The following is a 57,671-nucleotide window of genomic DNA, read 5'->3' as shown; positions in this document are numbered from 1 at the left end:
CGCGGACCTGGTGAGTGAGCTCCGGGTCTCCTCCAATTCCGCGGTTTCGGCATCATTGGATACGTCGCTGGCACGACTCACCGGCGGAGTGTCGATCTCCACACCCAAAACGGTCTTCGTGACCGTGGACGGCAAGAGCCACGAGCGGAACACCACCGCCACCAGCGTCCGGGACCTGCTGAACGAGTCCGGTGTCGTTCTGGGTGCCGCCGACCAGGTATCCGCACCCGCAGATGCGGCCCTGGTGGATGGTATGGGCATTAAGGTCACCCGGATCTCCGCCGGCGTGGAGGAAACCGAGAAGGAAGCCCTTCCGCATTCCACAGCAGAGGTTCCCGACGCCGAGATGTTCGAAGGCGAAAAGAAGGTCACTACGGCAGGCGTGGACGGAGAACGCACGCGCGTTTTCGCCGTGACGGTAGTCGACGGACGTGAAGTCAGCCGCACGCTGGTCAGCGAAACGGTTACCCGTGAGCCGGTAGCCGAGGCTGTTGCCACCGGCACGAAGAAACGTCCTGCCCCTGAAGCCAAGCCGGCGGCCGGGTCCGGTGCCGCGCCCTCTTCAGGAACCTGGGCTGCGCTGGCACAGTGCGAATCCGGCGGCAACTGGCACATCAATAACGGCAACGGGTATTACGGCGGCCTGCAGTTCAGCAGCGGCAGCTGGCTCGGCGCCGGCGGCGGAGCATACGCGCCCGTGGCCAGTGCTGCGACACCGGAGCAGCAGATAGCCGTGGCGGAAAAGCTGCGTGCCAACGGGGGCTGGGGCCACTGGCCGTCCTGCGCAGCCAAGCTGGGCCTGCTCTAACACCTACCGCGGCAGGCCCGGCCCGATGCGCCCGGTGCTGACCCGGTGGGCCAGGCCTGCCACATGAGCAGCGCGGTCCGCGGCTCCCACCGACCGGAAGCGCTGCTCACTGTCGGCCAGGTAGGCCGAGCCGTCTTCGGGCCGGCCGGTGCGCGCCAGGGCCAGTCCAAGGTGAAGGGCAACCTCGCCGGAAGTCTGTGGCGGGAGTTCCTCCCGCCGGGCGTAAACGTCGGAGAGCATCCCTACGGCCAGCGTATGGTCACCGTTCAGGTCCAGCCAGATGCCACGGCTGTGCACCAGTTCCAGTTGCGCTGAGACCGGCAGCCCCACCACGGCCGTGGCCGCCTCGGCATGCTCAATGCACGCCAGGGTCTCGCCGTCATGGATCCCGGCAGCCAGTCGCATGGCAGCCGTGCCGCTGTTGAACCGTGCCCACAGTTCGACGTCGGCCCCTGGCTGGAGCAGGCCCGCCGCGGCACGGTGGTGCCGGAGCCCGCCGGCAGGATCTCCGCGCCGGAAGGCCACGTTCCCGACGGCCCAGAACGCCTTCCCCTTGGCCTGACGCCCCATCCCTCCCTCGAGCAGGGGCAGCATAAGGGTGCTGCAGTACTCCCAGGCTTCATCCAGCCGGCCGGCTTCCGCCAGCGCACACACCAGGGCCTCGGAAGCGTCAAGGAACACTTCCGGCCCCAGCCCCTGGCGGTGCGCTGCCCGGACGGCGGCGCGGGCGTGGGTGATGGCCGCGCCGAGGTCCCCGAGCCCGAGCCAGGCCGAGGAGAGCAACGTCTCCGCCTGTGCCTTCAGTCCCTGTTCCTCCCCGGCCAGCGGGTGGTACGCCAGCAGTGCCGTCGCCCGGATGCAGTCCCGAAAAGCATGGACCGTGTGCAGGCAGCGGGCGCCCAGATAGGTCATCGCCCACCAGCCGGCTGAATCACCGATGGTCCGCGACGCACCCGCGGCTGCACCGGAGAGCCGAAGGGCTTCCGGGTAATCGCGTTCATCCAGGCACTGCCTGGCGGAAAGAGCCAGAAACAACGGGCTGTCCTGGAGCCGGCCCGGCCAGGGGCCGGCACGTCCCGGTACAGCAGCGAGCCGCTCGGCGAACAGCTCGACCGCTCGCGGCGCGGGTTCCCGCCTGCCGGTTTCGTAGAGGGATATCTCATGCGGCGCATAGATGCCGTTTCCGAGTTCTGCCTGTGTAAGGCGCCGGTCCAAGCGTTCCGAGCGCAGCTGTTCACCGAATGATTTGCCCATTCCGTTCCCGCCAATCCCCGGGTATGCGGCACGCTGTAGGGGGCCGCAGGTGCGCTCGATGCTACCGGTCGGGGAATGGCTGGGGCAGAGCATGAAGCGCTTATCGGGGGTAAACCAGCCAACTGGTTTTTCCTCGACGGGGACCAGGTCCTGACCCGGGGATCCGGGACCGTCGGGACCGGCCGTGGGCGGCCCCCGGGGATGCCTGCCGGCTCGGGCGGGTACCCCCGCTCCGCTAGTATTACTGGGTGAGTGAATCCGAACCTGCCCCCCGATCATCGGTCCCTGCGCTCCTTGGCGCCTCGGATATCCGGGCGCTGGCAGAGGAACTTGGCGTCCGGCCAACCAAGACGCTCGGACAGAACTTTGTTATTGACGGCAATACCATCCGCCGGATTGTGGCGGCAGCGGATATCCAGCCGGGGGAGACAGTTCTTGAGGTCGGTCCCGGCCTGGGTTCGCTGACCCTCGGCCTGCTGGACGCCGCGGAAACGGTGGTGGCGGTGGAAATTGACCCTGTCCTCGCCGGCAGGCTGCCCGCTACCGTGGCTGAACGCCGCCCGGAAGCCGCGCACCGGCTCCACGTGGTCCTGGGCGACGGCATGCGGATCACCGAACTGCCTGCCCAGCCCACGGCACTGGTTGCCAATCTGCCCTACAACGTGGCGGTTCCGGTGGTGCTGCATCTGTTGGAGCACTTCCCTTCGCTGCAGCACGGCCTCGTAATGGTCCAGGATGAGGTGGCGGACCGGATGGCCGCCAAGCCGGGCTCGAAAACGTACGGTGTTCCCTCGGTCAAGGCAGCCTGGTACGGCACCATGCGCAAGGCCGGTGTGATTGGCATGAACGTTTTCTGGCCGGCTCCGAAGATCGCGTCCGGGCTGGTGGGATTCACCCGCCACGACCCGCCGCAGACCCGCGCCAGCCGGCAGGAAGTGTTCGCCGTAATCGATGCAGCGTTCGCCCAGCGCCGCAAAACGCTGCGCGCCGCTCTCGCAGGGTGGGCAGGCAGCCCGGCCGAGGCGGAGACAGCCCTCCGCACCGCCGGCGTGGATCCGAGCGCCCGCGGCGAGGTCCTGGACATCGCCGCCTTCGCCCGCATCGCCGAGGCACGAAAGGCCCTCCTTGCCTGAGGAAAGCACGATGACCCCGGCCCCATCCGCTTCCGTCCGTGTGCAGGCTCCCGGGAAGATCAATGTTTCCCTCAAGGTCGGTCCGCCGAGGCCGGACGGCTACCACAGCGTCGCCAGCATCTACCTGGCCGTGTCCCTCTTTGAGGAAGTTACGGCAACGGAGTGGGACGGGGACGGGGTCCGGGTCAGCCTCAGTGACCCGGACGGCCGGGTTCCGCTCGAAGGCATCCCGCAGGACGCGGATAATCTGGCCGCCCGTGCGGCGCGTGCCGTGGCGAAGCGTGCCGGCCGCAGCCCCCGCGTCCACCTGCACATCGCCAAACGAGTGCCGGTTGCCGGCGGAATGGGCGGCGGATCGGCCGATGCCGCAGCTGCCCTCGTGGCTTGCAACGAACTGTGGAACGCCGGCCTCAGCCGCCGTGAGCTGGCTGAACTCGCAGCCGGCCTCGGAGCCGACGTACCGTTCTCCCTGATGGGCGGGGTCGCAGCAGGACTGGGCGTGGGGGACAGGCTGACTCCGGTCGCGGCGGCGGCGCCGCTGCACTGGGTCCTGGTCCCGGCCGGCTACGGTCTGTCCACCCCGAAGGTTTATGCCGAGACGGACCGCCTCCGCGCGGATACTGCCGTGGCCGAACCTGTTCAGGCGGATCCGGACGTCCTGGCGGCCATCGCCTCCGGGAACCCCGGGGAGCTGGCCGGCGTTTTAGCCAATGACCTGCAGCCGGCGGCCCTGGAGCTGGCACCGCAGCTGGAACCCGTTCTGGCGGCCGGGACCCGGCTGGGCGCCCTGGCCGGCATGGTGTCCGGCTCCGGACCCACCCTTGCGTTCCTCGCCTCCGATGAAACCGGTGCGGCAGCCCTGGCCGCCGCTCTGCGTGCCGAGGGACATGGCGCACTCGCCGTTCACGGCCCGGCCGCCGGCGCCGTCGTCCTTCCGGAGGCCGCCCCCGAATCACCGACGTACAGAAAGTAGTTCCGATTGGCACACCTGCTTGGTGCTGAGAACCTCAGCATTTCCTTTGGCACCCGCACCATCCTCGACGGCGTCTCCCTCGGCCTGGAGGAGGGCGACCGGATCGGCATGGTCGGACGCAACGGCGACGGCAAGTCGACGCTCATGAGCCTGCTGGCCGAACGCCAGACCCCGGACGAGGGCAGGGTCACCCGGCGCCGCGACGTCACCGTGGGCTACCTGGACCAGACGGACGTGCTGGACGGGGACCTGACCGTCGGGCAGGCGATCGTGGGGGACGCCGCCGACTACGAGTGGGCCTCGAACCCCCGGATCCGTGACGTGATGAGCGGGCTGGTCCAGGAAGTGGACTGGAACTCACGGGTATCCTCCCTTTCCGGCGGCCAGAAGCGCCGGGTGGCGCTGGCCAAGCTGCTTACCGGCGACGACGACGTGATCATGCTTGACGAGCCCACCAACCACCTCGATGTGGAAGGCGTGGCGTGGCTGGCCCGGCACCTGAAGCAGCGCTGGCGCCCCACCGACGGCGGGCTGCTGGTAGTCACCCACGACCGCTGGTTCCTGGACGAAATCTGCACCCGGACCTGGGAAGTCCACGACGCCGTCGTGGATCCGTTCGACGGCGGATACGCCGCCTATGTGCTGGCCCGCGCCGAACGGGACCGGATGGCCTCCGTGGTGGAGAGCAAACGCCAGCAGCTGGTGAAGAAGGAACTGGCCTGGCTGCGCCGGGGCGCGCCGGCACGGACCGCCAAACCCAAGTTCCGCATTGAAGCAGCCAACAACCTCATCGCTGACGTGCCTGAACCGCGTGACACCCTGTCCCTGAATAAAATGGCCACCGCCCGGCTGGGCAAGGACGTGCTGGACCTGGAGAACGTGTCCCTGCGGTTCGGGGACATGGACCTCTTCAGGAACATCACCCTGCGCCTGGCGCCGGGGGAGCGGCTGGGACTGGTGGGCGTGAACGGCGCAGGGAAAACCACGCTGCTGCGGCTGCTGAACGGTGAGATCGAGCCTACTGCAGGCCGGCTGAAGCGCGGCAAGACCGTCCAGACGGCCGTGCTGTCCCAGGAAGTGCGCGAGCTGGATGAGGTCGCCGACCAGCGGGTCATCGAGGTCATTGAAAACGAAAAGCGCGTCTTCAATGTTGGCGGGCGCGAGCTCTCGGCCGGACAGCTGGTGGAACAGCTCGGGTTCTCGGCACAGCGCCAGTGGACGCCCGTGAAGGAGCTCTCCGGCGGTGAGCGCCGCCGGCTGCAGCTGCTGAGGCTGCTGGTGGGCGAACCGAACGTACTGATGCTGGACGAACCCACCAATGACCTGGATACCGACACCCTCGCCGCGGTTGAGGACGTGCTGGACGGCTGGCCCGGCACCCTCGTAGTCGTCTCGCATGACCGCTATCTGCTCGAACGCGTGACGGACCACCAGATGGCCCTGCTCGGCGACGGGAAGCTGCGCGGACTGCCAGGCGGCGTGGATCAGTATTTGGAACTGCGGGAGCAGGCGCTGGCAGCGAATTCATCCTCTTCGACGGCGGCCCGCGGCTCTTCCCAGGCCGCCCGGGCAGCAGCCGCCGGTTCATCCCGCCCCGGCGCTGCAGGCGGCACCGCGACGGCTGTGGCAGCCGGCCCGGAGATCTCCGAAGCCGAGAAGCGCGCAGCGAAAAAGGACCTCACCCGGATTGAGCGTCAGCTCAGCAAGCTGACGGCCCAGGCAGAGAAAATCAATGCGCAGATGAGCGAGGTGACCCAGCGTTCGGCCGGAGCCGATTTTGAACTGCTTGCCGAACTCAACACCAAGCTCCAGGCCGTGGCTGCGGAGCAGGAGGATCTGGAAATGCAGTGGCTGGAGGCTTCCGAGCTGCTGGAATAGGAGCTAATCCAGCAGCCGCGGCAGGATATGTTCGCTGAGCAGCGGCGATAAATCGGTGCGCTCCGCCGCGGCTGCAGGCGAAATCCACAGGAGTTCCTCTATCTCCGCCGCAGCGGCCGGCTGCGGGCTCCCGGCGGGCAGGGTCCAGCCGAAAAGGCCGGCATCAATGAAGGTGTCCTCTTCATTGGCGGCGGGGCCGTACCAGTGCCCCAGATCCTCGAGGCCGGCGGCAGGGACAGCCAGTCCCAGCTCTTCGCCTACCTCGCGGGCCGCGGCAGCGGCAAACGATTCTCCGGGCTCAAGCTTGCCGCCGGGCTGCATGAACCGGCTGGTCCCGCGCTTGCGGACCAGCAGGATGCGGCCGGCGTCATCGCTCACCAGCACAGCCGAGATGCGGAGGACCGCCGGAGCGGTGTCCGGGAGGCCCCCGGCGGGCGCGGCCGTGTCCATGTGGGAGAGCCGGGGATCTTTCTGCAGGCCAGTCAGGCCGTTCCAGGACAGGTTCACCAAATGGGCAGCCACGGTTGCCTTGTCCGGAGTCCGGGAGTCCAGCCACCACTGTCCGGTCATGGCCACCATGCCCACCAGCATCTGGGCGTACATGCCGCCCACCTCGGCGCTGAGGCCGCGGCTGCCGAACTCCTTGGCCAGAATGTGTTCCACGTCCCGGGCAATCCGCGAGAGCAGCGTGGAGAAAGTGCCGTCGGGCTGGGACGGCGGTGCATCCCGGGTGAGAATCCGGAAACCGTCGGTGTGGTTCTCGATGTAATCCAGCAGCGCATAGGCAGCCCGCTCCAACAGGACGCGGGGACCGAACGGGCCGGTCAGTGACTCGGTGATCACCTGCAGGAGACGGTTGAACTCGGCGTCCACCACCTCGGTGTAAAGCCCCTCCTTGGAGCCGAAATGCTCATACACCACGGGTTTGGACACGCCAGCCGCGGCGGCTATTTCTTCGATTGTTGCGCCGTCGAGACCGCGCAGGGCGAACAGGCTTCGTGCCACTTCGATCAGCTGGGCACGGCGCTGGACGCCGGTCATACGCAGCCGTGCGCCGCCGGCGGGAGTCTTTACCACCGCTCCAGTGTACCCATCGGGCAGCGGGCCCCTCCGGTCAACTCGCGTACGCATCGGCTCCCGTGGCAGACTAAACTCTTGTGTGCGTGGCAAGCCAGGCACATGATCCGCCCTGGTGTAATGGCAGCACCCCGGCCTTTGGAGCCGTGGAGTATAGGTTCGAATCCTATGGGCGGAACGCTGTGCTGCGGCACCCCTGGCGGGGAAGCCCGGCCGGCGACGCAGAGACCGCCCGTACCACCAAGGAGCGCCATTTCGTGACCACCAACGATGTCCTGACCAGCGGTAATTCTGCGGAGGGGATTGCAGCGGTCATTGTTCTTGCAGCCGGCGCCGGCACCCGGATGAAGTCCCGGACCCCGAAGATCCTGCACCCCGTGGGCGGCATTTCAATGCTCGGACACGCCCTCGCCGCAGCATCGGCACTGCACCCGCGCTTCCTGGCCGTTGTGGTGCGCCACGAACGCGACATCGTGGCCGCGCATGCTGCCAGCCATGCACCGGAGGCCGTGATTGTTGACCAGGACGAGGTGCCGGGAACCGGGCGCGCCGTCCAGGTGGCTGTCTCAGCACTGGATGCCGTGAGCACACTCGAAGGCACCGTAGTGGTCACCTACGGCGACGCACCCCTGCTGGAAGCGGATACCCTGCGCAGCCTGGTCGCCGTGCATGAAACAGACGGCAACGCAGTGACGGTGCTGACCGCCCGGCTGGCCGACCCCACCGGCTACGGACGGGTGCTGCGCGCCGAAGACGGCACGGTGACCGGCATCGTCGAGCACAAGGACGCCACCGATGAACAGCGTGCGGTGGATGAGATCAACTCGGGAATCTACGCTTTCGACGCCGCCGTGCTGCGCGGCGCCCTGGAATCGGTCACCACGCAAAACTCCCAGGGCGAGATGTACCTGACCGATGTCCTGGCCATCGCCCGGAATGCCGGTGGCCGGATCGCTGCCATGGTGACGGAGGATCAGTGGCAGGTGGAAGGGGCCAATGACCGGGTCCAGCTGGCCGCCCTGAACGCAGAACATAACCGGCGAATCCTGGAAAAGTGGATGCGTGCCGGGGTTACCATCACGGACCCCGCCACCACCTGGATCGATTCGACCGTAACCCTGGCCGAAGACGTCACCATCCTTCCCGGCACGCAGCTGCACGGGAGCACCAGTATCGCCCGTGACGCCGTCGTCGGCCCGGATACCACCCTGACGGACGTCCAGGTGGGCGAAGGCGCATCAGTGGTCCGCACGCACGGCAGCGACGCGGTCCTGGGTGCCGGTGCCAGCGTTGGTCCGTTCGCCTACCTGCGTCCCGGCACCGTGCTGGGCGTGAAGGGCAAGATCGGGACCTTCGTGGAAACCAAGAACGCCAACATCGGTGACGGCTCCAAGGTTCCCCACCTTTCCTATGTGGGGGACGCCACCATCGGTGAGCAGTCCAACATCGGTGCCGCCTCCGTTTTCGTCAACTACGACGGCGTCAACAAGCACCACACAACCATCGGATCGCACGTGCGGATGGGCAGCGACAACATGTATGTGGCGCCCGTCACCGTAGGCGACGGGGCGTACAGTGGAGCCGGAACGGTGGTCCGCAAGGACGTCCCGGCCGGTGCCCTGGCCATCAATGTCGCCCCGCAGCGCAACCTGGATGGCTGGGTGCAGGCCAATCGGGCCGGCACCGCCGCCGCAGAGGCCGCCGCAGCGGCCCTTTCAGCTTCTTCCCCCACAGGTAACCCCACGCGAGAAAGCGACCACGAATGAGCAGCGAAATCACCTCCAAGGGTGAAAAGAAGCTCGTCCTAGCCACAGGACGGGCCCATCCAGAGCTGGCAGAGGAAATTGCACGCTGCCTGGATACGGATCTGCTGCCGCTGGCTGCGTATGACTTCGCCAACGGCGAGATCTACGTCCGGCCGAACGAGAGCGTGCGCGGTACCGACGCCTTCGTGATCCAGGCCCACCCGGCACCGCTGAACAACTGGCTGATGGAACAGCTGATCATGATCGACGCGCTCAAGCGGGCCTCGGCCCAGCGCATCACCGTGGTTTCCCCGTTCTACCCGTATGCCCGGCAGGACAAGAAGGGCCGCGGCCGCGAACCCATCTCCGCACGCCTGATCGCCGACCTGTACAAAACGGCCGGCGCGGACCGCATCATGAGCGTGGATCTGCACACCGCGCAGATCCAGGGCTTCTTCGACGGTCCGGTGGATCACCTGATGGCCATCCCGCTGCTGGCTGATTACATCCGCACCCGGGTGGATGCCACCAACGTCACCGTGGTCTCTCCGGATACCGGCCGCGTCCGCGTTGCCGAGCAGTGGGCCGAACGCCTCGGCGGTGCGCCCCTCGCGTTCGTGCACAAGAGCCGCGACCTGACTGTGCCCAACCAGGCCGTGTCCAAGCAGGTAGTGGGACAGATCGAGGGCCGTACCTGCGTGCTCATCGACGACATGATCGACACCGGCGGAACCATTGCAGGTGCCGTACGCGTGCTGAAGGAAGCCGGCGCGAAGGATGTCATCATCGCCGCCACGCACGCCGTGCTCTCCGATCCTGCCGCACGGACGCTGGCTGAGTCCGGTGCGCGGGAAGTGGTGGTTACCAATACGCTGCCCATCCCTGCCGCCAAGCGCTTCGAGCAGCTCACCGTCCTCTCCATTGCGCCGATGATTGCCCGGGCCATCCGGGAAGTCTTCGAAGACGGATCAGTGACCAGCCTCTTCGACGGCAAGGTCTAAGCGGTACCGCTGCGCAGACAGGGCGCCCGTCCGGACTTCGGTTCGGGCGGGCGCCTGTGTGCTGGTAGCATTAAGCCCGATGCCTAGGCGAGGGAGCGGCCCGGAAGAATCCGGGCGGACTCCGTTATCGACGGTGGCTGGCAACTTCTGACCGTACAGGGACCGGATTCCCCCGTTCCGCATGCTGTACGGTGCACTGTTCCGAAACCGGCGCCTACGCCCATGGACAGCCGACACGGCACCCACGGAACACCACATACAGGAGTAGCAATGTCTGAGCAGAAGCTCGCAGGAACCACCCGCACCGACTTCGGCAAGGGAGCGGCCCGCAAGGCCCGCGTCGCCGGCCAGATCCCCGCCGTCATCTACGGCCACGGTGCCGACGTTATGCACATCCTGCTGCCCGCCAAGGCCACCACCCTGGCAGTCCGCACCTCCAACGCCCTGCTGGAGATCGACGTCGACGGCGAGTCCCACCTGGCCCTGGCCAAGGACATCCAGCGCGATCCGATCAAGCAGATCATCGAGCACATCGACCTCCTGACCGTCCGCAAGGGCGAAAAGGTCGAGGTTGAGGTCAATGTCCACGTAGAAGGCGAACTCGCCCCGGGCTCGGCCGTCTTCAACCAGGAAGCCAACACCGTCCTGGTTGCCGCAGACGCCACCAACCTGCCCGAGACCATCGTCGTCAGCATCGAAGGCCGCACCGCCGGCGAGCACATCTACGCCAAGGACCTGCAGCTGCCCTCCGGCGTCGAGCTGCTGCTTGATCCCGAGACCATGGTCATCAACATCTCCGAGTCCACTGTTCAGGATCTGGGCGAGTCCGCTGACGCCCCGGCCGAGGGCGACGTGGCCCCGGAAGTTGTCGAGAACTAATACCGCGTGAGCAGCAACACCTGGCTTGTAGCCGGGCTCGGGAACCCCGGGCCCGGCTACAGCCGTAACCGGCACAATGTCGGTCAGATGGTTCTGGATGAACTGGCCGCACGCATGGGTGGCAGGTTCAAATCCCACAAGTCACGTGCCCAGATTCTTGAAGGCAGGCTGGGGATCGGCGGCCCGCGGGTGGTCCTGGCCAAGCCGCTGACGTATATGAATCTCTCCGGCGGACCGGTCTCCGCCCTGTCAAAGTTCTTCGACATTGATCCGGAGCAGATTGTCGCAGTCCATGACGAGATAGACATTCCGTTCAACACCATCAAGCTCAAGCGCGGCGGCGGCGAGGGCGGACACAACGGACTGCGCGACATGAGCAAAGCCCTGGGTACCAAGGATTACCTGCGGGTCCGTGTGGGCGTCGGCCGCCCGCCGGGACGCATGGACACTGCCGACTATGTCCTCAAGGATTTCTCCGGCACGGAGGCAAAGGAACTTCCCTTCCTGGTAGGCGACGCTGCGGACGCAGTTGAGCTGCTCCTTTCCGAAGGGCTGACCGCCGCGCAGCAGAAGTTTCACACCAGCGCCTGACGCTGTCGCGGTGTAGGTAGCCGGCAGCCGAGAATGGGGTAGGTTTCCAGCGCCCGGAAGTCCGCCCGGCCATTGTTTCGCTTCTGTAACGGGGCCTAAAATGGAACCAGCCGTTAGGGCTCCCAAAGCGGGGCCGGCGTCGGGAGGCCTCCGAGACTGGGCCACCCCCATCCCGGCGCCGGTCCCTTTAACACCGCCTCCTAGTGCGCCGCCTTTAGTCCATCCCTTAACGCACCGCCTTGGCGGGATTATTGCGGGTGTGCTTTGCAGGACGTCGGTTTCCTCCCCCGGAACATGCGTTTGTATCTAGACGTGGCACGGGCGCAGGCGTATGCTCCAAGCCACTGAGCATACTGACCGGTAGCTACCGATAGCTGTTGAATCCGTGATCCGGATGTCTCGCTAGCGTTTTTGGGGGCTGGGGCTGACCCATGAAGAATGCGTCTAATGTCGCTGACCTGGTGGGACGCGCCGCCACGTTGGACAAGCTGTGCGAAAGCCTGACTGCAGGCGGCGCAGGGGCCATCATTCTGGGCCGTGCAGGCGTCGGCAAGACCGCCTTCCTCCGGGCTGCAGCGGATCGCTTGCAGGCCGATTTCCACATCGTGTATCTGCGGGGGAGCGCGATTTCGGCGCAGACACCCTACGGCGCTCTTTCCGTCCTGATCAGTGAGCTTCCCGAATCGGTGGCGGACAACCCCCTCCGGCTCCTGCAGGAGCTGAGCCGGAGTCTTGCTGCGAAGGCCCGGGGCCTGAGGGTCCTGCTTGCTGTAGACAACGCCGATCGTTTGGACCGGTCAACCTGCATGGTGTTGTCCCAGCTGTTGCGGCGGGGAAGCATTGCGGTACTGGCAGCGGCCTCCCTCAGATGGGAGGCCGGTGATGAGCTGCTGGATCTTTGGAGCGAGGGGCTGCTGGAGCGCCTGGAGCTGGAGGCGCTTTCGGAGCGGCAGACCAGGGACCTGATGCAGCAGATGCTCGGAGGCACGGTCTCCTCGCTGGCTGCAGGGACAATGTGGCGCGAGGGGGAGGGAAGCCCCAGGTACATCCGGCTCATGACCGGGCAGCAGGTGCTGTCCGGCACCCTGGTGAACCGGGGCGGTGTCTGGGTTCGGACCGCCCCGTTTATCCCCACGGGCGATATCAGTGAAGTAGTGGACACGGTCCTGGACCGGCTCGATGCCCGGGAGCGGAGGTTCGTGGAAATCCTTGCGCTGTGCGCCGGCATGCCGATGGACACGGCCCTGGACCTGGTTCCGGCGAGCGTCATCGACCTGCTTGAAGAGCAGCAGGTTATAGAGGTTGGCGGCCGGGGTCCGCGGGTAGTGCTTGCTGCCGGAACCGGCGCGAGCATCATTGCCGAGAGTATGGCTCCGGGCCGGAAGCGGCACCTGTGGGAGGAGGTTTCCTCCCTGATGGATCCCGCGGCAATGGAGCCGGCGGAGCTGGTGTCCTACGTTTCATGGACCATGGCCTGCGGGGAACTGCCGGCACCGGATGATGCCCGTCGGGCCGCATATGAAGCCAACAACAACGCCGACGGGCGGTCCGCCCTCAGGTTTGCACGGGCGGTGCCGTCTGATGTGCGCGGCCAGGAACTGGTGCTCGAAGAGCTCCGTGCCCTTTATGCCCTCGGCGATCTGGAGGAAGCGGTACGCGTTTTCCAGGGGATCGAACAGCGGCTCGATCCCGCCAGGAGGAGCAGCTACGTTCCGCTCCTGCTGCTGCATGCCCGGGCGCTGTCCCGGCTGCCCGGCGCAGGTGACCCCGCACCGGTACTGGCAGCGATCGAGGCAACTCGTCCGGAAGCAGGAGATACCGCGGATCATGAGGCAGCGGCAGTGCTGGTGAAAGCCTCGCTCGCAGCTTACCGCGGAAACCCCGGCGGGGTCCATACAGAACTGGCACAACTGGCCGCAGACCGCCGGCTAAGTCCATCGACCCGGATTCAGGTGCGCGTCCTCCAAGCGAACACCTTGGCGTTGTCCGGTCAACTTCATGAGGCCTTGGAAATAGTCGAAGGACTTGGCGCCCCGTTGGAGTATCCGGTGACCGCGAGGAGTTCAGAAGAGGTCTGTACACGCATTTTCGACACCTATCTGCTTGCAGGCGAGCTCGAGCGGGCCGCCGAATTTGTCCGGGCCTTCGATGAGGCCGGCATCCGGCCCTCCTATCATGGCAGCGCCGGTGAACTGGCGCAGGCACTGCTGGCGGTCTGGAAAGGCCAGCGTGCCGCTGCAGCCGAGGCACTTGCGGGCGGTGTCGGTCAGCTTGCCGTCCACGATCCCCGGGACATGATGCCGCTGGCAAGAACATTGACCGCGTGGATCCACCGGCAACAGGGGCAGAACTCCGCTGAGGCCGGGGAACCCGCCGAGTCACACCGCCCAAAATTCTTGCCCGATAGTTTCCGGCGCTTTCAGATCTCGTATTTCTCCATCCTTGCCGGGGACCTCGAACGTGAAACCTGCTGCAGGTTGCTGCGGACGGAGGCGATCCAATCTGAGGGAGAGGGAAACACCGCATATGCCCTGCATTTCCTGGCTGCGGCCTTGCGGTTTGGCGACCGGGAGGCAGCAGCCGCGATCCTTCGGCTGCATCGGGATACCCACGGGCGCTTCGGCACGCTGCTGCGGGAGTATGCGGCGGGCCTGCTTCAGGCCGATCCGGACCGTTTGACCGCGGCGGCCCGGGGTCTTGGCGGCCTGGGGCAGCATCAGCTGTGTCTGGCAGCTGCCCGGACGGCAGCGGAACTATTGTCCGCGGGCACCGCGGAGGAGGACCGCAGGCTGGCAAGGACAGCAAGAGACCTGGCGAATTCAAGCCTCCGCCGGATGGAACATGCCGGGGGACAGAGGGAAACGCTGGCAGAATTGAGCGAATTTGAAGCTGATCTTGCGCATCGTGCGGTTACGATGGCGACCACTTCGCAAATAGCCCGGGAGCTTAACCTGTCTCCTCGAACCATCGAGTGGCATCTGGGCAAGATCTTTGCCAAGCTCCACGTCTCCGGGCGTGCCGAGCTTGCCGAAGTTCTGGCCTGAAGCTGACGTTGGGGGGAATGGGAATGCACGGGTCGAACCTGCGGTCACTGGCAGGCAGGGATGATGTTCTTGCCGCCGTGCTTCAGAGTCTCCGGCGTCCGGGTGGATACGGCGCCGTTGTCGCGGCCGAAACGGGTCTGGGTAAGACCGCTGTCGGGGCTGCTGCGGCTCGTGCGCTGAACACCGAAACCCCGGTGTACTGGGTTTACTCCAGCCCGGCACTGACGGCCGTGCCATACGGTGCGCTTGCTGCCCTGCTGCCTGACCTTGCGCCGGAGGAGACCGGATCGCCGCTGGCGGTTATGCGTGCCCTGACCGCGCGGCTTGATCTCCATGCCCGTCCGGGCCGGACTCCGGAAAAAACAGTACCCGTGGTGATCGTGGATGATGCCCATGACATTGACCCACCGAGCCTGGACCTCCTGGCACAGCTGCTGGATGCCGGACGTATCCGCCTGCTGATCCTCACACGCGCATTCTCCGACGTATCCGCTGTACTTCCGCATATGTGGGACGGCCAGCTTAGCCGCCACCGGCTCACGGCACTGACAGAAGCCGAAACCCAGCAGCTGTGCGAAGAGGAACTTCAGGGGCAGATCAGTGCCACCGCCGCCATAGAACTGGCCCGCCTGACCGGTGGGAATCCCATGTATCTGCTGGCACTGATCGAGGAATCCGTGCGAAGCGGCGTACTCCTCCAGCGGCACGGAATCTGGGTCCTTTCGGACGCCGGGCCACCATTGGGTGGAAGGGTGGGAGACCTGGTCAAAGCCCAGCTGAGAGGCTTGGCGGCTGAGGACCGCGCCACCCTGGAATCCATCTGCCTCGCTGAACCACTTCCGTTGTCCGTTGCGTTTGAATTGAAAATGCACAGTTCCGTAGACACACTTGTGGAGTTGCTTCTCATTCAGGTGGTAACGGAAGAGGACGGCCGCACCGCGCTCCGGCCGCTGCATCCGCTTTACGGCGAGGTTATCCGCCGCATGGTTCCGGCGGCCCGCAGCTCCAGGTTGCATAAACAGCTGCAGGAAGTACTGCCCGGTGTGTGCGTGGGAGCTGAAGGGCTGGTGCGCTGGGTCGCATGGTCCCTGGACCTGGGCGCCCCGGTCCAGGCGGATGCATTGTTGAAGGCTGCAGATGCCGCCAATAACCGGTCAAACCCCCGCCTGGCACTGCGCATGGCCGATGCCGCCGCCGGGGGACCGCAGCAGGTCCAGGCTCGGATACAGAAGGCACGTGCCCTGCTGCAGCTGGGAGACGCGGATGCTGCCGCAACAGCGGCAGCGGGAACGCTGGAAGAAGCACCGGATCTGGAAAGCCTGAAACAGGCGGTGATGGTGGAAGTGCGCCTTTCCATGGGATCTGCGGCAGGAAACGGTTGGGCAGTGGGTCTGGCCGAACGGTGGACGCGGGCCGTTGAACACCTGCCCGGAGTTTCCGCCGCCGAGGTGGTCCGCAAGGCACACGGGGGAGCGCAAATGCTTCTGCTGCTGGGCAGAGTCAGGGACGGGGATTATGCAGAGGCCGAACTTGAAATGGCCCCGGCACTGCAGCAGGCGCGCGAAAGCGGAGCCCAGGAGCGCATTCTCTTCCTTGAGGCGCTGACTGCGGAGGTCCTTCTGGCCACCGGGCGGTCCAGGTCCGCACTGGATCACAGCCGGGCAGCGATGGCCATGCTGCAGATGGAGGCGCCGGGTGCGCTGCTCTACCGCCCCTTTGTCCTACACCGTCATCTCGCCGCCCTGCTCTGGCTCGGTGAATGGGAGGAAGTCCGGGAGTGCGTGGCCTCGGCAGATTCCCCGGTGCAGCAGACACTGCTTCATCTGGCCGGAATTGCAGACTTCGCGCTCGGGCTGTCCCGTCTGCGTACCAATTCGCTGGACGCGGCCATCAGGCACTTTACCGCTGCAGCGGAGGCGGCGCAGGACAACGATACCGAGGGACTGCTTCGCCTCTCCCAGGCACTGGGATCATTCGCCGCCGGGGTGCTGGGGCAGCGTGAGCTTGCAGGGCGGCTGCTTCGTAGCGCCGAAAGCACACCGCCGCGGGGACCGCTGCAATACCAGCTGCTGGCCGAAGGCATGATTGCCGGTGCCCTGGCAGCACGGGATTCAGACGATGCTTCACTGCAGCGGCTGCGCGATGCTGCGGATGCGGCGCAGGAGCGCTCCTGCAGCGCGGTTGAGTTTACCCTGCGGCATCTTGCCTTTCGGATCGGTGATTTCTCGGAAGCCGCCCGGTTGCTGAAAGTCTCCGAAGGCCTGGAAGGCCCCCAGGCCCCTGTCCTGAACAAAGTGGCGCGCGCCGTCGTCGACCAGGATGTGGCTGCCCTCGTGGAGTTGGCGGCGGGTCCCGCCTCTGATCCTGAAATGGATCTGCTGCTTATCCGGCAGTGTCTGTATGAGGCGTTGCGGTTGGCGCGAAAGGGCAATGACAGGGCGTTGCTGAACCGCATTCAGCGCCTCGTTGGCAGGCAGGGCAGCGGACGCACGCCATTGCCGGAACTGACCCGGCGGGAACGCGATGTTGCTGCCCTGGTTGCGGCCGGCCACCGCAACGCGGAGATTGCCCGGCAGCTGAATCTCTCAGTCAGGACTGTGGAAGGGCACATTTACCGGACGTACGAGAAGCTGGGCATCAGCCGGCGTGAGGAACTCAGGGCACGTTTCCCTTCCCTGGAGGACGCAGCGGCAGACTGGAAGCCCCTGTCGCAGCCCGAGTAGTCTGCCGGGAAAACACCAGTAGGTTTTACTCGGGCGCAGCCATTGGGCACTTCGTAGGGTTGGCAATGTTACTCGGGGTTCAGCCGGCGCGGTCCTACCGGTTCTGCCTGCAGCGTTTTGAAGAACATCCGCGGTTCGGGGGGTAACAGCGGATGTCACGGCTCCGTGAATGTCACGGCAAGACACTGCCAGGCCGTACCGCTAGGCTGCTTCGGCGTCCCGAGTCCCACATACGGAGCCGGCGGCGTCGATGCCCTCTGAGACCGGGGCGTCCCCCCAGCCGCCGCCGGCTCCTTCTGTCTCTTCTTCCGACGCTTATTTTCCGTATTGGTGTGTCATAGATCGCCACCCGAGCGCTTTACTACCGGACACACGTACTCCGGCGCTATCCAGGCCCGGCGGACAGATGGAGCCCATCGATGGATCTTGCCGGCCGCCCCATGGCCCGCACCGCGACCCGTGAGGATCGGACCGCGTCGGTTCCGCCCTTATCTGCACAGCTGCTGCCGCAGGTCCAAAGTGCTGCTGCGGCAGCCGGGGATGCCCTGGCCGCCGGTAAAAGCGTGGTGGTTTCCGGTGCGGCCGGAACCGGAAAGTCAGCGGTCCTGGCCCGTGTCCTGGGACAACTCAGCGGGGAATACTCCGTGCTGCGCCTGCGTGGGGCCGCGTCCCTGTCGGAAAAACCCTTCGGCGGTCTCTTCTGGCTGCTTAGCGAGCTGCCGCCGGAGACACTGTCCAACCCGGTCTACGTGCTCCAGTTTGTCCGGCGCGTACTGGAGGAAAAGGCGGCAGGCGGCCGGCTTGTCCTGGCGATAGAGCATGCAGAGGACCTGGACTCGGTCAGCATAGCCATCCTGCTGCAGCTCTGCCGCGGGGGGTGTGCACAAATGCTCGCAACGGTCCGGAACGTGGCCGCCTGCCCGGAAGATTTTGTGCACTGGTGGGCCGGAGACCCCGTCCACCGCGAAGACCTCATTCCCCTGCGGCCAAGCGGCACCCGGCTGCTGCTCGAGGGCATGGCCGGCGCGCCTGTGTCCAGCCGCCTGCTAATGGAAGTGCAGGCACGAAGCCTGGGTAATCCGCGGCTGGCCGCCCTGTTCTTTGAAGAACAGCTCCTGGCACGGACGGTCCTCAAACGAAGGGGTATCTGGGTATGGACAGGCTCCGTCTCTTATGCCGGAACGCTGGCTGAGCGGGTCGATTCAGAAACCGGCACCCTTGGCTCCGCTGAAAGGCTGGCGGTCGAGACTCTTGCACTGACTGGCGGGCTCCCTCTGGAGGTGTTGCTGCGTCTGGCTGACCCGGCAGCGGTTGAGCGGCTTGAGGAGAGCGCACTCGTTGAAGCCAGCGGGCAGCCGCGTGCGCTGCGGCTCAAGGATCCGTTGCTGGCCGAAGCAGCGGCCGCGCTTGTGCCGCACGGCCGTGCAGCGGAAATCCGGGCCCGGATTGCCGGCCGTTCCGCTTCCCGAGAGGACATCGCGGCACCGTCCGGGGCATTCGGGGCTGCGCCGGGAACCGGTGGCCGTGAAGGACAATTACTCGGGCTTCTCCCCGGTGAACCGCGTTTTATGGCGGTATTGCGCGCGGCACGCGAGCTGGCGGCCTGCGGGCAATGGTCTGAGGCAATACGGTCAGCGTCCATGTGCCTGGACACGGTCCTGATCAACCCTGCTGCACCCGGTCTGCAGCGGAGCGTGCTCTCAGAGCTCTTCCACATCTTCCTCAGCTGCGGTGAGCTGCGCCGGGCCGCCAGCCTGCTGGAACATACCGATTCGTTCCTCTCAGGCATGGAAATTCTCGGCAGCAATGACCTGTGCGAGGGAATGGTTCAAGTGCTGGGCGGCCGCGCAGACCGCGCCCTGGATTACCTGCAGCGGGCGCTCGTCCAGCTTGACCAGGAGGAAACGCCCGAGCTGGCACAGTTGGCAGCAACTGCTGCGGCATACGCGTGCGTCCTCCTGAAAGACCGGCGGGCAGGACTGGATTACCTCGATGTCGCCGCAGTTGCAGGGAAAATCCGGGCCGCTGAGGACAGCACCGGCGCCGCAGCGAATCTCATTCGTTGCTTCTCCGGGCTTTGCGCGGCCCGGGGTATGGCCGGAGACCCGGACACGGTAACCGTACCGTCCGGCGGATGCGCGTCGTTGCCCGCTGAATCAGCGGGATTACAGGATCAGCGCAGCGGGCGGAGCTGTACATCGGCCGGTGCGAAGCAGACGGTGGCCAGGCTGCCGGTATTGGCAGCGGCTGCGCTGCAGGGCTGCAGCGGCGCAGCAGAGATGCTCCGCGAGGAATTGCGCGGGTGCAGCGGCACGGCCGCAGACATGTACCTGGATCTGGCCCACGGCCTGCTCGAATCCGATGTCCCATGCATGCTGAGTGCAGCCGAAACGGCGACAGTGCTGGGCCACTTCCTCATTGCCTACGAGGCAGCCGGCGGGGCAGCCCGGCGTGCCCGGGAACAATCCGACCGCCAGGGGCTGCGGGCTGCACGGCGGATAGAGAATGCTAGCTACCGGATGCTGCTGGCTGCCAACTCGGTAACGGACCGCCTGCTGGAGCTTTCCGAGTTCGAGCGGGAACTCGCACTCGGTGCGGCCGCAGGCCGGAGCAGTTCGCACCTGGGTACCGCACTGCACCTGTCGCCGCGGACCATTGACTGGCATCTGGGCCGAATCTTCCAAAAGCTACGTGTATCCGGACGCGCGGAACTGCGTGAGTGCCTGAAAACTGAGCGGCAGCAGACCTGAACCGATCCCGGGAATGCGCGGAAGAGCCGTTTACCGGGTGATCCACACTCCCAAACTACGTAATCATGCACGGTCCCTGAACGCCATTCCCAAGTAACCGAGTAGCGCAACTAGGGACGGCTACTCATGTACTGCAGCGGAGGCCTTAATACGCTGGTGCCAGACAGCATCGCCGGTTCCGTCCGCAGGACGGAACCGGAACACAGCGGCCACCCGGTAACGAACCGGCAGAACTGATTTGACGAAACCGGATATCACCGACATTCGATAGAAACAGGTCTCACAGTGCAGCTACATAACGATCACCAGTCCCATCACCGCCGCACGGGCGGGGCCCCGCTCCACAGCGGAGCACCGGATGCCTCCGGACCCGCTGTTCCCTCCGGTCCCGCTGTTCATGAGACGCCCACCGCGGGTGCGGGCGCCGCCGTCGTCGGCCGGGAACGGGTGCTCGAAGAGGTGCTGCAGTCCCTCGCCGGCACGGCACAGGGTGCCGGATGCGTGCTCGTAGGGGAAAGCGGCATCGGCAAGACGGCCGTAATGCAGCACGCTCTGCGGCACCTGGGCGATGAGACGTTCGTGGTGCAGGTCCGGGGCTCCGAGTTCGCCGGGCGCACGCCTTTTGGCGCATTAACGTTTCTTCTCTCGGACCTGGACCCCGAACTTTCCAACCACCCGGTGATGATCCTCCGCGGCCTCACGGAACTGATCAAGGAACGCGCCAACGGCCGTCCCGTGCTTTTGGCGGTAGACAACGCCGAGGAACTGGACGAGTTTTCCGCCATGGTGCTCACGCAGATGGTGCTTAACCGCAGTGCCGGAATGCTGGTGGCTTTCCGTGACTTCAGTTCGGCCCCCGGCGAATTCACGGGCCTCTGGCGGGATGGCATTCTCGCCAGGGTAGACCTGGAGCCGCTGACGGTCCTTGAGGGGGCCGCCTATCTGGGTTCGCTGCTGGGCGGAAAAGTGTCCCGGGCCGCCGCTGCGGCTATACACGGCTATGCCGGCGGAAACCCCCAGCTGCTCTCCCTGGCCAGTTCCGACTTCCAGGACTCCGGGCGGTTGCGTATGCACAACGGCAGCTGGGTGCTGGCGCCGGGGGAGGATATCCGCGGCGGACGTGTCGCCTCGGCCGTGCTCAACAGCCTCAACGGGTTGTCGGCAGCGCAGACCCAGCTGCTGCAGCTGCTCTCCATGGCCGGTTCGCTGCCGCTGCCCGTGGTCCTGGCGCAGCTGGACAGCGCCGAACTGGACGAGCTGCAGGAACACGGCACGGTTGCCCTGGACATCCGCCCGGTCCCTGACGTCAGAATCAGCAGCCCGGTGCTGGTTCGCTCCTTACGGTCCGGACTGGGGCCGGCCCGGCAGCGCCGGCTTTTTGAAGAGTTGGCTCCCTTCCTCAATACCGTCGAGGGATTCGTCCTGGATGATGTGCTCCTGGCCCGCTGGCTGGAGGCCATTGGCGAGGTGCCGCCGGCCCAGCTCGCCGTGCGCGCAGCCCGGCGGGCCACAGCTGCGGGAAATCCCGACAGCGCGGTTGCCGTGCTATCAGCCGCTTTCAATACGCAGGAAGAGAACGCGGGCGCCGTCGTGGAACTCGCACGGGCACGAACAGAGCAGGGCGAGTACGGTGCTGCGCTGGGTATCCTTTCCCGTTACCGGGGGAGCGAGGCAGCTCCCGACGCCGGTGACCGGATTCGGCTGTTGCTGGCAGAATGCCGCGTCCTCTGTATCGAGGCCACCGGGCTCCGGGATCCCCGCTCCGCAGCAGCACCGGCAGAGCCCGCCCGGATGCGCCACACGGAGCTGTTTTCTCAAGTAGAGGACGAGATTACCGCCCTGGGGAAGACGCCCGGCATCGACATCGTGGAGCTGAGGCGCGATCTGATTCTGGCCCGGGCAGAATGCCACTCCGCCCACGGGCGTTTCCTGGATAACGCGACCTATCTGGCCTCCGAAGAGGTGGAGACGGCGGCCGCGGATCTTGAATTCCGTATTCTCCGGTCTGCCTGGCTGTGCGAGGCATGGGGCATGACCAGCCGCCAGGATGACGCGGTGGAACTTGCTGCCCAGATGGAGCGGTTGTTGCCCGGTGCCGGTCTCAGCGCCGGGACCTATGCCCGGGTGGCCGGCAAACTCCTGCACACCTATCTGATCACCGGGGAGCTGCACGCGTGCGAACGGTTACTGGATTCCGCGGCGGCAACGGGGATGGAGGGTACGTATACCGAACTGGGGCAGGGACTGCTTCATGCCTTCGCCGGACGGCCCGAGCCGGCCCTCGCCGCCCTGCTTCCGGCGGTAGGCCAGCTGGCGGTGGGCGGTCCGGCAGCGTTCCTGCCCCTGGCGGCGGCTGCAGCCGCCTACTGCCACGCCATGGACGGGCGGTTGGACGAGGCACTCCAGTACCTGCAGATACAACGCGGCGCAGCCGACGGCGGGCCTTGGACCGTACGGCGCGGTGCCAGGCACTTCGCTGCTCTGGCTGAGGCAGCGCTGGGGACGGAAACAGGGAGCCGCCGCTTCGCTTCCCTTGCAGCGCAGGACCATAAACGCAGCGCCTATGCGTATGAACTGCTGGCCCGCCTGACGGCCATGCGGCTGGGGGATGAGGACAGCCTGGACGAGGTACTGTCCGTGGCGGCAAGCCTGCAGGGGGACTTCGCCGCGCTCTGTGAAAGCTATGCAAAGGGACTGGGCAATGCGGACGCCCAGCTGCTTCTCCGGGCCTCCGAAATGGCAGGAAACTCCGGGCATCAGCTGCTGGCCAGGGAAATCTCCGAACATGCCCTGGGGATCGCCTCGGGTGCGGGGGACCGGGCAACCGTCCGCTTCATCCACCGCAGCCGCAGGGCCACGGGCCCCGAAACGGCCGCGGAAGCTGCTGATGAAATCCTCGGGGCACTGACTGCCAGGGAGCGCTCCATCGCCCGCAAGGCGGCAGCCGGCACAAGCAACAAGAAAATCGCGGAAGAACTGGGGATCTCGGTCAGGACGGTCGAGGGGCACCTTTACCAGGTCTATTCCAAACTCCATGTTGGCAGCAGGCGGGAACTTGCCCGCACCATTGCGGAACAGGCAGGAGCAAAGAAATGACAATCTGGGGTCAGAGCCGTCAGCTGTTCGGACGTGAACGCGAACTCGCGGAGGTCGCCGGACGGTTGCTGGACCCCGGGCTGCGCGGCGTCGTACTCCTTGGCGACGAAGGCATTGGCAAGTCCTCCCTCGCGGAGCAGGCGGCCGAGAGCCTTTCCTCGATCATGGTCCCTTATTACGTCTGCGGCAGTCCCGTGCTCTCCAGGATGCCCTACGGCATCCTGTCCACCTACCTCGGCCGGGCCACCGCGGCGGAGATGGAATCCCCGCTCACTGTCCTGCGGACTGTTCGGACACACTTCCAGCGGCTGACGGAAACCAACGGCCTGCAGACGCTGCTGGTGGTGGACAACGCACAATACCTGGATGAGGCCAGCGCGCATCTGCTCACCCAGCTTGCCATGTCCGGCGAACTCCGGCTGATGGTCATTTCCCGGGCACGGGCACCCCGGATCCACGAACTGCTCTCCCTGGCCAGGGACGGGCTGCTCGCGCGGATCGACCTGGGCCCGCTGTCGCACGAGGCAGTTCACGAGTTCTGCGTCAGCGTGCTTGGCGGTCCGGTACTGCAGGCATCCACCACGCTCTTAAACCGCATCTCCGGAGGCAATCCGCTGTACGTCAAGGAGCTGCTGGGACGTGCCCAGCGGCAACAGCGGCTGGTTGAAGCAAACGGAGCCTGGTTCCTGCGGGGCAGGCCGGACTGTCTGGATACCTCCCTGGTAGACCTGGTGAAGAGCATGCTCGGGTCCCGCACCCCGGCTGAACGGAACGTCCTTGAAACCCTGGCACTGGCCGAACGGCTGCCACGGTCCGTCCTGTCGGCGGTGGCCGACGACGAAGCCGTCCGTTCGCTGGTGATCGACGGCATTATGGAAATCCTGCCGGACCGGGATGAATCCGCCCATTTGGTTCAGCTCCTGCACGAAGAGATCATCCGCAGCCTGGTCCCGGCCGCCCGCAGTGCGGAAATCCGCGCGCGGGTCCTGGGCTGCTACGCCCCGGGTTCCCCGGGCAGCTCCATGAACCCGGGTGACATCAGTACGCTGCTTCGTCAGACTGAATGGGCGTTGGACTGTGGAGACCGGCTGCCCGGGGAGCATTTGCTTGCGGCCTCCCGGGCGGCGAACGGGATAGGAGACGCTGCCAGGGCACAGCGTTTCGCAGCCGCCATAACCGCCGTGCCTTTCCGTGCCGCAGCCGAAGTGGAGCTCGCCGTCGCGCACGCCAAGCAGGGCAGCTACGGGCAGGCCCGGGACCGGCTCGATGCGTTGGGGAAGCGGATGAGTGCGGACAAAGCAGCCGTGTGGGACCGGCTGACCCTTCACCGGGCGATGTTCGTCAGCGCGCTGAGCCGGACCAGCGGGCCCGGCGAGGGACTAACTGCCCTGACAGATAAGTGGAAGACCGCTTCGGCTCCGGCCGAAGACGACCCGGGCGTAGCGGAGCAGGTACGGGTGTCCATGGAGGTCCTCAACGCGTCCGCACTGATTCTCGACGGCGAGTACGAACAGGCATGCACCCTCCTTGCAGCCCTTGACACCGGTGGCCTCCTGCCGGATGCGGCGGAACTGGCGGTATTGATTCACGGCCTCTACGCCGAGGTCCTGACCGCGTGCGGGGACGTGGAGCCTGCCCTGCAACAGGCCGCGGCCGCCGCGACCATGCTGGATACCGGTGGCGGAGAGCTGCAGGGGTATGCCGGGTTTGTTTTCGTCCGCCAGGCCCAGGCCATGCTGCATGGCGGCCGGTTTGGCCAGCTGGAACAGCTGCTTGCCCGGATGCATTCCGTTCCCCAGCACCAATTGACCCTTCTCGGGGGCAGCCTGGGTGTATTCGAAGCGGCCCTTGAGATTCACCGCGGCAGGCTCCACGACGGGTTGCGGAAGCTGCGCCCGGCGGTGGAAGCGTTGCGGGAAAACGATCCGGAACTGCTGCTCCCGTATGCCCTTGGCCTGGCCGGTTACGCTGCGACCGTGGTGGCTGACGGAACGCCCGCGGCAGGTTTCGTGGCCCAGGTTCCGACAGTCGGATACACCGGTCCGCGGCATCTGTGGCTCACGGCCCAGGCTTACGCCGCGGCAGCCGAAGCCTCACAATCCACCGAGGGTCCGCCCTCCGGCCGGCTTGCTGCGCTTGCCGCAGAGGCCAGGGCAGGCGGACTGCACAGCACCGAGAAGGACATCCTGGAACTATGCCTGGCCGTTGGCGACCTTACCCAGGTAGGGCGTCTGGCCGAGCTGACTGCCGATTTTGACGGTGCCGAAGCGCAGGCACTGCATGCCTATGCCGTTGCCGTTGCCTCAGGCAACCCGGACCGGATGGTCGCGGCCGCCGAGGACGCAATCCGGGCACAGAAATACCTCGTGGCGGTAGAAAGCATCGGGCATGCCATCCGTTTCTATGGCAACCACGGAAACCTGCGCCGCCAGCGCGCCCTGATCCAGCAGCTGCGGCGGCGCAGAGAGGAACTGGCGGGCGTTACTGTCTCATATCTCAGCCCGTCCCTGCATCTGGTCCGGCTCACCCGCCGTGAGCACGAAATCGTGGACCTGCTGCTGTCCGGTGCCACCACCAAGGACATTGCCGCCCACTTCACACTCTCCCAGCGGACGGTCGAGGGGCATGTCTACCGGATCTACGTAAAACTGGGGATCAGCCGCCGAGCGGACCTTGAATCTGCCTACCGTGCCCTGGAACCCGGACATCGGAGCAGTTCCCTGGTCAGGTAATGGCTGGTCCTCTGTGCCGGCCAGCCCCAAAAATACCTGACTATATTTGGGTTTTCAGCGTTGCTGGGTAGTAGGGCAGGTACGTCCCGCCGACAGGACGAAATCCAGCTGACGAGCCGAGTATTGAGTACTCGGGTTCCTGTAGAGGACCGCTCCTACATTTGTTGCCAGTTCAAGGAAAAGGCAACCAGAAGGACGTCGGTCTCGAAATGGGAACTGAGATACATGGTCACACTGCGCCGGAATCCTACCTGCAGGCAGTACCGCCGGTCGCGGCTGGGAGTACCAGCCGACCAGTCGTTCATGCGGCGAGCCGGACCGTCCCGGGACCGAGGGGAGCCGGGGCGGTCAAAGAGCACCGCCGATACGCCCCATCCGTTTTTGATCCAGCCGGGCTGCATACCTCCGACGGCGGTTCGGCCATGGCGCAGAGCCGCAGTACGGCAGACATCGTGCTGCCGGTCCAGCCGTTTGTTTTTCCCAGCTTTACCACGGCCCGGCACTTTGGGCAGGCCGGGCGTACCAAGAGCGCTGCTGTCGTATGGAACCGTCGCTACGCCAGGATCCTCACGGTTTCGGATGCGGTGGTGGTCTTCACCGCAGCACTGGTCGGTCACGCGGCCTGGTTCGGGCTGGAAGAAGCCAAGCTGCGCGTCGGACCCTTTGCGCCCACCTACCTCATCATCTCGTGCCTCATTGGCCTGGCCTGGATGCTCGCGCTGCAGGCCTACCGCAGCCGGGACGCCCGTATCACCGGGATCGGTACTGATGAGTACAAGAGGGTAGTCAACGCCACTGTTGCCCTGATGGGAACCCTTGCCCTGGTCTCCGTGGTCTTCCAAATCGACATCGCCCGTGGATACTTCGGACTAGTGCTTCCCGGCGGTACCGCTGGATTGATCGCCGCCCGGTGGCTGCTACGGCGATGGCTGCAGATGCAGAGGCGGAAGGGGAAGTACCTCTCCCGCGTGGTTGTCCTGGGGCAGCCCCGGGACGTGCGGTACGTGGTGAACCAGATCGGTCGAAAGTCGCGGGCGGCCTACCAAGTGGTTGGCGTGGCGCTTACGGGCAAGAAAAGAGCCTGGCTTGAAGTGAACGGAGCGCAGCTTCCCGTTGTCTCAGACGCAGAGACGGTGGTTGAGGCCGTCGCGCGGGTGGGTGCAGACGCCGTAATTGTCGCAGGCCAAACCAAAGGGGGCAGCCGGTACATTCAGGAATTGGGCTGGCAGCTCGAGGAGTCCTCCACTGAACTGATTCTGACTACCGGGCTGACCAACGTCGCCGGGCCGAGGATTCACGCCCGGCCGGTGGAGGGTCTGCCTCTGATGCACGTGGAGCTTCCTCAGTACACCGGTGCCCGGCACGCCTTCAAACGGATTTTCGACGTCGTGGTGTCGTGTGCTGCCTTGCTTGCCTTGGTGCCCCTGTTTGCCATGCTGGCAATCCTGGTCAAAAAGGACAGCCCGGGGCCCGTGCTCTTCCGGCAGGAACGCGTGGGACGGGGCGGCCGTAAGTTCCTGATGCTGAAATTCCGCTCAATGGTGGAAACGGCGGAAGACGATCTGGCTGGTTTGCTGGACCAAAATGAAGGTGCCGGACTGATGTTCAAAATCCAGAATGACCCCAGAATCACCCGGGTGGGTGCCTGGATGCGGCGGTATTCGCTGGATGAACTACCCCAGTTCTGGAACGTGCTGATTGGGGACATGTCCCTGGTGGGACCGCGCCCGCCGCTGCAGCGGGAAGTCGACAGCTATGAAAAGCGGGTCCACCGCCGCCTGTACATCAAGCCCGGCATTACGGGTATGTGGCAGACCAACGGACGCTCCAACCTGAGCTGGCAAGACAGTATCCGCCTCGACCTTTACTACGTGGAGAACTGGTCTCTGACCGGCGACCTCATCATTCTGTGGCGCACCGCTGTCCAGATGGTCAAGCCGCTGGGGGCCTTCTGATGGGTCCCGCCCCGCAATCCACCGAACCGCAACAAGACCGCCACCGGAAGGCAGGAAGCATGGGAATCCGCATCGGCTACGCGCCGGGAGCTTTTGACCTGTTCCACATAGGGCACCTGAACATCCTGAAGCACGCCAAGGCGCAATGCGATTACCTTGTGGCCGGAGTTGTCTCCGACGAGCTGTGCGAAATCCGTAAGGGACAGGTCCCCGTGGTGCCCCTGCCGGAACGGCTGGAGATAGTTGCCGGACTGGCATGCGTCGACCGTGCTGTCCCGGAGATCCTGCCGGACAAGCTCGACACTTGGAGGCAACTGCGGTTCAACGTCTTTTTCAAAGGGGACGACTGGAAGGGAACCGCAGCCGGTACGGACCTTGAGAAGGCGTTTGAGGCGGTGGGCGTGGAAGTCGTGTACTTCCCCTATACGGTCCACACCTCCAGCACGCGTCTTCGCCGCAGCCTGGATCTCCTGAACGCCACGGCAGGGAGCGCGATATGAGGGTACCGGTTGCGGACAGCCGCCTGCGGATCGCCCTGGTCGGGACGCGGGGTGTGCCGGCTCGATACGGAGGGTTCGAAACCTGTGTGGAAGAAGTTGGCAAACGGCTGGTTGAACGCGGACACCAGGTGACGGTCTATTGCCGGATTGATGCCCGGACCGACACCTCGGTCCGGGAGTATCTGGGTATGGACCTGGTGCACTTACCGGCCCTGCATAAACGGTCTCTGGAGACCCTCAGCCACACCGGGCTGTCCGCTGCACACTTGCTTGGGCACCGCCCGGATGCGGCCATCGTCTTCAACGCCGCGAATTCGCCGTGGCTGCCCCTGCTTCGCGGAGCCGGGATTCCCGTGGCAACCCACGTGGACGGGCTGGAATGGAAAAGGGCAAAATGGGGTCCGGCCGGCCAGCGCTACTACCGCTACGCGGAAGCGCTGGCAGTCCGATACTCGGATGCCCTAATTGCCGACGCCGGCGGGATCCAGCAGTACTACCGGGAAGAATTCGACGCCGAAGCGGTGCTCATCACGTATGGCGCCCCGATTCTGGGGGATGCAGGCGACCACCGGCTGGCCGAGGTGGACCTAACCGCGAATCAATACCACCTGGTGGTCGCGCGGATGGAACCGGAGAACCACGTGCACACCATCGTGGAGGGATACCTCCGCAGCGGTTCAGTGCTGCCCTTGGTGGTGGTGGGCAGCGCCCCGTATGCGGAACAATACACGGGCAGTATCCGGCGAATGGCGGACGCCCGCGTCCGCTTCCTGGGCGGGGTCTGGGACCAGGAATTACTGGACCAGCTATATGCCAACTCCCGGGTGTACTGGCACGGGCACTCCGTGGGAGGAACCAATCCCTCCCTCCTGCGGGCAATGGGCGCCGGCGCTGCCGTCAACGCCTTCGATGTTGTGTTCAATCGGGAGGTCCTCAGATCAGCGGGGCGCTTCTTCACGAATCCCGAGGACGTGTCGAAGCTGGCGCTGGCGGCGGAGATCTCCCCGCAGGATGCTGCCGAACGGGGTAGGACTTCACTTCAGGAAGCAGCACGCTACGACTGGGACGATGTGACGTACAAGTACGAACTCCTGGCACGGGGGCTTGCCGCCGGAGAGTTCCGGTGCCCGGGCAGTGCCCGACGGCGACGCCCGGGCCTCCAAGAGGCCAGGCTCACGGGCGCATCGAGATAACCCGTACTGCAGCACGGCTAGGAGGGAACATGGCACATCGCGGAACGAGGGTGCGACGCCCGTTGATTGTCGGGTTGGCCGCTTTAGCGGTCGTTACGGCCACCATTGTGCTGGTTGGAGGCTATTGGTTTGGTGCGAAACCGTCTGCAGCGGAGGGTAGGGCCGACAGCGGGCAGAGCCAGTTGCTCCAATCGCCGTCGCCGCCGGTAGGTTCCCCCTCAGTTACGGGCGACGAAGCAGATACGGGGGAGGAAACGGACGCGACGCCGTCCTCTTCGCCACCCGAGGCCAGCGCGACGGCGCCTGATCCGACGCTCCAGACCCCATCCGATGAGGGCGCTGATGCCGGTATGGCAGCTGAGCCCGGCGTGCCGAGCGACCCGATCATCGCAAGCGACGCTGATGAGGGCGCTCTCGATCAGCCGATCCTCCCACCCGCGGACCTGGGCGGCCAGCCCAGCGGGAATGCAGGCGTTCGTCTCCGCGTAAGTTCCGTGCAGGCCGTGGACGGTGTTGCCGAAGGCATTGGGGAAGTAGCGGGACCGGCTATCCGGTTCACCCTGTCTCTCACCAACGAAACGGCAGCCCCGCTGGATCTGGCGGACGTCGTTGTCACCGTTGAAGCCGGTCCGGACGCCCTTCCTGCGGGGGAACTGAGCGGTCCGGATGTCAGCCCGTTCCCTGCCCGCGCCGAGCCGGCGGGAACGGTCTCGGCTACGTACGTCTTCCTGGTGCCTGTGGAGCTTCGGGATCTGCTCAGGATTTCACTGAACTATTCGCCCGAGGAACCCATTGTGGTTTTCCAGGGTTCCGTTCCAACGGGATAGTCCCAACGAATACGGGATAGTCCCACGGCAAGGCGCAGGTCCCTGATCGCGCAGGGAAGGAGGTGCAGGGCGAAAAGTGCAACCCAGGTTGCACCAACGGGCCGTGGCGGAGCAGTGCATCCGCACGTATCCCGTGGAGTTCTCGGATGTGGGGTGGCCGGTTAGAAGCCGTCCAGGCGAGGGGGCCTGGCGGCCCACGGTGTTCCAGAGACAGGCATTGACATGAAAAATTCCACGAACCCATTAACCATCTTGTTCCCCTCCGGACGGACGTCGGCAATGCCGAAGCATCGACGGTCAAGGCGAGGACGGCCGTCAGTTCCCCGGGCTGTCTCCACGGTAGCCGCCTGCGCTGCTCTGGTTCTGGGCTCACTGGTCGCGGGCACCGCTCCGGCGGGAGCCGATACGGCCCCGGCGGACCCCAACAATCCGGCCACGCCCGTCACCGTCTCGAGCGACCCGCTGCCCACAGTCCAGCACGACGGCGTGGCGTGGCAGCAAACGGTGATCGGTGACACCGTGTATGTGGTGGGCAGGTTCGGGCGGGCCCGTCCGGCAGGCGCCGCACCCGGTGTGCAGACCACGCCTCGGAACAACATCCTTGCCTTTCGGCTGTCCACCGGGCAATTGGTGGCATCCTTTACTCCGAACCTGAACGGGCAGGCACTCGCGGTCACTGCATCTCCGGATGGCAGGAAACTATACGTCGGTGGTGATTTCACCGCCGTCAACGGCAGTGCGCGCTCCCGAGTTGCGGCATTGGACCCCGCCACCGGAGCACTTATCGCAGGTTTCGCGCCCAAGATCGGCGGCTCGGTGCGGGCTCTTGCAGCCACGAATGACCGCGTTTACATTGGCGGATCGTTCACCGCCGTGGGCTCTGCCAGTCGCCAACGGCTGGCAGCCGTCAGGGCAGCTGACGGCGCATTGCTGCCGTGGAACCCGAAAGCTGACAACCAAGTGAATGCGTTGGCACTTTCGCCGAGCGCCAATCAGGTGGTGATCGGCGGCCGGTTCACAACGCTTAACGGTTCCAACCGGCCCGGCTATGGCATGGGGCGGGTCGACTCGAATCTGGGTACCAATCTCCCGCTCGGCGTAAACAACACCGTGCGTAACGCCGGCAAGGATTCGGCCGTCCTGTCACTGTCTTCAGACGGCACCAATTTCTATGGCAGCGGGTACATCTACGGAACCGGAGGCAACCTGGAAGGGACCTTCTCGGGCCGGTGGAGCGATGGAAACCTCAACTGGGTCGAGGACTGCCATGGCGACTCCTACGGAATTTGGGCTTCCCCTACAGCGGTCTATGTTGCGGGCCACTCACACTACTGCGGCAACCTGGGCGGCTTCCCCGAGACCAAACCGCGGACCTGGCACCGCGGCGTAGCTTTTAGCCGGGCTGCCACCGGCGTACTGACCAAGGACATCCATGGTTATCCAAGTTTTACCGGGGTACCGGCGCCTAGTCTCCTCAACTGGTTCCCGGATCTGAACACCGGAAGCGCGAGTGGCCAGAACCAGGGTCCCTGGGCGGTCGCCGGCAACCGGGATTACGTGGTGATGGCAGGCGAATTCACCCGGGTAAACGGCGGACAACAGCAGGGAATCGTGCGTTTTGGGGTGAGGAATGTCGCGCCCAACACTGACGGTCCGCGGATAAGCGGGGCAGCCGCGAATCCGACGGTGTCCAGTCCCGCCGCACAGACCGTCAACTTAAGCTGGCCAGGCAACTGGGACCGGGACAACGAGCGGCTGAGTTACCAGGTAATTCGTGACGGCAACACGCAGGTCTACAGCACCACGGCCACCTCGCGCTTTTATCGGCAGCCCACACTGCGGTTCACGGATACCGGGGTGCGGGCCGGTTCCCATACCTACCGGATTGTCACTCGGGATCCCTTGGGCAACACGGTCCAGAGCCAAACGGTTTCAGTGACCGTCAAGTAGCAACAAGTAGGCAAGTAGCAACACACAGGGAGGGCACGGGTGCGGCTGCGACAGGGGATGGGGGCCCCGCAGCCGCAACTATTGATGCCTGCCGGGCAGGTGAACGAGTGGTTGCCTGAGTAACGAGCCTTCGGGCGCACGCGCTGGCCGCGGTCAGATGAGTACCAGCTACTCGTGCCCGCCCATTCGACGGATACCTATATTGATCGCGTTGCTCGGAGGTCTTTATAGGAATGCGGTCCCACAAATGGAATACGTGAATGTCCCGGCCCTGATTGGCCGGGTCAGCCGACGGCTAGGTCTGTTTGCTGCGGTCACGGCAATTGTTTACTCCCTCACGGCCTGTGTGCCTTCCGCCCCGACGGTCTCCCCGGCTACGGGCCAGGCTTCTTCAGCGGCGGAGACTGCAGCCGGTGGACCTTCGGGCGCAGCTGAGTCTGCACCTGGCAGCGCCGGTTCCGCACCTGCGGAAGCGCAGCCCACGGCAACTGCCACCCCGACGGAAGCTAATCCCACAGCTGACCCGGGAGCGGCCGGGCGGCAAGCGGGGGGGGCGGCCTATGAAGGAAGCGGAAACTCGCCTGTCCTTGTGGACCGAGGCGACACTGCGGAGGAGAGGGTCCCGGCGGACAGGGCAGCTTTCGACTCCGTTGTGCGGTACGCGGACGGGGTGACGGTGGAAACCACCGACTTCAGCATCGGGACGGTCTATGGCGAAGGCAGCGGGGTGGTAGCTGGTGCCCCGTATGTGGTGTTCACAGTCAGCATCCGCAACGGCTCGTTGACGGACCTGGACCTGTCCGCCGTCGTCCCGACGCTGCAGCAGGGAGCGGTCGCGGGGGCCCCGCTCTACGAGGGCATGGATGTTGCGGATTTTTCCGGTGTTGTTGCCCCCGGAGGCACCGCCACAGCCCGTTATGCTTTCCAGCTGCCCGGTGAAGGCAGCGAAGCCGCTCTCTACCTGGACCTGGACGGCGTGCATGCCCCGGCGGTCTTTTCCGGGTTGCTTCCGTGAACTCCGTGAAAAGGGCGGCAGCCTCGGGCAGGGCAGCCTCGGGCAGGGCGGCCCTGGCGGCGGTGGCAGCGCAGGGAACCCAGGCGCTGGCGAGCTTCCTGCTGCTGGCCGCTGCTGCCCGCAGCCTCGGTCTCGCCGATTTCGGCATACTGGGTCTCCTCTATGGGTTGCTGGTTGTATGTGCCGCAGTCACCAGTGGATTCATTGGCGACTCCCTAACCGTGCTGGACCGGCATGACCGAAGCATCCGTTCCGGTCTGCAGTGCTGGACCTTCGTCCTCTCCCTCGGATGTGCGCTGGCCGTGCCGCTGGTTTCCCGTACAACGGGACTGATCGGACCCGGAACCGCAGTCCTGCTGGGAACGGCCCTGTGGTGCTACGTCATTGAAGACCTGTTGCGGCGGGTGCTCATGGCGAAGCTGCTGTTCGTCCGCATCCTTGGCATGGATTCCATCATGCTGGTGGTATCAGTGGGGACCCTTGCACTCCTGGCGCATTACGGACCGCTGTCCGTGGACAGTTTTCTTGTGGCAATTGCCTGTGGCCAACTGGCCGGGGCCATAACGGGTGCGGGTTCCGCAGGACGCGGGGAACGCTACCTGGTCTCCCTGCGGTCCCCGGCCTGGCGCACTGTAGCGGCCTACGGTTCCTGGCGGGCGGCGCAGCAAATGCTCCGCCCGGGGATGCTGACCGTCGTCCGGCTCCTGGTGATAGCGCTGGTAAGCCTGGAGGCGGGCGGTCTTTTGGAGATGGCCCGCGTCTATACCGCGCCGGCACTGCTCGTAGTGTCGGGGTTAACGTCATACCTTTTTGCTTCCTTCGCCCGCAGCGATGAATCTGTGGCTGCCCTGCTCCGACGTGCGGACAGGGGAGTTTCCCTCCTGGTTGGGCTTACGGTTATCTGCGGTGCCGCCGCTCTCGCCGCACTCCCGGTGGCCGGGCCGCTGGCCACCGGGCAGGAGCCTCCGGCGCTGGCCGTGGCCGGATGGCTCTTGTATGCAGTGTCCGTCGCCGCCGCCACTCCCTATGGCTCACTCGCTGCTGTCCGCGTCGGCTCACGCCGCGTTTTCCTGCTCCGGCTGGCCGACACCACGGTATCGCTCGGCCTGACGGCGGCAGTCCTTCTCGTCTCCGGCAATTACGCGCTGGCACCACTGGCGGCGGCCTCAGGGTCGCTACTGGGCGGCCTTGCCATCCGGAGCCTCCTACTCGTGCCGCTGCGCTCCCGGGAAACCAAAGACAATCGGCAACGACGCCAGCTTCACAAATACCCCGCTACCACCCCCGTTGAATCGAACACCGAAAGGCATATGGGTACGAATGTCTAAGAAAACTACGGGGGGAACCCGACCGCACAGTTCTGTCCCGCATGCGCTGCGAGCGCGCCTCTTCCGCCGAACAGGCACGGTGCTGACTGTGTCAGCCTTCATCGTCGGGCTCGCCGTGGGCCAGCCGGTGCGGCCGGCTGCGGCAGCGGATGACCCGGTTGTCCCTCCGCCCGAAACGGTCAGCACCGACGTGCTGACCACTCCTCAAATCAATGGGGTGGTGTGGGACCTCGCCGTCAACGGAAACGTTGCCTACGCCGTCGGAAGCTTTACCCGTGCGCGTCCGTCCGGCACTGCAACCGGAAGTACCGCGGAGGTTGTGCGTAACAACGCCATGTCCTTCGATATCAGTACGGGCGCCCTCTTGCCGTGGAACCCCAACCTCAATGCCCAGGCGCGGGCAGTGGACGTCAGCCCTGACGGCAGCGAAGTCTTCGTCGGCGGGGAATTCAGCAGCGTCAGCGGCCAGGCACGCAGCAAGCTTGCGGTGTTTAACACCGGAACCGGTGCGTTGAAGCCTTTCAGCACCAGCATCGGCGGCAGCGTGCACAGCATCTCCGTCACCGCCACCACCGTCTACGTGGGCGGCTCCTTCAAAACGGCCGGCGGCCAGAACCGCTCCAACGCGGTTGCCCTCAACCGGTCAACCGCAGCGACCCTGCCGTGGGCGCCATCAACGGATAATATCGTCCACGCGGTTGTCGCCTCTGCCGACAACACCCGCGTGGTACTCGGTGGCCGCTTCCAGACGCTCAACGGCCAGGCACTGGTGGGCATCGGGGCGGTGGATGGCAGTACCGGTGCCACCCAGCCCTGGACCAGTACCCCCATCCCGGCCAGGCAAGGCGAAAACTCATCCTGGGTTACCCAGCTGGTGGAAACCAATGGGGTGATCTATGGTTCTGCCAACGGGGACGGCGGGCACTGGTTCGATGGACGCTTTGCGGCGGACTTCACTACCGGCGACCTGGTCTGGCTCGATAACTGCTACGGCGCCAGCACCGACGTCGCCGTCATGGGCCAGGCGATGTACAGCGTCTCGCACGCCCACGACTGCACCTCGCTGGGAGAATTCCCCGAAAGCAACCCGCAGTCCTGGCGCCGCGGACTAGCCGAGACCACCTACGCCACCGGTACCGACAAGGGCGCCCCGAGCGGAAACAGCAAATACTCCGGGCAACCGGTTCCGAGCCTTCTGCACTGGTACCCCAGCATCAATTCCGGTTTCTATACCAACCAGTTCCAGGGCGGCTGGGCGCTGGCGACGTCGGGCAACTACCTGGTGATGGGCGGGGAATTCACCACGGTCAACGGCAAGAACCAGCAGGGACTGGCCGTGTTCGCAAAGCGGTCGGTGGCGCCGAACAAGATTGCCCCGGTGTATTCCGCAACACTAAAGCCCACGGTCGTGTCCAGGGATGCCGGGACCGTCCGTGTCTCGTGGCCCTCCACCTGGGACTACGACGACGCGACCCTGACCTACGACGTCCTGCGGGACAACAGCCTGACCGCCATCGCCAGCATTGACCAGAAATCATCCTGGTGGCGGACGGCGAGCCTTGGCTATGAGGACCACGGACAGAGCCCGGGATCCTCGCACACATACCGGATCCGCGTACGTGACCCCTGGGGCAATGAGTACATCTCCCCGCGCTCGGAGGCCGTGACGGTCAGCGCCACCTCAACCGGCGACCCGTACTCGGAACGGGTGATCAGCGACGGCGCGCAGTCATACTACCGGCTGGACGAGAACAGTTCCGTGGCACTGGACCGGGCGGGCTTCGCCGATGCCGACCGCGGAGCCGGAATCAGCCGAAACGCTACCGGGGCAGTCGCGGGTAACGCGGCAGCGGCCTTCGATGGGTCGGGAACAGCGTCTATCGCCACCCGCAACCTCACCCCGGCGCCAAACACGTTCAGCCTCGAGGCCTGGTTCCAGACGGACTCCACCAGCGGAGGTTACATCGCCGGCTTCGGCGACGCCCGAACCGGGAACTCCGGCAGCCACGACCGCCACATCTGGATGGACAACTCCGGACGGATCTGGTTCGGAACCTGGTTGGGCAGCGCAGCAACCGTGAATTCGGCGAAACCCTATAACGACGGCAAATGGCACCATGTCACCGTCACCCTGGGCCCCAGCGGAACGGTGCTGTACGTGGACGGGGTACGCGTCTCCAGCCGCACGGACGTGACGTCTGGCCAGGCCTACAACGGTTATTGGCGGATTGGCGGAGACAACCTGTCCGGCTGGCCCGGCGCCCCGGCCAGCAACGCCTTCAAGGGGAACCTGGACGAAGTGGCTGTCTACCCCACCGCTCTGGCGTCCTCCACAGTGATGGACCACTACAAACTGAGTGGACGTACCGCCGTCGTCCCCGCGACCCCGACAGACGGCTACGGAAAGGCCGTCTACCAGGACGAACCGGCAGCGTACTGGCGGCTGGAGGAAACTGCGGGAGACGTTGCCGCCGATGCAGGCCAGTCCGGAAACGATGGCCTGATCTCCGGAACAGTCACCAGGGGTGCTGCCGGCGGCGTGGGCAGCGGAAAGGCTTTCAGCTTCGGCGGAAGCGACGGGGCGGTGGCCGCGACGGCTCCCAGCACGAATCCGACCGTCTACTCCGCGGAGGCCTGGTTCAAGACTGCCACAACAAGGGGTGGCAAGATCATCGGGTTCGGCAACCGAAACACCGGATCGTCGAACAATTATGACCGGCATGTGTACATGCTCGACGACGGCCGGCTGGTATTCGGCACCTACACGGGAGCTGAAAACATCGTGACGACAGGCAGCGCGTACAACAACGACGCCTGGCATCACGTCGTCGCGACTCAGTCGGCCGAGGGCATGAAACTCTACGTGGACGGCCAGCTGGTGGGCACGAATCCGCAAACCGGCGCCGAGAGCTACACCGGCTATTGGCGGATCGGCGGCGACAGCACCTGGGGCGGTGCCTCCAGCGGCTACTTCTCAGGCAGCATCGACGAGGCAGCGGTTTACACCTCGGCGCTGCCCGAATCCCGCATCCGTGCGCACTATGCAGCCGGCGGAGGAACCACGGAGGAACCGGTGACGGCAGCTTTCACTTCCTCCGCCGCGGGCAGGACGGCTTCCTTTGACGCCTCCGCATCGACACCGGGCGGGGAGTATGCCTGGGACTACGGTGACGGTACGACCGGAACCGGGGTCAGTTCCAGGCACACCTACACACGGGACGGCACTTTTACGGTAAAGCTGACCGTCACGGCGGGCGGGCGTACAGTGACGCAGTCCGCCCAGGTCACCGTGGGAGCCACGGTTCCGACGGCAGCGTTCACCGTTGAGTCCACGGCGCTGACTGCCCGGTTTGACGCAACCGGCTCGTCCGACGCCGAGGGGCCCTTGGCCTCCTACGCTTGGGACTTCGGGGACGGGACGTCCGGAACCGGGGCAACGGTGGAGCACGAGTACGAATCCGCAGGCACGTACCGGGCAGTCCTGACGGTCGTTGACAGTGAGGGCGCAACCGCCAGTACACAGAAGGATGTGCAAGTGGCTGCGCCGGCAGCTGCCGCCTATGCCGTGGACACGTTCTCCCGTACCTCAACCAGCGGTTGGGGAGCGGCGGAGCAGGGCGGCAATTACAACCACCCCGGCTCCAAGGCGAATTTCACCGTGGAGAACGGCATTGGCAGGATCCGGATGTCCGCGGCCGGTTCCGGCCCGAGCGTGTACCTGGACTCGGGGACCTACTCGGAAACCGAGATGCAGGTGCAATTGGGCAATGACAAACAAGCCACGGGCGGCGGTATCTACCATCACCTCTATCTGCGGGACGTTGCCGGAGCAGGGTCCTACACCGCCAAGGTCCGCTACCTCGCCAACGGGACCGTCAACGTCAGCCTGAACCGGGACGGGACCTTCATTGTCCCGGAGAAGGCAGTCCCCGGGCTGGCTTACCAGGTGGGGGACAAGCTCTCCGTCCGCGCACAGGCAACTGGAACGACGCCCACCACCTTGCGGATCAAGGTGTGGAAAAGCGGAACCACCGAACCAGCGGGATGGCAGCTGAGCACCACCGACAACACGGCGGCACTACAGGTGCCGGGACGCACCGGGGTAGGAGTCTACCTTTCCGGGTCGGCATCGAACGCGCCGGTGTTCTCGCTCTGGGACAACCTCTGGATCGGTGCACCCAAACCCTGAGGCAACACATCACCTGAGGCAACAGCATCGCTATTGAGAAAGCTGGGATAAACAGTGGCAGCACGAACATCGGCCGGGCCGGGCTACCGTGATGCGGTAGCCCGGCTGTCGACCGCGCAAAAAACGTCCAAGGGCGCTCCCGCCTACTCCCGATACATCAACCGCAGGCTCGGCCGCTACCTTGCTGCGTTGGCTCATCAGGCGGGCCTTCGACCCAACCAGGTGACTGCGATCAGCGCCGTTTGCACTTTCTCGGGCATTGCGACGGCGGTGCTGGCCGGCCCTGGCCCACTGGCCGCCATCGTCATACCCGCCCTGCTGATTCTTGGCTATGCCCTGGATTCAGCCGACGGACAGCTCGCGAGGCTTACCGGTGGCGGATCGCCCGCGGGGGAGTGGCTGGACCACACCGTGGACGCCTTCAAAGTGGGCTCCATCCATCTTGCCGTGCTGGTGTGCTGGTGGCGCTTTTTCCCGCTGGAGACGGCGTGGCTGCTTGTTCCCCTCATCTTCCAGGTCGCGGCCACGGTGCACTTCGTCTCCACCCTGCTGATGGACCAGCTACGGCGGGGCAATCGGGCACATCACGGCACACTGGTGGCGGGTGACGGCCATTCCTCGGCTCTGTATTCACTGGCCGTGGTCCCTACCGATTTCGGACTTATGTGCCTGGTGTTCTTCCTATTCGCGTGGCCGGCCGCCTTCGTCGGGGTCTATTCAGCACTGTGCGCCGCCACGGTCGCATTCCTGCTGCTCGCGCTGCGGAAGTGGTACCGGGAGGTCAAAGCATGGAACTGAACGAATACGTCAAACTGTTCCGCCGCCGTCTCCTGATGATCCTGTTCATCGCCTTCCTTGGCGTCGACGCAGCGTTGTTGGTGACCTGGCTTTCCCCCAAAACCTACGAGGCGCACTCCACCGTTTTCATCCGCGCGGATTCCCCCAACAGTTCTTCCTACGAGGACTCACAGTTCACCTTGCAGCGGGTACGCAACTATCCGGATCTGGTAAACAGCCCGCAGGTCCTGCAGCCGGTCGTGGATGTCCTTGGCGGGGATTACAGCGTCGAGGCCCTTGGCCGGGAGGTCAGCGCGGAAAACCCTGCGGACACCGTGTACGTCCAAGTCACCGGGCGATCGAATACACCGGAGATGGCGGTGCGGCTGACAAATCTGGTGACGCAGAACCTGGCTGAGCAGATACGCGTCCTGGAAGCCGGCGGGGACAGGAGCGTTGCAATCGATCCGCGCATTACGGTTCCGGCAATTGCGCCCTCCAGTCCAACATCCCCCAACCCAGTGGTGAACTTGGCCCTGGGTCTTATTGGAGGGCTGACGGTGGGGATGCTGGTAGCGGTCGCCGGTGCAGGCCGGGACCGCCGGATTTTCACCGCACGCGACGTCAGGGACGTCACGGGGCTGGAGGTAGTGGCAAATGTCCGGGCCGTCACCGGCCGCCCCCAGTCCAAGAACGTTGCCCATGCCCCGGCGGATGTGGGGAGTTATCGTGAACTGCTGACCCACGTTCTCCTGGCCAATGAGGGAGCCCTGCCCAAGGTGCTGTTGGCCACGGCCGCCTGCCCTGGCGCGGACGGAGGGTCCGCCAGGCTGATGGAGGGATGGGCCGCGTTCCTGGCCCGGACAGGACGGCGGGTGTGCCTGGTTGAAGCCGACCGGCAGCAGCAACCGGCTTTCGGGATGAAACCAACCACGCGGGGGCTGCTGGAAGCCCTTGGTGCGGGTGAACCGCTGAGCAGCGTCGTCGTCCCGGTGCGGGAGAACTCCCTCTACGTGCTGCCGGCAGGTACCGCACACGTACACCCTGCGGATCTGATGCGTAGGGTGGGTCCTGCCCTTGGCGAACTGTCGGCTGACTTTGATGTGGTTCTCATCCATAGCCGGTTCGATTCCCGTCCGCTCAGTAACGAGGTCTTGTCGTCCGTGGCGCAGGGCGCTCTCATTCTCGCCTGTTACGGGCGGACCACTGATGACCAGCTGGACCTGGCCGCTTTGGAGCTGCGGGCGTTGAAAGTCCGTCCGCTGGGCGTTGTGCTGCTCAGCATCCCGCGGAATCGCAGGAAAACGGTACCGACGCGGGCGCTGGCCGAGGGGGAAACGGCAGTGGACGCCAAGACCGGAGAACCGACGGTGGGAGTCGCAGGCGGGGGGAAGGGGTGAGACGGTACACGGCCGTCCTGCCCTATGCCATTTGGCTGTTGGTACTCATTAGCCTGGTGCCGTGGCGCAAGGGGGTGTACTACGACGGCGGGGCGGACCCGGTAGTAGTCAGCAAGGCGGTGCTGCAGATAGGTGCGCTCCTGCTTGCCGTTTCCTGGGCGGGAATGCGCGCTGGCCGCCTGCATGCGCTGGGCGCACGCACCTTCCTGTTGATGGGCCTGTTTCTGGCCCTCGGAACGGTGGGATCCCTGCAGGCAGGGAGTGTTCCGGCCTCTACGGTCCTTTCGGTCCGGATGATCCTGCTGGTCGCGACGGTAGGTTTTGTGATGAAGGCAGCCGGCGGACCTAAAGCCCTGGGAACGTTACTGGTGTCCATGGGGCTTGTCGGGCTGCTGATCGGCGCCACCGGGATCGGCCTGGCCATCTCCGGCGAGCGGCTGCGGGGCACGGTTCCGGAAGTGCCACCAAACGTCATTGCCCTCCTCTGCGGTGCTTCGGCCCTGGGCGCGCTTCATAGGTTGGCGCGGGGGAAGTCCAGCCCGGCCATGGCTGCGGCCACGGCCGCTCTGGTCGTGGCCGTGGCGGCAACCGGGTCCCGCACCGGGATCATGGCAGGGCTCTTGGCGTTCATAGTGAATTTGCTGTACATCCGCCGCCCGTCGCCGCGGCTGATGGGCACTCTGCTGACGGCGATCCCGGCACTGTTTGCAGTGGTCGCTTTCACCCCGGTACTGACCGGACTTCTACTGCGGTCCGGCGGGGGGTCCATTTCCACCCTGAACTCGCGCACTATTGCATGGCAGGCTGTGCTCTCCATGCCTGCCGACCGATGGGAGCGGTGGATTGGTTCGGGGCTGGATGTGAAAACGGTCAGTGTGGCGGGACAATACTGGGAATCGCAGGTACTTGATTCCAGCTGGGTCTCCGCCCTGGCCCAGGCCGGCCTGCTGGGGACGGCAGTATTAGGCATCCTCGCCGTCGCTACGCTGATCGGCGCCTTCAGGAGGGGCGGCCCGGATGCCGGACTGGTTCCGGCCATGTTGATCTTTATTCTGGTCCGCAGTTTCCTGGAAAACGGCCTCACCGAGGCAAGCCCGGCCCTGACCTTGTTCGTGGTACTCGCCCTTATGGTGGAACCTGCTGCGCTCGCCGGGACCCCTCCGCGCACCAACGCCTTCCGTCCGGCGCCCCTTCGGGGCGAATTCTCGCGCCGGCAAACCGGCACCGCTTCCGCCAAAAGCTACGGTGCGTTGGCCCATCCCACCGGTTTCGCTGCCGGTCAGCGAACAAAGGCTCCGAGGTGACGGGTTCCCTCGGGCACACGGGACAGCCCGGCCAGGTCCGCCGGAAGGGGCAGGGCTACGTGGCCGGCCTGGCCATCAAGCGAGGGTGCGGCGAAGGTGTCAGGGTCAAGAGGGCTGGCGCCGATGATTTCGAGAGTGTCCGGCTCCTGGCCGGTGGTGCGGTGGAAGTCCTTCAGGCTCTCGAAGGTAACCGACTTTCCATCTTCGCCAGCCCAGATCAGTGGGGCGAAGGGCATGCCGTCGCGTTCACGATGGTAGGCATTGCCCGCGGCGTGGATCTGCAGTTGAACGGCGGAGAATTCCCGCGAGTAATCCTCCACGCACAGCAGGCAGCCCCCGGGTTCGCTGGTGCCCGCGAAGATGTTGTTGTGGATGTCGACGGGGCCGTTGATCCAGGTCATTTCCGGGTCCTCCGGGTCCCGGGGATCGTGGCCGGGCAGGTCGGGATTGTCACCCCGGCGTTCGTCCTGCACCACGTTCAGCTGGCGCCGGTTACCCGAGAAGGTGTTGTTCCAAACGCGTACGTCGCTGGTGTCGTTGATCTTCGCCCCGAAGGACCCGTTGTTTGTGATGATGTTGTTCACCAAGCTGATCCGGGCGGAGATTTCGGCGGAAACGCCGTGACTGGCGTTGTCGGCCATGCGGCTGTTGCTAATGGTTGCGTCGAAGACCGATTCGTCCAGCCAGAGGCCGGTGGCCCTGTTGTCAGCGAACGTGCTGTCACTGATGGTCAGGGACCGGCTACGGGTGATCTTGAATCCGCCGGCCACGGGGGCCGGCCGGAAGCGTTCTGTGTTGTTCCCCTCGGCGAGCAGTCCCGTCACGGTCATCCGGTCGGCATAGGTGGCCGCCGCGCCCAGCATTCCGTTGGCAGCTACTGTCACATCCGTCAGCGTGGTATCTGCGCCTCCTACCCACAGTCCGGTGGTGGCGTTGTCGCGGATCACCAGGTTCTCCAGGACGATGCCGGAGCCCTCAGCTGTTACGGCCCCCATGTGTGGCACGGAAGGGGAGTAGCGGCGAATTCCGAGTCCGCGCACCGTGGAGCCGGAGGAACGGATGGACAGGGCCTTGGCCGTGGTGGATGCCCGGACGGTCCTGCCTTCCGGGGAGGACCCGATGAAGAGGCGCCGCGTGGAGTAATCCACATAGAAGTTACCTTCCCCGAGTTCGGCCTGGCTGGCAACCTGGTGCTGCGGCACATCGTCGATCCAGACCTGGTCCGGATGGGCGGCGAGTGGATACAGCGGGTCAACGAATCTCCAGCCGGCCTCAGTGCCGTCTTCTTCGCCCCAGGTATACGTGGGGCTGGGATCGAACTGGGCGTTCCAATGATCAGCGACGAACGTCCGTCCCGCCGGGACAAAATTGTCCACGGTTCGGCTTCCGTCAAGCCAGACCTCCTCGTTCGGAAAGGCCTGCAGAACGAGCCTCTTCTGCTCCGGGATCACGATCTCCTCATTGTACGAACCGGCCCGCACAACGATTGTGGCCCCGCTCTCCGCCCGGCTGACTGCGGCACGGATGGTCCGGAACGGAGCATCCCTACTGCCGGGGTTGGCATCGCCGCCACCGGAGGCTGCCACGAAGAGGGCACCGGCAGGAACGTCATAGGCCGTTTTTCCAACCGGCAGGGATCCGCCTTCGATCACGGGGGCATCGGGTTTGTCCGCCGGGACCGATCTGTCGTCCGGACCCGTTGCGCATGCAGACATCATCGGAATGCACAGAAGACTGGCTCCCAGCAGAACGCGCAGAAACGGATTGGAGGGCGGACGGGGCATGCTGTTTCTCCTGACCGGATCCGGCACCCAGCTGTCGGACCACCACGAAATCACCACGAGGGAGACCGTGTGGCAGTCAAGCACAGCGGATACAGTGCGGCAAGGGTACCGAGCGGAGGCAACAGGTGAAGTTCCACCGGGTGAAGTTGCAGATGGTGACGTTGCAGGACGTGCGCCGGCGTCTGCGGGCGTTGGCTGCTGCGAGAGGCACGCGCGTACCGTACCGCCGGGGAAAGACAGGGCTGCTGGTGCATGCGGGGATGACCGCTGCTCTTGCGGCGTTAATTGTCGGGGGCGGCATGGGGATCGGAGGCGGGCCGGCAAATGATGGACCCGGAACCGGGACGGACCCCGGTGCGGCCTCCGTGGACACCGGATACCTTCCCGGTAAAGCGGAGGCAGGTGTGGCGGCAGCCGTCCGCGCCGCCCTGGCACTCGACGCCTTCCCGGAGCTGACTCCGTCCCTTGAGGAGCTGGGAACTGAGGCATGGGTGGCGGCAGTCAACAAATCCGGGTGCCCCCAGACGGGTCCGGAGACCTTGGACCGGTGCAGGGGCGGCAGCCCGGGCGCGGACCGGACAGTCGTTGTCCTGGGCGATTCATCCGCGGTGTCCTGGCTGCCCGGGATTGAAGAAGCCGCAAAGGCGGCAGGATGGGAAACGGTTCCGTTGACGCTTTCACAGTGCCCTGCAGCGGGCGTGTCCGTCACTCATGAGGGAGGGCAGCCGTATCCGGAGTGTGACGAGCACCGTGAATGGGCCGTGCAGGAAATCAACCGGATGAAACCGGATCTGGTGGTTCTGTCCGACTCCGAGGACTCGCTCACCCGCTTGGTGTCGGGCAGCAGTAACGAGGCCGCAGCCCAGCTGACCTCTGGTCTGGTCGAGACCATCGGGCGTATTAACGACGCTGCCGGGGCCGTCGTCGTACTGGGGCCGGCGCCGGCGGGCAAGGACCTGCGCCAGTGTATGGCCGCCGATGCCCGGCCTGAAGACTGCATTTCGAAGGCCTCGGTGGGATGGCGCAACATGCAGGAGGTCACCGGCAGGGCCGCCGCGGAGACAGGAGCGGAATTTGTAGATGTCGGGCCCTGGTTTTGCGGCGAGGACGGACGTTGTCCCGCCTTTGTCGCTTCCATTGCCGTCCGAATGGACACCACCCACATGAGTACTGACTACTCCCGTTTCCTGGCCCCGGTGCTGGCGGAAAGGGTGCTGTCCAACCCGCCGTCGGGCCGGGGGAGGCAGTAGGCCGAGGCGGATGCCGCGGCATCCGGCTTCCGAGACTGTCGCAGAGGGTCCCGGTTAGGATGGACTCATGTGCGGCGGGCCACCACTCGTGGAATGATTAGCGTATATTTGTCTTGCGTAATACCGCAGGGTTGTCTCTCACTCGAGGAGTATTCGTGCCTGTAGTTTCCACCCCGGACACCCTCCGCCATGCCAACGGGCCAATCGACAACGCCGAAGTGCTGCGCATCCGCAACGACTTCCCCATCTTGCAGCAGGAAGTCAATGGGCGTCCGCTGGTCTACCTGGATTCCGGCGCCACGTCGCAGAATCCGCTGAGCGTGATCGAAGCCGAGCAGGAGTTCTACGAACAGCGCAATTCGGCGGTTCACCGCGGTGCGCACACCTTGGCTGTGGCTGCCACCGACGTTTTTGAGGATGCCCGCGCCAAGGTAGCGGCGTTCGTCGGTGCCCGGACCAACGAAATAGTCTGGACCTCCAACGCCACGGAAGCGCTGAACCTGCTCGCCTACGCTTTCTCCAACGCCGCCGTCGGCCGGGGTGGGGCAGCAGCCCGGCGGTTCGCGCTGGGCGAGGGGGATGAAATTGTGGTGACCGAAATGGAACACCACGCGAATCTCATTCCGTGGCAGGAGCTGGCAGCCCGCACAGGCGCCACGCTGCGGTTTATTCCGGTGGACAACCACGGCGAGCTGCGCCTCGATGAGGCTGAGCGGCTGATAACCGGCCGTACTAAAGTGGTCGCGTTCACCCACGCCTCCAATGTGCTGGGCACCATCAACCCGGTCCGGACCCTGGTGCGGCTGGCCCACGACGTCGGTGCCCTGGCGGTCCTCGATGCCTGCCAGTCGGTGCCGCACCTGCCTGTGGATGTGAAAAGCCTGGAGGTGGACTTCGCAGCATTCTCCGGGCACAAAATGCTTGGCCCCACCGGTATCGGCGTCCTGTACGGAAGGTCCGAGCTGCTTGACGCGATGCCCACGTTCCTGACTGGCGGGTCCATGATCACCACCGTCACCATGGAGAAAGCAGAATACCTCCCGGCACCGCAGCGCTTTGAGGCAGGCACCCAACGAATCTCCCAGGCCATGGCCCTGGGCACCGCCGTCGACTACCTGCAGCTAACCGGGATGGAGCGCATCCACGAATGGGAGACCACGTTGGGGGCGCGTCTGGTCTCCGGGCTGGAGGCGATCGACGGAATCCGTGTGCTGGGCCCGCCCGCCGGCGTGGAGCGGATCGGATTGGCGGCATTCGACGTCGACGGCGTCCACTCGCACGACGTCGGCCAGTTCCTGGATGACCAGGGGATTGCAGTGCGGGTAGGTCACCACTGCGCCCAGCCCCTGCATCGCCGACTGGGCCTGGTGTCCACGACACGCGCGAGCACCTATCTCTACAACACCACAGACGACGTCGATGCCTTTCTGGCCGCAGTCGCCGGCGTCCGACCGTTCTTTGGAGTGAAGTAAATGAGCTCGGACCTGCAGCAGCTATATCAGCAGATCATCCTGGAGCATGCGAAACGCCGGCACGGGGATGGCCTGGTGAACACGCCGGCCGGCGGCACTGCCGGGGAATCGCACCAGCTCAATCCCACCTGCGGAGATGAGATCACGCTGCGGGCCGTCCTCGACGGGTCCACGGTGGCCGGCATTAGCTGGGAGGGGCAGGGCTGTTCCATTTCGATGGCCTCGGCCTCGGTACTAACCGAAATGATGGGCGGCCTGGACCGCGTCCGGGCTCTTGCCCTGGCGGAGGAGTTCCGCACGCTGATGCGCTCACGCGGCAGCATTGAACCGGATGAGGAGGTCCTGGGCGACGCCGCGGCGTTCGCCGGGGTGGCACGGTACCCGGCGCGGGTCAAGTGTGCCATGCTCGCGTGGGTTGCTTTCGAAGAGGCCCTGCAGGCGGCGGGCTAGGCCATCGCCAGCCTCAGTGCCGTTGCGGTTGCCGGCCAGGAATAGATCGGCCCTGCCGCCTCGCCGTGCTGCGCCGGAAAGCCTGTGTCCAAGGCATGGGCGATCAGCTTTGCCGCCGTGTCCGTGTCATCGAGCGGGAGGTATACAGCGGGCAGCTCGGCGGTGACCTCCCGCATGACGGGGATGTCGGAGACCAGAATCGGGCACCCGAAATGTGCTGCTTCAAGCGGCGGCAGCCCGAATCCTTCGTCGCGGCTGGTGAAGATGAAGGCAGTGGCGTTGCTGTAAAGCCAAGCAAGTTCGGCATCGGTGACCCGCCCCAGAAAGCGCACCGTACCGGAGTCCAGAAGATGCGGCGGGTACTCGCCAACGGTGGCAGCCCCATTGGGTTCCCCGACAATAAGCAGGGGACGCCCCGGACCTATGGCTCCGGCGGCCGCGGAGACATTGATGGCGTAGCCGAGGTTTTTACGGACATTCAACCGACCTACGCTGAGCAGAAAGGGAAGCTCCGGGGGGATGCCGGGCGGGCGGACAGGGTCCAAACCGGCCAGTTGCGTGTCCACGGCCAGCCCCACAGCCACGGGTACCTCAGGGGAACGGCGCACCCGCTGCAGCCGGGATGCCTCAGTGGACGTGGAAGCCACGATCCTGCGGCAGTGCGCCCAGGTGGCGCGCATCAACCAGAAATAGGCGCGCTCTGCCCGAGTAAACCATTCGGGGTGATCCACGAACAGCGCATCGTGGACAAACACGTCGAAGCGCTGGCCCCAGAGACCGGCGAAGTTCTGGGCCAGCACCCGGTCAGGACGGATGGAACGGGCCAGCGCAGGCAACCAGAGTGCGGTGCTGAGTCCGTGCTGGGGCAAAGGGGAGCCATGGACGAAGACTCCGGACCCGAGTTCGCCGCGTACGGCGGTCAGATGGCGGCGCGGAACCGCCAGGTGCAGCTCGTCCGCGGGATGGGTGTCCTGCCACGCCTGCACCATCTGGCGGAGCACACGACGGTTGGAGATGGGGCCTTCGGCCCACCAAAAAGCATCTATGAGGATTCGCACGTTTCGCGGCTACCCATCTGTCGTCAAGTCCTGCGGCAGCCCGGGAAGGCCCCTAGGAGAATGCGGTTCTTAAGGGCAAAGCAACATCAGTAAATACGAAAGCGCAACCGAGATTAGGTGGTCTGCCGTTCAGGGCCGGCCCATGCTCCGGTAGGTCCACCCGGCAGCCCGCCATGCTGCCGGGTCCAGGATGTTCCGGCCGTCGATGAAGTTTTTCTCCGCCACCAGGGTGCCCGTGGATTCAGGGTCCAGATTGCGGTACTCCTGCCATTCGGTCAGCAGCACCACCGCGTGGGCATTAAGGAGGGCATTTTCAGTGGCCGGTTCGTAGTTCAGCTCAGGGAAACGGCCCTTGGCGTTCTGCAGCGCCTCAGGGTCAGTCACGGTTACGGTGGCACCCTGGAGCTGCATCTGCGCTGCGGCGCTGAGGGCGGGGGAGTCCCTCACATCATCGCTTTCGGGTTTGAAGGCGGCACCCAGAATGGTGATCCGCTTGCCCAGCAAGGAGCCGCCGCAGATTTCCCGGGTCATTTCCACCACCTTCGATCGGCGGCGCATGTTGATTGCGTCCACCTCACGCAGGAAGGTCAGAGCCTGGTCCGCGCCCAGTTCCCCCGCACGGGCCATAAAAGCGCGGATGTCCTTGGGCAGGCAGCCGCCCCCGAAACCGACGCCGGCGTTTAGGAAGCTTCGCCCGATCCGTTCGTCCATGCCGATGGCGTCGGCCAGGGCCGCGACGTCTGCTCCGGACGCTTCGCAGACCTCCGCCATGGCATTGATAAAGCTGATCTTGGTGGCGAGAAAAGAGTTCGCCGCGGTTTTGACCAGTTCCGCAGTGGCGTAGTCCACCACCATTCTTGGGGTGCCCGTGGACAGCGGGATGGCATAGACCCGGTCCAGGGCGGCGACGGCGGCGTCGGCATCGGTGCCGGGCACTCCGTAGACGAGCCGGTCCGGATCGAGCGTGTCCTGGACAGCATGGCCCTCGCGCAGGAATTCGGGATTCCAGATGAGGACGGCGCCCGTTGCCTCCAGCTGAGGTGCCAGACGTGCAGCGGTTCCCACCGGAACCGTGGATTTACCTACCACCACGCTGCCCGGTTTCAGGTGGGGCACCAGGCCATCAACCGCGGCGTCAACATACCGCAGATCCGCCGCGTACTCGCCCTTCCGCTGGGGTGTGCCCACACAGACGAAATGAACGTCGGCGCCGGCGGCAGCGGCCGTGTCGGTACTGAAGCGCAGGCGTCCGCTATCGAGGGCTTCGGCAAGCAGTTCGGGCAGGCTGGGTTCAAAAAAGGGCGCCCGTCCGGCCGCGAGATCCGCGACCCTGGTGGCATCGACGTCGATCCCCACCACGTCATGGCCCAGCCGGGCCATGGACACTGCGTGGACGGCACCCAGATAACCGCAGCCAATAACGGAAATACGCACTGTTCCCCTATGTTCATCGCGCTTATGCAGACCGGAACAACCATATCCTGCGTGCTGCGCCCGGTGATCAGGGCAGGTTGGGAGGCAGCTCCACCCGGAAGGTGGTGCCAACACCGATTTTTGAGCTGAAGGAAATACGTCCGCCGTGGGCTTCCACAATTGATTTGGTGATCACGAGACCGAGGCCCACACCGGGTATTGCGGCTTTCTTGACCTGGCCGGTCCGGAAGAACTTGGTAAAGACCTCCCGCTGATCGGCCTCGCTCATGCCTATACCGGTGTCCTCGACCTCCAGTAGCAGGTTTCCTTCCTCCCGGCGGGAACGCACCGTGACCCTGCCGCCGTCGGGCGAGTACTTGATGGCGTTGGAGAGCAGGTTGTCCAGGACCTGGGAGATCCGGGCCGGATCCACCGTGGCCAGCAGGTCCTTGGCACAATCGCAGTCCAGGTCCACACCAACGGCCGCGGCGCGGGGGCCGGCGGAATCCAGGGCTACGCGCACCAGTTCGGCAACGTCCGTCTCCGAACGGTGCAGGTGCATGGTTCCGGAGGCAGTGGTCAGCAGGTCCGCGACCAGCAGCAGCAGGCGTTCGGCGTTGCGCTGGGCCACCTGCAGGGCACTTTGCAGACGCGGCGGGATGCCGGGGAGCGCCTCGTCATCCAGCACCAGGTCCAAATAGCCGATGATTGAGGTCAGCGGGGTCCGCAGTTCATGCGAGACGCTGGAGACAAAGTCCTCCCTGGCGTTCAGCGCGTTGACCATCTCCGTCACGTCGCTGTAGGCCAGGACGGAGCCGGTGAATATGCCGTTTTCCCGCATGGGCCGGGCGCAGACGGCCAGGGCACGCTGGCGCTCGCCTGTTCCCACCCAGATCACGACGTCGGAAAAGGCCTCCTCCCGCATGGCGCGCTGGGAGGGGCGCAGGTCTACGGATAACGGCGTGATCTGGTCCAACCCGTAAATTCTCGCCGCACTGTCCGTGTCGCCGGCATACAAAAGCCCGGCCAGGGCATGGTTGGTGCGCTGCCTGCTGTTCATGAGGATGGTCCGGCCGGTGGCGTCCACGGCCATAACGCCCACGTCCACGGTCTCAAGCACCGCGTCCAGCAGCCGCGACCGCCTCCTGGTTTCCTGCAGGCTGGCCTGCAACTCTGTTTCGATGGCGATCAGCCGTTTGTGCTGCGCGGTGGTATCGGTTTCCATGGTCGAGGCCACCACACAGATACCCAGCATCACAAAGGGAATCAGGAGCGGGGCCGCCAGAGTATCCACGCTGGGAAAACCTCCGGCCTGAAAGAACAACGGGGTCCACAACACCAGCGTGGTGCAGAAATAACTGAGGAACCATGCCAGACGCGGAGCGGCGCCGGACCAGGCCATCCAGAAAACGGGAAAAACAGCAAGGAAACTCAAACCAATTACAGAGTTCCGGCCGTCGAAGTAAAGGCCTCCCACGACGGCGAAATCCAGCACTGGAATGCACCAATAGGCAAGGGGCGGGAATTTTTCCCACGGGACCGCAACACACGCCACGGTCAGAACGGCAAGAAGTGCCACGGCAAAATGGAACCCGGCATTCCCGTAGAGCGTGGGATCCACCACTGCCGTAATGAGAAGCGCCACGGCAACTGCGATCAGAACCGGCAGCTGGCTTACCAGCAACCGGTACCGCAGGCTGAGCTGATTAAACTGAGAGGTCATGCCCGTCAGGGTTGCCACTTGGTCTTTGAGACTGGACATGAAAAAGGAAACCCCCGGATTCCTGTAGAGATAGCTCAGATTATAGGGGTGCTCCTGTAGAATACCGAGCTAGGGGAGCGGGGAATCAGAAGGTCTCGCAGGACAGGAAAAAATACAACATGGAAATTCAACGTGTAGCCGTCATCATCGAAGATGATGCGGATATCCGCGACCTGCTTAATGCCGTGCTCCAGCAGTCGGGGTTTAAGGTCTTCACCGCTCCCAACGGCTCAGCGGGCGTTGAAGCCGTTCGGCTGCACAATCCCAGCGTGGTTACGCTGGACCTGGGTCTGCCGGACATTGACGGGTTTGAAGTCATCCGGCAGCTGCGGCAGTTCAGCGATGCGTACATTGTGATGCTTACTGCCCGGGCGGAGGAGCTCGACACCCTGATGGGGCTGGAAGCCGGTGCGGATGACTACATCACCAAGCCCTTCCGGCCGCGGGAACTGCGGGCCCGAATCTCCGCCATGCTCCGCCGTCCCCGCGGCGAAGCCGCCGCCGAACCCGCAGATTCCGCCACGCCTGCCCCCGGCGCGGCCGTCTCCGCCAATGTCCCGGCGGCTCCTGCCTCCGCTTCCTCCTTCACCGCAGCACCGGTTGCCGCCCCTGCGCCCGCTCCGGGCACACTGGCGCATAACGGCCTGACCCTGAATCCCGGCACACGCACCACGGAAATTGACGGCCTGAATGTTGAGCTGACCCGCACGGAATTCGACCTCCTTCACGCCCTCCTGGAAGGGGGCCGGCTGGTACGCACAAAGACGGACCTGGTGCGCAGGCTGCGGGGCGAGGAATACGACACGGGCACTTTCATCAGCGACGCGGATGAGCGGACGGTAGAGGTGCATGTAGGCAATCTCCGCAGGAAGCTGGGGGATGATTCGAAGGCACCCCGCTGGCTTGAGACCGTCCGCGGCGTTGGCTACCGGCTGGCACCCCAGGGCTGATCCGCCGGCAAGATTCCCTTAGGGGGAGCAACCGGTACGAATCCTGTGCCGGGCACGCTGGTCCGGGCCGTTGCCGGCCGTAGCCGCCGGGCACTGCCGAGTCGGTTACACGACGGCAGGAAGCTCCACCGTGAAGCTGGTGCCGCTACCCAGGGTGCTCTGCACCCGGATGCTGCCGCCGTGCGCTTCCACAATGTCTTTGCTGATCGCCATGCCCAGTCCTACGCCGGGGATGCCGGCCTGCCGGACCGCGCCGGTGCGGAAGAACTTGGTAAAGACCTCGTCTACGTCCTCTGCGGTCATACCCATGCCGGTGTCCGCCACACGGAAGACCACGCGATGTGCTTCCTGCCAGGCGGTCACGGTAACAGTGCCGCCGTCGGGGGAGTATTTGATGGCATTGGACAGCAGGTTATCCAGTACCTGGGCAATGCGCTGCGGGTCCGCGACCAGCGGCAGTTCCGCGGGGGCCTCATCCAGTACTTCGACGCCGATCTCCCGCGCCCCGGCCTGAACTGCACCGACGCTGGTATGAATAAGGTCCGCCAGGCACGTGGGCTGCAGTTCCAGGGACAGCTTCCCTGACGCCGCGGTCAGAAGATCCGAGACAAGACGCAGAAGCCGCTCGCTGTTGCGCAGCGCGACCCGCAGGGACACCGGGATGCTGCCCTGCAACCGGGTGTCCTCGGCTTCGTCAAGCGCAAGTTCCAGGTAGCCCATGATGGATGTGAGCGGAGTACGCAGCTCGTGCGAGACGCTTGCCACGAAATCGTCCTTGGCAGCGAGGGCGTCAACCAGCGCCGTGACGTCGGAGAGGACGATCACCGCTCCGTTGAATCCGCCGTCGTCGTCCCGCATCACGGCCGCTGAGGTGTTCATGGCGATCTGGCCGCCGGGAGGCCCCAGCCACAGCTGGACATCACGGAAGTCGGAGCCGAGCAGGGAACGGGCCACCGGGCGCTGTTCGGCGGGCAGGGGCGTGGAGCCGTCGAGGGTATAGAGGAGCAGATCGCGCTCGTGCGGGTTGGAGATTCCTTCCGGCAGAGCCTGTTGCTGCAGCAGCTGCTGGCGGCGGTTCATGTGCCGGGGTACACCGTGTTCATCCACCAGAAGGATGCCGACGTCGATGGCGTTCAACACGTCATCCAGCAGCTGTGATTTCCGCTTGCTTTCGGCGAGTGCCTCTTCGAGCAGGCGGTCTTTGTTCTCCAGGGTTTCACGCTGGGAGCGGATGTCCTCGCGCAGCACGGACACGGTCACCGCGACGCCGAGGCTGACCAGCGGAACCAGGAGCGGGGCGGTCAGGTTCCCACCGTTAACCTCATCGGTTCCAGTCAAAAGAAACGGGTGCCACACCGCGAGCAGAGGGCAGATAAAGCTCAGGTAGCGGGCGGTGACAGGAGAGACCCTGGACCAGGACAGCCAGAATACGGGGAAGACGTGGAGCAGGCTCAGCCCGGTAAGGATGCCGGCGCTGCCGTGATGAAGCTGGGCGATGGCAACGAAATCAAGCAACGGAATGATCCAGTAGGACGGGTACCAGACACGGTCCCACGGGATGGCGATACACGCGGCCGTCACCACGGCCAGGGTCACCAGTCCGGCAACAAACTCCGGGTTCTGGAACACTTCAGGCAACTGCCAGGCGGCAAGGGCGCAGATGAGCCCCACAACAATAACCAGGGGCGCCTGGCTAACCGCGGTGCGGTAGCGCAACGGCAGTTGGTGGAACTGGGAGCTGATGCCGAAAAACTTCAGCGTCGACTGCGATAACTTCGACATCCGTAACCCCCTGTAAGCACAACAGGGTCTAACGATACCGGGAGGAAGACACCCGGAATGACCGAGCGGTTTGGTGGCTTGCGAAGTGAGGGCGGCAGTTAGGCGGGGGAAAAAAGTCCGGGCTCACTGAGATACGCCATGGTTTCGATACCGCACGCATCAACGGCCACTACCATTTCCGTCAGACCGTTAAGGTCGCGGCGGGCCACGAGGTCCTGCGCGGCAGCGGCCAGTGCGGAGAGCCGTACCGCCCCGGCCATGTGGCTGGAAATCTTGATGCTGAGGACCACATCCATGGCAGCGTCAAAGTCGGGGCGCGCGACGGCCTGCTCCAGGCGGGTAAATCTGCTATCCCACATGGCCACAAAATTGGAGACAAACCGGCGGCAGGACTCGGCGCCAACCTGATCGCTCAGCCCGCGTAGCTTGTCCATGGAGATCAGCTGCGCCTCAAGGTGCTCCAGGGACGCCATTAGGGCGCGACCCTGCTGCTGGTGATCCGGGAACGGCGGACGGCAGCGACCAGCGTCTGCAGCGTTGCCGGTGCAGTGGCGGGCGGGCTCGGATGCCCGTCCGGTGGAGACTGCGGGGGAGGGGGAGACAAACAAAATATCCTTCGGAGGGTGGGGCCGCCGCGGGGCGCTAGGATCCTGGTCGGAGCCGGCCGGGTGCTCCCGGCCGATACCCCACGGTCTCACCCAAACCTCAGGAAAACTTGCCTGCAACGCTCAAGATCGAGGCAATATTGCAGTCCGCCGTGTTTGGGCTTCTCTCCGGCGCTGTGCAACGTATACGGCCAGAGCCCCAAGCGCAGCGCCCGCTGTATTGGCAAGGATGTCCTGGGCAGTGGCATAACGGGCCGGCAGAAGGAAATGCTGCACGGTTTCAATGGAACAGGAGGCAGCCACACCGGCGACGGCGGCCAACCAGGCGAAACGCCCGGGAAGGCGTGCGGCGGCGAACACGCCAAAGGGAACAAACAACACAACGTTCGCGGCAAACTCCACCAGCGGGTAGCCGACCCAGCCCGGGACGCCGGCGGAATGCAGGCCGGTGAGGAGGTGCTGGATCATGCCCGCAGATCCGGCGTCCACAGGCGAGGGCCAGAACACGATGAGGGTGAGTGCACCTGCATAGAACAGGAAAAGGAACGTCAGGCGTCTGCCCCGTCGCGGCTGCGGGATGGCCATGTTCACCGGTAGCGGCGTTCCCAGGCGAGCAGTTCATTCACTGCAGGGGTGAGCTGGCGGAGCATTTGCTGGTAGACAGCGTCGCTGCGGCGGTAGGGGTCCACCACATCATCTTCCTGCGGTCCGGCAGGATGGACGCTGCGCAGCATCAGCGCCCGGGCGAGGCCCTGCTGCCATCGCTCCTTGGACGGGGCGCCCGGGTCGGCGTCGACAAGCGGCAGCAGGCGGGCCAATTCTCGCAATGTAAAGGTACGGCGCAGCAGGCCGGGCGCCAGTCCCACAACGCTGCTCCGGTGACCCCGGGTCAAAGCAAGTACCAGGTCCTGTTCCGGGAGTATCGCCTCCGTGAGCTGCCGGGCGGTAAAACCGGTGGGATCTCCGCCGAAGATATTCACGAAACCTGCCACATGCGGTTCGATGTCCGCGCCCACGAGTGCGCCCGTGCCGGCGCTGGTGACCGAGAACTCGCCGGGGGCCATCTGGTCCAGCCCTGCCTGGAGCAGGCGTTCAGCGAGGGGGGAGCGGCAGATATTGCCGGTACAGACGGTCAGGATACGGAACGGTTCGGTGGTTGCTCTCATGTCACCAGGCTTCGGTTGGGGCCGGTTTTCCGGCTCTGGGGCAGCCGGTTTAGCTGGTGTTGAGGTTACCTTGTGTGGCGCTTGAGCTTTGCCGGAATGTTTCACGAACACTGTGTTTGGGCGGCGTTGTTTCTTGAGGGGAGGGCAGCAAAGTAATACCCAGCGGCAAGGAAAACCTTCCACCGCCGAAGTCTTTCGAACAAGGGGAACAACATGAACAAGATGGCCAAGGGTGCAATGGCAATCGGCGTCGGCGCGGCAATGCTGCTGGGCGGCGGCGGAACCCTCGCCCGCTGGAACGCGACAGAGGCTGCCAACGCCGGCACCATCGTCACCGGTAACCTGGACGTCACGGCGGCCAAGGGCGTGTGGACCAACAGCAAGGGTGTGGTCATCGCGAACATCGACGATTACCGCGTGGTGCCGGGCGAGGCCCTTACTTTCACCCAGACGCTGGACGTGGACCTTCAGGGTGCCGAAATGAAGGCAACTCTCGGCCTGAACAAGCTGCCGGAAGGCACCTCGAGCAACATGTCGTTCTCCACGCCCACCCTGAAGCAGAAGGGCCAGCCGGTAAACCCGATGAGCCTGACCCAGGCCAACGACGGTGAAATGACGGCTTCCACGACCTTCACCTTCAAGGACACCGCCGTCGGTCAGCAGGACGTGAACACCCGGATCGACCTGGGCGACATCAACTACGTCCTGAACCAGGTCGCTAAGTAACCCTTCGCAGTTCCCCTTGTTCCAACCCCGGTTGTGCGCGCCGCGCAACGCGACGCGCACAACCTGTTCCCTGGAGAAGAATCCGTGAAGAGCCTTCGAGCACTGAAAGCAGCCGGCCTGGTCCTGGCCGCCGTGGTGCTCGGGCTGATGACGGTCCAAGGAAGCTACGCACTCTGGAACGCCTCAGCACCGCAGAACGCCGGCACCGTCCAGACCGCCGACTTCAACGTCACGGTCAACGAAGCAAGCATGGCCCAGACGCCTTCGCTGGCACTGAACCTTGAGGGCCTGACCCGCGGAACGGCTGTTTACACGTCCCTGCGGGTCACCAACGCCGTCAACGTCAGCCCCGGCTCACCGCTGGTACTGCAGCCGGCAGTCTCGGCTCCGGTCCCCAGCAGCACCTTGAACGGAAACCTGACGGTGACCACCGCCGTCGTACAGGGGAACTCAGCCTGCACTGCGGGCCTGGCATATCGGACCGGTACGCCGGCGCTTCCCGTGCTGGCAACAAAGGCCACCCAGACCATTTGCTTCAAGGTCGCACTGCATCAGAACACCCCGGCAAACCTTCTTGGCAAGCCGGTCAGCATCCCCGTGAACCTCAGCGTGGCGCAGCTCGCGCCGGCAGCTTAGTGATGGATAGGAAAACCATGTCGAGTGGCCGCAGGACAGCAGATAAGCCCGCCAGCCCGTTGAGCTTCATCGGAACCGGCCTGAGCTATATTGCCCTCTGCGCCACGGCGCTCATCGCCCTGGTCCTGGTAGTGGTTCCGCTGGCCACCGGTTCCCAGACCTACAGCGTCCTGACCAGCTCCATGGCACCGAAGTACGCTCCGGGTACGTTCCTGGTAGTAAAGCCCGTCCCGTTTGAGGAACTGCGTGTGGGCGACGTCATCACCTACCAGATTGAGTCCAACGACCCCGCCGTGATCACCCACCGGATCACTTCCATGGGGGCAACCCAGGATGGTACGCCCACGCTTATCACCAAGGGCGATAACAACGACATAACCGATCCCAAGCCGGTTCTTGAGGTACAGGTGCGTGGCAAGCTCTTCTATGCAGTGCCGTATGTAGGCTTTGCCGCCAATGCACTAGGCAACTCGGACCGCGGGGCAGCCATGCAGT

General features: G+C 65.0%; 41 protein-coding genes and 1 tRNA gene (2 of these 42 running past the window's edge). 32 read left to right on the top strand and 10 right to left on the bottom strand.

Annotated elements, in window-relative coordinates; all coding sequences use genetic code 11:
- Positions 1 to 808 carry the 3' portion of a resuscitation-promoting factor gene (locus QWJ37_RS12320; protein ID WP_290245425.1) on the top strand. It extends 332 nt beyond the left edge of the window, so 808 of the gene's 1,140 nt are visible here — the last part of the coding sequence; the start codon falls outside the window, past its left edge; the stop codon is at positions 806 to 808.
- Between the two features lie 3 nt (positions 809 to 811).
- On the opposite strand, the gene QWJ37_RS12315 is transcribed toward QWJ37_RS12320, so the two are convergent.
- Positions 812 to 2,062, bottom strand: coding sequence for a helix-turn-helix transcriptional regulator (locus QWJ37_RS12315; protein WP_290245424.1), 1,251 nt, complete (start codon positions 2,060 to 2,062; stop codon positions 812 to 814).
- A gap of 248 nt (positions 2,063 to 2,310) precedes the next feature.
- Between QWJ37_RS12315 and rsmA the strand changes: the two genes are divergently transcribed.
- Genes rsmA through QWJ37_RS12300 form a run of 3 tightly spaced genes read left to right on the top strand, consistent with a single transcriptional unit; the run spans position 2,311 to position 6,046 of the window.
- Positions 2,311 to 3,195 (top strand): 16S rRNA (adenine(1518)-N(6)/adenine(1519)-N(6))-dimethyltransferase RsmA, encoded by an 885-nt coding sequence (rsmA, locus tag QWJ37_RS12310; protein ID WP_227904248.1) that lies wholly within the window; start codon positions 2,311 to 2,313, stop codon positions 3,193 to 3,195.
- Positions 3,196 to 3,205: 10 nt separating this feature from the next.
- Positions 3,206 to 4,168, top strand: coding sequence for a 4-(cytidine 5'-diphospho)-2-C-methyl-D-erythritol kinase (locus tag QWJ37_RS12305; RefSeq protein WP_227904249.1), 963 nt, complete (start codon positions 3,206 to 3,208; stop codon positions 4,166 to 4,168).
- Positions 4,169 to 4,174: 6 nt separating this feature from the next.
- The gene (locus tag QWJ37_RS12300; protein WP_227904250.1) at positions 4,175 to 6,046 is read left to right on the top strand and encodes an ABC-F family ATP-binding cassette domain-containing protein; all 1,872 of its coding nucleotides are present in this window, start codon (positions 4,175 to 4,177) and stop codon (positions 6,044 to 6,046) included.
- 3 nt (positions 6,047 to 6,049) lie between these two features.
- Here QWJ37_RS12300 and QWJ37_RS16195 read toward each other — a convergent pair whose 3' ends face one another.
- Positions 6,050 to 7,123: a TetR family transcriptional regulator gene (locus tag QWJ37_RS16195; protein WP_356882331.1), complete on the bottom strand. Its 1,074-nt coding sequence runs from the start codon at positions 7,121 to 7,123 to the stop codon at positions 6,050 to 6,052.
- A 106-nt stretch (positions 7,124 to 7,229) separates the two neighbouring features.
- Between QWJ37_RS16195 and QWJ37_RS12285 the strand changes: the two genes are divergently transcribed.
- From QWJ37_RS12285 to QWJ37_RS12185, 21 genes are all read left to right on the top strand, one after another.
- A tRNA-Gln gene (locus QWJ37_RS12285) sits at positions 7,230 to 7,301 on the top strand.
- Positions 7,302 to 7,398: 97 nt separating this feature from the next.
- Positions 7,399 to 8,889 carry a bifunctional UDP-N-acetylglucosamine diphosphorylase/glucosamine-1-phosphate N-acetyltransferase GlmU gene (gene glmU / locus QWJ37_RS12280; protein ID WP_290245741.1) on the top strand — a complete coding sequence of 497 codons (1,491 nt, stop codon included), beginning with the start codon at positions 7,399 to 7,401 and terminating at the stop codon, positions 8,887 to 8,889.
- Complete coding sequence (locus tag QWJ37_RS12275; protein ID WP_227904251.1) at positions 8,886 to 9,869, top strand: ribose-phosphate diphosphokinase; 984 nt, start codon at positions 8,886 to 8,888, stop codon at positions 9,867 to 9,869. The genes glmU and QWJ37_RS12275 overlap by 4 nt, the downstream gene beginning before the upstream one ends.
- A gap of 270 nt (positions 9,870 to 10,139) precedes the next feature.
- Positions 10,140 to 10,748: a 50S ribosomal protein L25/general stress protein Ctc gene (locus tag QWJ37_RS12270; protein ID WP_227904252.1), complete on the top strand. Its 609-nt coding sequence runs from the start codon at positions 10,140 to 10,142 to the stop codon at positions 10,746 to 10,748.
- Positions 10,749 to 10,754: 6 nt separating this feature from the next.
- Positions 10,755 to 11,339, top strand: coding sequence for an aminoacyl-tRNA hydrolase (gene pth, locus QWJ37_RS12265; protein WP_227904253.1), 585 nt, complete (start codon positions 10,755 to 10,757; stop codon positions 11,337 to 11,339).
- A gap of 431 nt (positions 11,340 to 11,770) precedes the next feature.
- A complete protein-coding gene (locus QWJ37_RS12260) occupies positions 11,771 to 14,383 on the top strand; it encodes an AAA family ATPase (RefSeq protein WP_290245422.1) in 2,613 nt (870 codons plus the stop codon).
- 23 nt (positions 14,384 to 14,406) lie between these two features.
- Positions 14,407 to 17,106, top strand: a complete 2,700-nt coding sequence (locus QWJ37_RS12255; protein WP_290245421.1) for a LuxR C-terminal-related transcriptional regulator — start codon at positions 14,407 to 14,409, stop codon at positions 17,104 to 17,106.
- Between the two features lie 419 nt (positions 17,107 to 17,525).
- Positions 17,526 to 19,856: a LuxR family transcriptional regulator gene (locus QWJ37_RS12250; RefSeq protein ID WP_290245420.1), complete on the top strand. Its 2,331-nt coding sequence runs from the start codon at positions 17,526 to 17,528 to the stop codon at positions 19,854 to 19,856.
- A gap of 285 nt (positions 19,857 to 20,141) precedes the next feature.
- Entirely contained in the window at positions 20,142 to 22,952 is a 2,811-nt protein-coding gene (locus QWJ37_RS12245) for a LuxR family transcriptional regulator (RefSeq protein WP_290245419.1), read from the top strand.
- The gene (locus QWJ37_RS12240) at positions 22,949 to 25,684 is read left to right on the top strand and encodes an AAA family ATPase (RefSeq protein ID WP_290245418.1); all 2,736 of its coding nucleotides are present in this window, start codon (positions 22,949 to 22,951) and stop codon (positions 25,682 to 25,684) included. The genes QWJ37_RS12245 and QWJ37_RS12240 overlap by 4 nt, the downstream gene beginning before the upstream one ends.
- Positions 25,685 to 26,106: 422 nt before the next feature.
- The gene (locus QWJ37_RS12235) at positions 26,107 to 27,639 is read left to right on the top strand and encodes a sugar transferase (RefSeq protein WP_227928911.1); all 1,533 of its coding nucleotides are present in this window, start codon (positions 26,107 to 26,109) and stop codon (positions 27,637 to 27,639) included.
- Between the two features lie 59 nt (positions 27,640 to 27,698).
- Positions 27,699 to 28,139: an adenylyltransferase/cytidyltransferase family protein gene (locus tag QWJ37_RS12230; protein WP_227928912.1), complete on the top strand. Its 441-nt coding sequence runs from the start codon at positions 27,699 to 27,701 to the stop codon at positions 28,137 to 28,139.
- Positions 28,136 to 29,332, top strand: a complete 1,197-nt coding sequence (locus QWJ37_RS12225) for a DUF1972 domain-containing protein (protein WP_290245417.1) — start codon at positions 28,136 to 28,138, stop codon at positions 29,330 to 29,332. The genes QWJ37_RS12230 and QWJ37_RS12225 overlap by 4 nt, the downstream gene beginning before the upstream one ends.
- A gap of 350 nt (positions 29,333 to 29,682) precedes the next feature.
- Positions 29,683 to 30,159, top strand: a complete 477-nt coding sequence (locus QWJ37_RS12220) for a hypothetical protein (RefSeq protein ID WP_227928914.1) — start codon at positions 29,683 to 29,685, stop codon at positions 30,157 to 30,159.
- Between the two features lie 279 nt (positions 30,160 to 30,438).
- Entirely contained in the window at positions 30,439 to 32,109 is a 1,671-nt protein-coding gene (locus QWJ37_RS12215) for a hypothetical protein (protein ID WP_290245415.1), read from the top strand.
- 589 nt (positions 32,110 to 32,698) lie between these two features.
- Entirely contained in the window at positions 32,699 to 33,124 is a 426-nt protein-coding gene (locus QWJ37_RS12210; RefSeq protein ID WP_290245414.1) for a hypothetical protein, read from the top strand.
- Entirely contained in the window at positions 33,121 to 34,452 is a 1,332-nt protein-coding gene (locus QWJ37_RS12205) for a hypothetical protein (protein ID WP_290245413.1), read from the top strand. Before QWJ37_RS12210 ends, QWJ37_RS12205 begins: the two co-directional genes overlap by 4 nt.
- 88 nt (positions 34,453 to 34,540) lie before the next feature.
- Positions 34,541 to 38,641, top strand: a complete 4,101-nt coding sequence (locus tag QWJ37_RS12200; RefSeq protein WP_227928918.1) for a LamG-like jellyroll fold domain-containing protein — start codon at positions 34,541 to 34,543, stop codon at positions 38,639 to 38,641.
- A gap of 54 nt (positions 38,642 to 38,695) precedes the next feature.
- Positions 38,696 to 39,439, top strand: a complete 744-nt coding sequence (locus tag QWJ37_RS12195) for a CDP-alcohol phosphatidyltransferase family protein (RefSeq protein ID WP_290245411.1) — start codon at positions 38,696 to 38,698, stop codon at positions 39,437 to 39,439.
- Positions 39,430 to 40,818: a Wzz/FepE/Etk N-terminal domain-containing protein gene (locus QWJ37_RS12190; protein WP_227928920.1), complete on the top strand. Its 1,389-nt coding sequence runs from the start codon at positions 39,430 to 39,432 to the stop codon at positions 40,816 to 40,818. Before QWJ37_RS12195 ends, QWJ37_RS12190 begins: the two co-directional genes overlap by 10 nt.
- Positions 40,815 to 42,122: an O-antigen ligase family protein gene (locus QWJ37_RS12185; protein WP_227928921.1), complete on the top strand. Its 1,308-nt coding sequence runs from the start codon at positions 40,815 to 40,817 to the stop codon at positions 42,120 to 42,122. The genes QWJ37_RS12190 and QWJ37_RS12185 overlap by 4 nt, the downstream gene beginning before the upstream one ends.
- On the opposite strand, the gene QWJ37_RS12180 is transcribed toward QWJ37_RS12185, so the two are convergent.
- Positions 42,098 to 43,837: a right-handed parallel beta-helix repeat-containing protein gene (locus tag QWJ37_RS12180; protein WP_227928922.1), complete on the bottom strand. Its 1,740-nt coding sequence runs from the start codon at positions 43,835 to 43,837 to the stop codon at positions 42,098 to 42,100. The two genes, QWJ37_RS12185 and QWJ37_RS12180, sit on opposite strands and share 25 nt — an antisense overlap.
- Positions 43,838 to 44,166: 329 nt before the next feature.
- Between QWJ37_RS12180 and QWJ37_RS12175 the strand changes: the two genes are divergently transcribed.
- From QWJ37_RS12175 to sufU, 3 genes are all read left to right on the top strand, one after another.
- On the top strand, positions 44,167 to 45,156 hold the full coding sequence (locus QWJ37_RS12175) for an SGNH hydrolase domain-containing protein (RefSeq protein ID WP_227928923.1): 990 nt from the start codon (positions 44,167 to 44,169) through the stop codon (positions 45,154 to 45,156).
- Between the two features lie 155 nt (positions 45,157 to 45,311).
- Positions 45,312 to 46,628 (top strand): cysteine desulfurase, encoded by a 1,317-nt coding sequence (locus QWJ37_RS12170; protein ID WP_227928924.1) that lies wholly within the window; start codon positions 45,312 to 45,314, stop codon positions 46,626 to 46,628.
- A complete protein-coding gene (sufU, locus tag QWJ37_RS12165; RefSeq protein WP_227928925.1) occupies positions 46,629 to 47,078 on the top strand; it encodes a Fe-S cluster assembly sulfur transfer protein SufU in 450 nt (149 codons plus the stop codon).
- Here sufU and QWJ37_RS12160 read toward each other — a convergent pair.
- The 3 genes from QWJ37_RS12160 to QWJ37_RS12150 form a co-directional block, all read right to left on the bottom strand.
- Positions 47,075 to 48,136 carry a glycosyltransferase family 1 protein gene (locus QWJ37_RS12160; RefSeq protein ID WP_227928926.1) on the bottom strand — a complete coding sequence of 354 codons (1,062 nt, stop codon included), beginning with the start codon at positions 48,134 to 48,136 and terminating at the stop codon, positions 47,075 to 47,077. The genes sufU and QWJ37_RS12160 overlap by 4 nt on opposite strands.
- 129 nt (positions 48,137 to 48,265) lie before the next feature.
- Positions 48,266 to 49,570: a UDP-glucose/GDP-mannose dehydrogenase family protein gene (locus QWJ37_RS12155; protein WP_290245410.1), complete on the bottom strand. Its 1,305-nt coding sequence runs from the start codon at positions 49,568 to 49,570 to the stop codon at positions 48,266 to 48,268.
- 67 nt (positions 49,571 to 49,637) lie between these two features.
- Complete coding sequence (locus tag QWJ37_RS12150) at positions 49,638 to 51,272, bottom strand: ATP-binding protein (RefSeq protein WP_227904278.1); 1,635 nt, start codon at positions 51,270 to 51,272, stop codon at positions 49,638 to 49,640.
- A gap of 158 nt (positions 51,273 to 51,430) precedes the next feature.
- Here QWJ37_RS12150 and QWJ37_RS12145 point away from each other — a divergent pair, with 158 nt between their 5' ends.
- Complete coding sequence (locus tag QWJ37_RS12145; RefSeq protein ID WP_290245409.1) at positions 51,431 to 52,261, top strand: response regulator transcription factor; 831 nt, start codon at positions 51,431 to 51,433, stop codon at positions 52,259 to 52,261.
- Between the two features lie 105 nt (positions 52,262 to 52,366).
- Here QWJ37_RS12145 and QWJ37_RS12140 read toward each other — a convergent pair whose 3' ends face one another.
- The 4 genes from QWJ37_RS12140 to QWJ37_RS12125 all read right to left on the bottom strand — a co-directional run bounded on the left by QWJ37_RS12140 (position 52,367) and on the right by QWJ37_RS12125 (position 55,814).
- Entirely contained in the window at positions 52,367 to 54,043 is a 1,677-nt protein-coding gene (locus QWJ37_RS12140) for an ATP-binding protein (RefSeq protein ID WP_290245408.1), read from the bottom strand.
- A gap of 98 nt (positions 54,044 to 54,141) precedes the next feature.
- Positions 54,142 to 54,516 carry an Hpt domain-containing protein gene (locus tag QWJ37_RS12135; protein ID WP_227904281.1) on the bottom strand — a complete coding sequence of 125 codons (375 nt, stop codon included), beginning with the start codon at positions 54,514 to 54,516 and terminating at the stop codon, positions 54,142 to 54,144.
- Positions 54,517 to 54,771: 255 nt separating this feature from the next.
- Positions 54,772 to 55,233, bottom strand: a complete 462-nt coding sequence (locus QWJ37_RS12130; protein WP_290245407.1) for a VanZ family protein — start codon at positions 55,231 to 55,233, stop codon at positions 54,772 to 54,774.
- A gap of 2 nt (positions 55,234 to 55,235) precedes the next feature.
- Positions 55,236 to 55,814 (bottom strand): low molecular weight phosphatase family protein, encoded by a 579-nt coding sequence (locus tag QWJ37_RS12125; RefSeq protein ID WP_290245406.1) that lies wholly within the window; start codon positions 55,812 to 55,814, stop codon positions 55,236 to 55,238.
- Positions 55,815 to 56,027: 213 nt separating this feature from the next.
- On the opposite strand from QWJ37_RS12125, the gene QWJ37_RS12120 reads away from it, so the two are divergent.
- The 3 genes from QWJ37_RS12120 to QWJ37_RS12110 all read left to right on the top strand — a co-directional run.
- On the top strand, positions 56,028 to 56,540 hold the full coding sequence (locus QWJ37_RS12120; protein ID WP_290245405.1) for an alternate-type signal peptide domain-containing protein: 513 nt from the start codon (positions 56,028 to 56,030) through the stop codon (positions 56,538 to 56,540).
- Between the two features lie 84 nt (positions 56,541 to 56,624).
- A complete protein-coding gene (locus QWJ37_RS12115; RefSeq protein ID WP_227904285.1) occupies positions 56,625 to 57,176 on the top strand; it encodes a hypothetical protein in 552 nt (183 codons plus the stop codon).
- Positions 57,177 to 57,193: 17 nt separating this feature from the next.
- On the top strand, positions 57,194 to 57,671 hold the 5' portion of the coding sequence (locus tag QWJ37_RS12110; RefSeq protein ID WP_356882306.1) for a signal peptidase I. The gene runs 317 nt beyond the window's last position; 478 of the gene's 795 nt are visible here — the first part of the coding sequence; it begins with the start codon at positions 57,194 to 57,196; the stop codon falls past the right edge of the window.

The sequence above is a fragment of the Arthrobacter sp. YD2 genome (assembly GCF_030410475.1).
In the GTDB taxonomy this organism is placed as follows: domain Bacteria; phylum Actinomycetota; class Actinomycetes; order Actinomycetales; family Micrococcaceae; genus Arthrobacter_B; species Arthrobacter_B zhangbolii.
Note: the sequence above shows the minus strand (reverse complement) of the source record. Positions and strands in the feature narration are given on the sequence as shown.

Excerpts from the sequence above, each read along its gene's own strand:
- QWJ37_RS12315 (WP_290245424.1), bottom strand. The coding sequence starts at position 2,062 with ATGGGCAAATCATTCGGTGAACAGCTGCGCTCGGAACGCTTGGACCGG.
- QWJ37_RS12305 (WP_227904249.1), top strand. The coding sequence starts at position 3,206 with ATGACCCCGGCCCCATCCGCTTCCGTCCGTGTGCAGGCTCCCGGGAAG.
- QWJ37_RS12275 (WP_227904251.1), top strand. The coding sequence starts at position 8,886 with ATGAGCAGCGAAATCACCTCCAAGGGTGAAAAGAAGCTCGTCCTAGCC.
- QWJ37_RS12270 (WP_227904252.1), top strand. The coding sequence starts at position 10,140 with ATGTCTGAGCAGAAGCTCGCAGGAACCACCCGCACCGACTTCGGCAAG.
- QWJ37_RS12260 (WP_290245422.1), top strand. The coding sequence starts at position 11,771 with ATGAAGAATGCGTCTAATGTCGCTGACCTGGTGGGACGCGCCGCCACG.
- QWJ37_RS12255 (WP_290245421.1), top strand. The coding sequence starts at position 14,407 with ATGCACGGGTCGAACCTGCGGTCACTGGCAGGCAGGGATGATGTTCTT.
- QWJ37_RS12250 (WP_290245420.1), top strand. The coding sequence starts at position 17,526 with ATGGATCTTGCCGGCCGCCCCATGGCCCGCACCGCGACCCGTGAGGAT.
- QWJ37_RS12240 (WP_290245418.1), top strand. The coding sequence starts at position 22,949 with ATGACAATCTGGGGTCAGAGCCGTCAGCTGTTCGGACGTGAACGCGAA.
- QWJ37_RS12235 (WP_227928911.1), top strand. The coding sequence starts at position 26,107 with ATGGCGCAGAGCCGCAGTACGGCAGACATCGTGCTGCCGGTCCAGCCG.
- QWJ37_RS12230 (WP_227928912.1), top strand. The coding sequence starts at position 27,699 with ATGGGAATCCGCATCGGCTACGCGCCGGGAGCTTTTGACCTGTTCCAC.
- QWJ37_RS12225 (WP_290245417.1), top strand. The coding sequence starts at position 28,136 with ATGAGGGTACCGGTTGCGGACAGCCGCCTGCGGATCGCCCTGGTCGGG.
- QWJ37_RS12220 (WP_227928914.1), top strand. The coding sequence starts at position 29,683 with ATGGCAGCTGAGCCCGGCGTGCCGAGCGACCCGATCATCGCAAGCGAC.
- QWJ37_RS12215 (WP_290245415.1), top strand. The coding sequence starts at position 30,439 with ATGCCGAAGCATCGACGGTCAAGGCGAGGACGGCCGTCAGTTCCCCGG.
- QWJ37_RS12190 (WP_227928920.1), top strand. The coding sequence starts at position 39,430 with ATGGAACTGAACGAATACGTCAAACTGTTCCGCCGCCGTCTCCTGATG.
- QWJ37_RS12180 (WP_227928922.1), bottom strand. The coding sequence starts at position 43,837 with ATGTCTGCATGCGCAACGGGTCCGGACGACAGATCGGTCCCGGCGGAC.
- QWJ37_RS12175 (WP_227928923.1), top strand. The coding sequence starts at position 44,167 with ATGACCGCTGCTCTTGCGGCGTTAATTGTCGGGGGCGGCATGGGGATC.
- sufU (WP_227928925.1), top strand. The coding sequence starts at position 46,629 with ATGAGCTCGGACCTGCAGCAGCTATATCAGCAGATCATCCTGGAGCAT.
- QWJ37_RS12150 (WP_227904278.1), bottom strand. The coding sequence starts at position 51,272 with ATGACCTCTCAGTTTAATCAGCTCAGCCTGCGGTACCGGTTGCTGGTA.
- QWJ37_RS12145 (WP_290245409.1), top strand. The coding sequence starts at position 51,431 with ATGGAAATTCAACGTGTAGCCGTCATCATCGAAGATGATGCGGATATC.
- QWJ37_RS12140 (WP_290245408.1), bottom strand. The coding sequence starts at position 54,043 with ATGTCGAAGTTATCGCAGTCGACGCTGAAGTTTTTCGGCATCAGCTCC.
- QWJ37_RS12135 (WP_227904281.1), bottom strand. The coding sequence starts at position 54,516 with ATGGCGTCCCTGGAGCACCTTGAGGCGCAGCTGATCTCCATGGACAAG.
- QWJ37_RS12130 (WP_290245407.1), bottom strand. The coding sequence starts at position 55,233 with ATGGCCATCCCGCAGCCGCGACGGGGCAGACGCCTGACGTTCCTTTTC.
- QWJ37_RS12125 (WP_290245406.1), bottom strand. The coding sequence starts at position 55,814 with ATGAGAGCAACCACCGAACCGTTCCGTATCCTGACCGTCTGTACCGGC.
- QWJ37_RS12120 (WP_290245405.1), top strand. The coding sequence starts at position 56,028 with ATGAACAAGATGGCCAAGGGTGCAATGGCAATCGGCGTCGGCGCGGCA.